Origin of the sequence: Brenneria goodwinii (assembly GCF_002291445.1) — a bacterium.
GTDB lineage: Bacteria > Pseudomonadota > Gammaproteobacteria > Enterobacterales > Enterobacteriaceae > Brenneria > Brenneria goodwinii.
Map to the genome: position 1 here is coordinate 4375623 of NZ_CP014137.1, position 57671 is coordinate 4433293.

General features: G+C 54.2%; 46 protein-coding genes and 2 pseudogenes (2 of these 48 cut by a window edge). 25 read left to right on the plus strand and 23 right to left on the minus strand.

Translation table 11 applies throughout. From position 1 onward, the window contains the following. The 4 genes in view from ACN28R_RS19385 to argG (ACN28R_RS19400) are tightly spaced (at most 9 nt apart) and all read right to left on the minus strand, a layout consistent with a single transcriptional unit that may run on beyond the window. On the minus strand, positions 1 to 321 hold the 5' portion of the coding sequence (locus tag ACN28R_RS19385) for a B3/B4 domain-containing protein (RefSeq protein ID WP_183096822.1). The gene continues 411 nt to the left of window position 1, outside the view; only the first 321 of its 732 coding nucleotides appear in the window; its start codon is at positions 319 to 321; its stop codon lies beyond the left edge, outside the window. After that, the gene (gene argH, locus ACN28R_RS19390; protein WP_095835248.1) at positions 296 to 1777 is read right to left on the minus strand and encodes an argininosuccinate lyase; all 1482 of its coding nucleotides are present in this window, start codon (positions 1775 to 1777) and stop codon (positions 296 to 298) included. The genes ACN28R_RS19385 and argH overlap by 26 nt, the downstream gene beginning before the upstream one ends. Further along, entirely contained in the window at positions 1777 to 2373 is a 597-nt protein-coding gene (locus tag ACN28R_RS19395; RefSeq protein ID WP_048636938.1) for a formyltransferase family protein, read from the minus strand. The genes argH and ACN28R_RS19395 overlap by 1 nt, the downstream gene beginning before the upstream one ends. 9 nt (positions 2374 to 2382) lie before the next feature. Continuing rightward, positions 2383 to 3618, minus strand: a complete 1236-nt coding sequence (argG, locus tag ACN28R_RS19400; protein ID WP_095835249.1) for an argininosuccinate synthase — start codon at positions 3616 to 3618, stop codon at positions 2383 to 2385. Between the two features lie 218 nt (positions 3619 to 3836). On the opposite strand from argG (ACN28R_RS19400), the gene ACN28R_RS19405 reads away from it, so the two are divergent. Then, positions 3837 to 4775, plus strand: coding sequence for a LysR family transcriptional regulator ArgP (locus ACN28R_RS19405; protein ID WP_072065826.1), 939 nt, complete (start codon positions 3837 to 3839; stop codon positions 4773 to 4775). 26 nt (positions 4776 to 4801) lie between these two features. On the opposite strand, the gene ACN28R_RS19410 is transcribed toward ACN28R_RS19405, so the two are convergent. Next, positions 4802 to 6058: a valine--pyruvate transaminase gene (locus tag ACN28R_RS19410; RefSeq protein WP_048636941.1), complete on the minus strand. Its 1257-nt coding sequence runs from the start codon at positions 6056 to 6058 to the stop codon at positions 4802 to 4804. Between the two features lie 420 nt (positions 6059 to 6478). On the opposite strand from ACN28R_RS19410, the gene ACN28R_RS19415 reads away from it, so the two are divergent. Together ACN28R_RS19415 and ACN28R_RS19420 are read left to right on the plus strand one after the other, a co-directional pair. Then, positions 6479 to 7687 carry an aldose 1-epimerase family protein gene (locus tag ACN28R_RS19415; protein WP_048636943.1) on the plus strand — a complete coding sequence of 403 codons (1209 nt, stop codon included), beginning with the start codon at positions 6479 to 6481 and terminating at the stop codon, positions 7685 to 7687. A gap of 184 nt (positions 7688 to 7871) precedes the next feature. Next, complete coding sequence (locus tag ACN28R_RS19420; RefSeq protein ID WP_048639730.1) at positions 7872 to 8936, plus strand: LacI family DNA-binding transcriptional regulator; 1065 nt, start codon at positions 7872 to 7874, stop codon at positions 8934 to 8936. 512 nt (positions 8937 to 9448) lie between these two features. Here the strand turns inward: ACN28R_RS19420 and ACN28R_RS19425 are convergent. From ACN28R_RS19425 to ACN28R_RS19455, 7 genes are all read right to left on the minus strand, one after another. Continuing rightward, positions 9449 to 10735: an MFS transporter gene (locus ACN28R_RS19425; RefSeq protein ID WP_095835250.1), complete on the minus strand. Its 1287-nt coding sequence runs from the start codon at positions 10733 to 10735 to the stop codon at positions 9449 to 9451. A 477-nt stretch (positions 10736 to 11212) separates the two neighbouring features. After that, positions 11213 to 13708: a hypothetical protein gene (locus ACN28R_RS19430; RefSeq protein ID WP_095835251.1), complete on the minus strand. Its 2496-nt coding sequence runs from the start codon at positions 13706 to 13708 to the stop codon at positions 11213 to 11215. Positions 13709 to 13802: 94 nt separating this feature from the next. Further along, positions 13803 to 14885, minus strand: a complete 1083-nt coding sequence (bglB, locus tag ACN28R_RS19435) for a beta-galactosidase BglB (protein ID WP_095835252.1) — start codon at positions 14883 to 14885, stop codon at positions 13803 to 13805. Positions 14886 to 15331: 446 nt separating this feature from the next. Next, complete coding sequence (gene ghrB, locus ACN28R_RS19440) at positions 15332 to 16297, minus strand: glyoxylate/hydroxypyruvate reductase GhrB (RefSeq protein WP_048636947.1); 966 nt, start codon at positions 16295 to 16297, stop codon at positions 15332 to 15334. A 136-nt stretch (positions 16298 to 16433) separates the two neighbouring features. Then, positions 16434 to 17468 (minus strand): ADP-ribosylglycohydrolase family protein, encoded by a 1035-nt coding sequence (locus ACN28R_RS19445; RefSeq protein WP_095835253.1) that lies wholly within the window; start codon positions 17466 to 17468, stop codon positions 16434 to 16436. Positions 17469 to 17709: 241 nt separating this feature from the next. Next, entirely contained in the window at positions 17710 to 18156 is a 447-nt protein-coding gene (locus tag ACN28R_RS19450; protein ID WP_048636949.1) for an N-acetyltransferase, read from the minus strand. Next, positions 18153 to 18716, minus strand: a complete 564-nt coding sequence (locus ACN28R_RS19455) for a DNA-3-methyladenine glycosylase I (protein WP_048636950.1) — start codon at positions 18714 to 18716, stop codon at positions 18153 to 18155. Before ACN28R_RS19455 ends, ACN28R_RS19450 begins: the two co-directional genes overlap by 4 nt. 226 nt (positions 18717 to 18942) lie before the next feature. Between ACN28R_RS19455 and ACN28R_RS19460 the strand changes: the two genes are divergently transcribed. From ACN28R_RS19460 to ACN28R_RS19530, 15 genes and pseudogenes are all read left to right on the plus strand, one after another. Next, positions 18943 to 19749: a sulfite exporter TauE/SafE family protein gene (locus ACN28R_RS19460; RefSeq protein ID WP_048636951.1), complete on the plus strand. Its 807-nt coding sequence runs from the start codon at positions 18943 to 18945 to the stop codon at positions 19747 to 19749. 401 nt (positions 19750 to 20150) lie between these two features. Further along, positions 20151 to 20672, plus strand: coding sequence for a DUF2778 domain-containing protein (locus tag ACN28R_RS19465; RefSeq protein ID WP_095835254.1), 522 nt, complete (start codon positions 20151 to 20153; stop codon positions 20670 to 20672). Positions 20673 to 20938: 266 nt separating this feature from the next. Continuing rightward, positions 20939 to 21061: pseudogene (locus ACN28R_RS19470) on the plus strand (type VI secretion system tube protein Hcp); the annotation flags it as partial. Positions 21062 to 21436: 375 nt separating this feature from the next. Then, positions 21437 to 22474: a hypothetical protein gene (locus ACN28R_RS19475; RefSeq protein ID WP_095835256.1), complete on the plus strand. Its 1038-nt coding sequence runs from the start codon at positions 21437 to 21439 to the stop codon at positions 22472 to 22474. 12 nt (positions 22475 to 22486) lie between these two features. Further along, a complete protein-coding gene (locus tag ACN28R_RS19480) occupies positions 22487 to 22897 on the plus strand; it encodes a hypothetical protein (RefSeq protein WP_145957984.1) in 411 nt (136 codons plus the stop codon). Between the two features lie 9 nt (positions 22898 to 22906). Next, positions 22907 to 23044 (plus strand): annotated as a pseudogene (locus tag ACN28R_RS19485) (hypothetical protein); the annotation flags it as partial. A 54-nt stretch (positions 23045 to 23098) separates the two neighbouring features. Then, entirely contained in the window at positions 23099 to 23509 is a 411-nt protein-coding gene (locus tag ACN28R_RS19490; protein ID WP_095835258.1) for a hypothetical protein, read from the plus strand. Positions 23510 to 23890: 381 nt separating this feature from the next. After that, entirely contained in the window at positions 23891 to 24823 is a 933-nt protein-coding gene (glyQ, locus tag ACN28R_RS19495) for a glycine--tRNA ligase subunit alpha (RefSeq protein WP_095835852.1), read from the plus strand. A gap of 9 nt (positions 24824 to 24832) precedes the next feature. Further along, complete coding sequence (gene glyS / locus ACN28R_RS19500; protein ID WP_095835259.1) at positions 24833 to 26902, plus strand: glycine--tRNA ligase subunit beta; 2070 nt, start codon at positions 24833 to 24835, stop codon at positions 26900 to 26902. Between the two features lie 731 nt (positions 26903 to 27633). Further along, positions 27634 to 28779, plus strand: a complete 1146-nt coding sequence (locus tag ACN28R_RS19505; protein WP_048636956.1) for an iron-containing alcohol dehydrogenase — start codon at positions 27634 to 27636, stop codon at positions 28777 to 28779. 336 nt (positions 28780 to 29115) lie between these two features. After that, positions 29116 to 29820, plus strand: a complete 705-nt coding sequence (locus ACN28R_RS19510; protein WP_095835853.1) for a DUF3053 domain-containing protein — start codon at positions 29116 to 29118, stop codon at positions 29818 to 29820. A gap of 350 nt (positions 29821 to 30170) precedes the next feature. Further along, on the plus strand, positions 30171 to 32093 hold the full coding sequence (locus ACN28R_RS19515; protein WP_095835260.1) for a PTS mannitol transporter subunit IICBA: 1923 nt from the start codon (positions 30171 to 30173) through the stop codon (positions 32091 to 32093). Positions 32094 to 32160: 67 nt separating this feature from the next. Further along, positions 32161 to 33309 (plus strand): mannitol-1-phosphate 5-dehydrogenase, encoded by a 1149-nt coding sequence (locus tag ACN28R_RS19520; RefSeq protein WP_095835854.1) that lies wholly within the window; start codon positions 32161 to 32163, stop codon positions 33307 to 33309. A 158-nt stretch (positions 33310 to 33467) separates the two neighbouring features. Continuing rightward, positions 33468 to 34001 (plus strand): MltR family transcriptional regulator, encoded by a 534-nt coding sequence (locus tag ACN28R_RS19525; RefSeq protein WP_197088966.1) that lies wholly within the window; start codon positions 33468 to 33470, stop codon positions 33999 to 34001. Positions 34002 to 34215: 214 nt separating this feature from the next. Beyond that, the gene (locus ACN28R_RS19530) at positions 34216 to 34578 is read left to right on the plus strand and encodes a YibL family ribosome-associated protein (RefSeq protein WP_048636958.1); all 363 of its coding nucleotides are present in this window, start codon (positions 34216 to 34218) and stop codon (positions 34576 to 34578) included. 295 nt (positions 34579 to 34873) lie between these two features. On the opposite strand, the gene ACN28R_RS19535 is transcribed toward ACN28R_RS19530, so the two are convergent. The 3 genes from ACN28R_RS19535 to fdhD all read right to left on the minus strand — a co-directional run bounded on the left by ACN28R_RS19535 (position 34874) and on the right by fdhD (position 38956). Further along, positions 34874 to 36772, minus strand: a complete 1899-nt coding sequence (locus ACN28R_RS19535; protein WP_095835261.1) for a methyl-accepting chemotaxis protein — start codon at positions 36770 to 36772, stop codon at positions 34874 to 34876. Between the two features lie 455 nt (positions 36773 to 37227). Then, positions 37228 to 37854 carry a superoxide dismutase [Mn] gene (sodA, locus tag ACN28R_RS19540; RefSeq protein WP_095835262.1) on the minus strand — a complete coding sequence of 209 codons (627 nt, stop codon included), beginning with the start codon at positions 37852 to 37854 and terminating at the stop codon, positions 37228 to 37230. 283 nt (positions 37855 to 38137) lie between these two features. Next, entirely contained in the window at positions 38138 to 38956 is an 819-nt protein-coding gene (gene fdhD / locus ACN28R_RS19545; RefSeq protein ID WP_048636961.1) for a formate dehydrogenase accessory sulfurtransferase FdhD, read from the minus strand. Between the two features lie 326 nt (positions 38957 to 39282). Between fdhD and exaC the strand changes: the two genes are divergently transcribed. Then, the gene (gene exaC, locus ACN28R_RS19550; protein ID WP_095835263.1) at positions 39283 to 40818 is read left to right on the plus strand and encodes an acetaldehyde dehydrogenase ExaC; all 1536 of its coding nucleotides are present in this window, start codon (positions 39283 to 39285) and stop codon (positions 40816 to 40818) included. 177 nt (positions 40819 to 40995) lie between these two features. Continuing rightward, positions 40996 to 41988, plus strand: a complete 993-nt coding sequence (locus tag ACN28R_RS19555; RefSeq protein ID WP_095835264.1) for an acyltransferase — start codon at positions 40996 to 40998, stop codon at positions 41986 to 41988. Positions 41989 to 42136: 148 nt separating this feature from the next. Here ACN28R_RS19555 and xylB read toward each other — a convergent pair whose 3' ends face one another. Continuing rightward, positions 42137 to 43594: a xylulokinase gene (xylB, locus tag ACN28R_RS19560; protein WP_095835265.1), complete on the minus strand. Its 1458-nt coding sequence runs from the start codon at positions 43592 to 43594 to the stop codon at positions 42137 to 42139. A 162-nt stretch (positions 43595 to 43756) separates the two neighbouring features. Further along, positions 43757 to 45076 (minus strand): xylose isomerase, encoded by a 1320-nt coding sequence (xylA, locus tag ACN28R_RS19565; protein WP_095835266.1) that lies wholly within the window; start codon positions 45074 to 45076, stop codon positions 43757 to 43759. 395 nt (positions 45077 to 45471) lie between these two features. Here xylA and xylF point away from each other — a divergent pair, with 395 nt between their 5' ends. Next, on the plus strand, positions 45472 to 46467 hold the full coding sequence (gene xylF, locus ACN28R_RS19570) for a D-xylose ABC transporter substrate-binding protein (RefSeq protein ID WP_095835267.1): 996 nt from the start codon (positions 45472 to 45474) through the stop codon (positions 46465 to 46467). Here the strand turns inward: xylF and ACN28R_RS19575 are convergent. Then, complete coding sequence (locus ACN28R_RS19575) at positions 46464 to 46619, minus strand: hypothetical protein (protein ID WP_183096807.1); 156 nt, start codon at positions 46617 to 46619, stop codon at positions 46464 to 46466. The two genes, xylF and ACN28R_RS19575, sit on opposite strands and share 4 nt — an antisense overlap. Position 46620: 1 nt before the next feature. On the opposite strand from ACN28R_RS19575, the gene ACN28R_RS19580 reads away from it, so the two are divergent. The 3 genes from ACN28R_RS19580 to xylR all read left to right on the plus strand — a co-directional run bounded on the left by ACN28R_RS19580 (position 46621) and on the right by xylR (position 50635). After that, positions 46621 to 48162 (plus strand): xylose ABC transporter ATP-binding protein, encoded by a 1542-nt coding sequence (locus ACN28R_RS19580; protein WP_095835268.1) that lies wholly within the window; start codon positions 46621 to 46623, stop codon positions 48160 to 48162. Then, on the plus strand, positions 48155 to 49324 hold the full coding sequence (gene xylH / locus ACN28R_RS19585) for a xylose ABC transporter permease XylH (protein WP_236840249.1): 1170 nt from the start codon (positions 48155 to 48157) through the stop codon (positions 49322 to 49324). The genes ACN28R_RS19580 and xylH overlap by 8 nt, the downstream gene beginning before the upstream one ends. A gap of 120 nt (positions 49325 to 49444) precedes the next feature. Then, on the plus strand, positions 49445 to 50635 hold the full coding sequence (gene xylR, locus ACN28R_RS19590; RefSeq protein WP_095835855.1) for a D-xylose utilization transcriptional activator XylR: 1191 nt from the start codon (positions 49445 to 49447) through the stop codon (positions 50633 to 50635). A gap of 45 nt (positions 50636 to 50680) precedes the next feature. Here xylR and ACN28R_RS19595 read toward each other — a convergent pair whose 3' ends face one another. Beyond that, the gene (locus ACN28R_RS19595; RefSeq protein WP_095835270.1) at positions 50681 to 51256 is read right to left on the minus strand and encodes a DJ-1/PfpI family protein; all 576 of its coding nucleotides are present in this window, start codon (positions 51254 to 51256) and stop codon (positions 50681 to 50683) included. Positions 51257 to 51657: 401 nt separating this feature from the next. Between ACN28R_RS19595 and argG (ACN28R_RS19600) the strand changes: the two genes are divergently transcribed. Next, positions 51658 to 53004, plus strand: coding sequence for an argininosuccinate synthase (argG, locus tag ACN28R_RS19600; protein WP_048636967.1), 1347 nt, complete (start codon positions 51658 to 51660; stop codon positions 53002 to 53004). Between the two features lie 151 nt (positions 53005 to 53155). On the opposite strand, the gene ACN28R_RS19605 is transcribed toward argG (ACN28R_RS19600), so the two are convergent. The 4 genes from ACN28R_RS19605 to ACN28R_RS19620 all read right to left on the minus strand — a co-directional run. Then, positions 53156 to 54643 carry an amidase gene (locus tag ACN28R_RS19605; RefSeq protein ID WP_048636968.1) on the minus strand — a complete coding sequence of 496 codons (1488 nt, stop codon included), beginning with the start codon at positions 54641 to 54643 and terminating at the stop codon, positions 53156 to 53158. A gap of 68 nt (positions 54644 to 54711) precedes the next feature. Beyond that, a complete protein-coding gene (locus ACN28R_RS19610; protein ID WP_048636969.1) occupies positions 54712 to 56349 on the minus strand; it encodes a dipeptide ABC transporter ATP-binding protein in 1638 nt (545 codons plus the stop codon). Between the two features lie 11 nt (positions 56350 to 56360). Further along, positions 56361 to 57233 carry an ABC transporter permease gene (locus tag ACN28R_RS19615; RefSeq protein WP_095835271.1) on the minus strand — a complete coding sequence of 291 codons (873 nt, stop codon included), beginning with the start codon at positions 57231 to 57233 and terminating at the stop codon, positions 56361 to 56363. Then, positions 57230 to 57671: the final stretch of an ABC transporter permease gene (locus ACN28R_RS19620; RefSeq protein ID WP_095835272.1), read on the minus strand. The gene runs 506 nt beyond the window's last position; 442 of the gene's 948 nt are visible here — the last part of the coding sequence; its start codon lies beyond the right edge, outside the window; it ends in the stop codon at positions 57230 to 57232. Before ACN28R_RS19620 ends, ACN28R_RS19615 begins: the two co-directional genes overlap by 4 nt.

The window sequence follows — 57671 nt, forward strand, 5'->3', positions numbered from 1 at the left end:
CCGTTTGACGATAGCGATCAACGCTTCCGCGCTGGGGGGGAATTTTTTATTGCTCCTTCCCCGCTGGTGAATCATCTCCCGGTAGCTTTGCAGAATCGAGTTATCCCGGATGACCTTATCCGGGGTGTTGCAGACCCTGCGCGCCTCGGCTTCGCAACTCTGCGCGATATCGGGAAGAAGGGGTTGCGCGTTGTCGATGTTATACAGTTCGGCCGCCACCACCTCGTCGACGCCGATGGCGCCGAAGGTAGTGGGAAGGTGGATGCCGCAACGTCGACCGCCTGATAAGATTTTTTTAGCTGTCGGCATATTTTCGAGCATGGTCCAACGTGTCCTGTTCAGCTTGTTTGATCCGTTTCTCCGTTTTCTCCAGCGCCTGTTCATGGGCGATAAGCTCGGTACGAAACTGGTCGACCATTTGGCGCACGCTGCCTGGCCCGGTTGAACCGTCACTGCGCTGCCGCCTGATGACATGCGAGGGGGAGACGTATTCAAGCATTTCTTGTTCATCAACCAGAATGCCTTGCGTTTCAAAGAAACGGCAGACCGTTTCCGTATTGCGCAGATCGGTGCGGGCGTTTATCAGCGCTTTGGTCAGCATACCGGTGATCCGATGGGCCTCGCGGAAAGGGAGGCCTTTTTGACTGACGAGAAAATTCGCCAATTCGGTGACGGTCGAAAAGTTTTGCCAGCACAATTCTTCCGCTCTGTCTGAGTGATAAACACAGTTTTCAACGTGGTGGTGAAGGATGCTGGTGGTTTCTTTAATCGCATCGATCGCGCCCCACATCATGGGTTTATCTTCTTGAAGATCGCAGTTGTAGCCGAGCGTGACCCCTTTAACCATGGTCAGTAGTTGCATCAAGGTGCCGTATACGCGGCCAACCTTGCCTTTCACCAGCTCCGCGACCACCGGGTTTTTTTTCTGCGGCATGATGGAACTGCCGGTCGCAAATGAATCGTCCACGCTAAGTAAACGGAATTCGTGGCTGCTCCAGATGACGATCTCTTCCGCCAGACGGGAGTAGTTGCCCATCAGCAGGGCGAATGCCGAGGCTGATTGAAGAACGAAATCACGGCTGCTGGTGGCATCGAGGCTATGCAGAAGAGGACGGTTGAAGCCGAGCATTGCCGTCGTCATATGGCGATCGATCGGAAATGACGTGCCGGATAACGCGCAGGCGCCGAGCGGGTTTAAGTTCGTGACGTTCAGCGCCTGGTTTAACCGCTCCAGATCGCGTAAAAACATGCTGGCATAGCAGCTATACCAGAACCCCAGGCTGATAGGCTGCGCCGGTTGGAGATGGGTATATCCCAGCGCGGATTGGTCCGCGTTTTTTTCCGATAAATCGAGCAGCGAGGAGACAAACGCGCACAGTGTTTTCTGCAACTGCAACAGTTCAGAACGCAAATACATACGAGTATCCAGAACAACCTGGTCGTTGCGCGAACGGGCGCTGTGCATCTGACCGCCGTATTCCAACCCTATTTTTTGTATAACCAACTGCTCAATATTTAAATGAACGTCTTCATATTCGGGATTTAATTTCAACTCACCGCGTTGGTGCTGTTCATATAAACTCAATAGCGCGCCCAGGATTTTTCCTGCGGTTTCCGCAGTGACAATCCGGCATTCCTTAAGCATTGAAACATGCGCCATGCTGCCGAGGATGTCGAAAGGCAGTAACCGTTCGTCAATCACCGTGGTATAGGTGTATTGCAGCACTTCGCCAGTAATATCTTTACTAAAACAGCCGCCCCAAAGTTTCTCGCTCATTATTTTTCTCCTGTTTTGACGTGCGCCGTCGTCCTGCGGGACCGCGAGAGGTAACTCTTGAGTTTTTTATCGGTAAATAGCCGATCGCCCCAGCCTATCGACGCGCGGGGAAGCGGTTCGTCATGATAGATTTTTATACAAATATCATAGAGTAACGTCAGGGAATGCACGGCGGTGCGGTAGCGCAGCATCTCAGGGGTTTCCGTCGGGGAGAGACGAAACTCCGCGGTTTGGATGATCTGCCCGTGATCGATGTATTTATCCATGTAATGACAGGTTGCGCCAAAGCAGGCGTCATGATTGTCAATCGCATAATGATACCCGCCGAGCCCGCGGTACTTGGGCGAGGAGGGGTGGAAGTTGATGGCGCCTTTACCGGCATGACTCAGGACGTGTTCCGGCAGTATCAGGTCGGATTTAAAAGAGATAATCCAGTCGCCCCGCCAGGCGGATACCTCCGGTTTTTCTTCCATACCGCTTTCCCAAAATACATGGGTAACTCGGCTGAAAAGCGAAGAAATAAATTCGCAGGCGGCCTCTGACCAGAAAGAGCAATCACCGATAAAAAGGACGTCGCAGCTTTTCTTTTTGTCCATGTTGATCTTCTACTCCTTAATCTGTCCGGCCAGTGCGCTTATCCGGGTATTCAACGTCAGAATATTCAGTAACCCCTCTGAATCCCGGTGGTCGAAGCTGCCTTCGTCTTCCATCGAGCCGTCTTTGCTGTACAGGCTATGTTTGACATCGCGGGTAGCTACGTAAGACAAATTGCCTTTATAGAGGGTGAAGATGACTTCGCCGCTGACCAGCGCCGTGACTTCCCGCATTGCCCTGCGCGCCATGCGGGAGCCCAGATCGATCCAGTAGCCCTGATAGAGTTGCGTGCCGAGATAGTCGGCGGTGTTGCGGTAAAAGGTTAGCGCGCGCTTATCAAGAATCTGCTGTAACAGTTGCTGATAGGCGTAGGCGAGAACCGTCATCGCCGGAGCTTCATACACGCCGCGCGATTTCACTCCGACGAAGCGGTTTTCCACCAGATTCTCGGCGATGCCGACGCCGTGCATGCCGCCGATGGCATTGAGCATTTCGAAGATGTTCACCAGAGACAGGGCTTGCCCGTTCAATTTTACCGGCCTGCCCTCCAGAAAGGTCAGACTCAGTTCCTCCGGCTGCGAGACGGCGTCGAACGGCCAACTGCCTAATCCCGGCTCCACGAACGCCATACGGCTCTCAAGACTCTCCAACGCGCCGCCCTCGTGGGTCAAACCGAGCAGATTGGCGTCGGTGGAATAGGGTTTGTCCGCCGTAGCTTTGATAGGGATTTCATGACGTTGACAGTAGTCGATCATTTCCCGCCGTCCTTTGAAGGTCTGGAGGAAGGCGGCGTCACGCCAGGCGGCGTAGAATTGCATGGTTGGGTCAAGCATGGAGGCGATGACCTGGAATCGGACCTGATCGTTGCCGCGGCCTGTGGCGCCGTGACTGAAGATGGTAATGTTGCGTTCTTTGAGCTTCGGCAACAGCCCCTTGATGATCACCTGCCGTCCGGCGCCGGTGAGATTCCAGTAATTTCCTTCGTATTTCGCGCCGGTTTGGATCACTTCCAGACCAATTTCCGCCATTTGCCGCCTGAGGTCGACGGCGATGAACTCCTTAGCGCCGGAGGCCAGCATCCTTTCTCCGATTTGGCCGAAATCATCCTCGTCCGGTTGTCCCAAATCCGCCGTTAGGCACACGACGTTTACCCCCTGGCTGGCGAGCCAGTGCGTGATCGTACAGCTATCCAGACCGCCGGAAGCGGCAAACGCCACCGTTTTACCCCTAAGTTCATTTATGTTCATGCTTTCACCTAATCTCCATATGATGTTGAATCATTAACTGAACTCGTTTTTTTGACGCGACTGTCAATCTATAAAATTTTTATTATTCAAAGCGTTATTTATTTACTGGTTATCCTAAAAGCCGAGAGTCGGGAGAGATTAATCAACTTGTGTTACGCGAACAAGTCTGTTAAGAAACATTACGGTATGTTTAATTTTGCTTAAGCTAAAGGTCGCTTGTGAAGATAGACGTTCGTAAAACGGAAGCCTTAATGGCGGTGATTGAAACCGGCGGCTTTGAACTCGCGGCAAAGAGGCTCAACCTGACCACCTCGGCGATTTCGCAGCGTATTAAAGCGTTGGAAAGCGCGATCGGCACGCCGTTGGTGATCCGAGGCAAACCTTGCGCCTCCACGGCGGAAGGGGCGAAGCTGATTCAATATTTGCGCAGGCAGAAATTCCTTTACGATGAATTTGAATCCGAACTTTTTGGCACAGAAAATACCAAGGTCAAAATGCGTATCGCCATTAATCAGGATTCGCTGGATACCTGGTTTTTGCCGGCGGTTCAGCCCGTTGTGCACAAGAAAAATATTTTGCTGGATATCGTGGTAGACGATCAGGACTATACGCTGAGAGCGCTGGCGGAGGGCAATGTGGTTGCGGCCATCTCTTCCATTGCCAAGCCGATGCGCGGCTGCAACGTGGTGCCGCTCGGCTCGATCCGTTATCGTTTTCTGTGCAGCCCCGATTTTCATCAACGCTGGTTTGCAAACGGCGTTACCCGCGACGCGTTGCAGAAGGCGCCGCTGCTCATTTTCGGTAATAAGGACAAACTGCAGTCGGATTTTCTGAATCGGGTGTTTTCCGTTAATCAGGAGGCGTGCCGTTACCACTGTGTGCCGTCTACCGAGGCGTTTTATATCGCCGTACAGCGCGGTATCGGCTACGGCATGATTTCGGAATTGCAGTATGCCGACAATCTGGCGACAGGGGCGCTGGTGGATATCTCGCCGGGGTTTTACAGCGATATCGAACTGTATTGGCACCATTGGCAGGCGCAATCCCCCAGCATTAACTGGCTCACGCGCTGTCTGACGGCGGAAGCCTGCCGATTTCTGGCGCGATCCCCGTTACCGGCTGACCGCCCGTCGTCGATGTCCGGCGCCGGTTTTTGACCTGCGCGCGATCGGCGTGGCGGGCGTTACTGTCCGCTCTCCCGCATGATTTTTTCGATCTCTTCTGCCAGCACCGCGACGCCGCGCTCAAGGCTTTCCGCATCCGGCACGTAGTTCATGCGCAGGCACTGATGCGCGTGCGGCCACTCCTGATCCAGGCCGGGGAAGAAGTAGTGGCCCGGCACCATCAACACGCCGCGCTTTTTCAGCCGTTGATACAGCACTTCGGTGGTGATGGGGAGATCCTTAAACCATAGCCACAGGAAAATCGCTCCCTCCGGCTTATGGATAAGGCACTGTTCCTCCGACAGGTAACGGCGGATCAGCGCGATGGTTTCGGTGGCCCGTTGCTGGTAGAACGGACGAATGACTTCATTGGACAGCCGCAGCAAATCGCCGCGCCGGATCATCTCATGCGCAATCGCCGGCCCCACCGCTCCCGGCGACAGGCTGATGATGCCGTTCATGTTGCCGATCGCGGAGATGACCTTTTCATCCGCAATGACGATGCCGCAGCGCGAGCCGGGAAGGCCCAGCTTGGACAGGCTCATGCACAGAATAATGTTCGGGTTCCACAACGGCGTGGCTTCACTGAAGATAATACCGGGGAAGGGAACGCCGTACGCATTATCAATCAGCAATGGCACATTGTGCTGTTGCGCCAGGATATCCAGCCGCATCAACTCTTCGTCGGTCAGTACGTTACCGGTCGGGTTGGTTGGCCGGGATGCGCAAATCAGCCCGATATCATCGCTGATCGACAGATGATCAAAGTCGACATGATATTTGAATTGGCCTTCAGGCAGCAGCTCAATCTGTGGGCGAACGGATACAAACATGTTTTCATCCAGCCCGGCGTCCGCGTAGCCGATGTACTCCGGCGCCAGAGGAAATAGCACCTTACGCTTGCTGCCATTGGCATGGCGTCCGGCAAACAGGTTGAATAAGTAGAAAAACGCGCTCTGACTGCCATTTGTCAGTGCAATATTCTGTGGCCCGATCTGCCAGCCTAATTCATCGCGCAGCATGACGGCGAGCGAGTTAAGCAGCGCGTTTTTCCCCAGAGGGCCATCGTAATTGCATAAGGCTTCGGTTAATTTTCCCTGTTCCAGCATTTCCTGACAGAGTTGTTGAAAATAGGTATCCATCGCGGGAATGTGCGCCGGATTGCCGCCCCCCAACATGATTGCTCCCGGTGTGCGGAGCCCCTCGTTCATGTCATCCATTAGCTGCGTGATGCCCGCATGACGGGTGAATTTGTTGCCGAAAAGAGAGAAGTTCATAGTTTGTTAATTAATGGTCATACATGAATAGACGGCCACCATAGCGCTTGCGTTGCCATGACGCAATGTGGCGAGAAATCAAACCAGCAAGGTATTGTCCTGCATACATATAATTTTACGGAACAACGTGCTGAGGAGGCAGTATACCTTATTCGGCATGATTGCCGCGTTATGATGCCGTCAGCGGATGCTGAAATTATTGGCGATGGCGCTGAATCGATGTCAGCAATAACCGATCTGTAAGCCATTATTTTGCAATAAACATTAATATTTCTAACGTTATTGTGATCTTCATGGCAAATATTTAGTGGAAAAAGTCTATTTCCCGGACTGGTGATTAGTATCACATTCTAAAGCCTTGCTGATTTGTAGTCTTGCCAGCGTATTAGCTAAATCAATTCAGCAAAGAGGAAGAATGAAATGAAAAAACTACTGGCTATCGGTGTTTCATTAGCGTTGATCTCCTGGCAATCAGCCGCTCAGACGTTTGTGCTGACGGATGCTGAAAGCAGCGTGGAGAAAGGGAATTGGCAAATTAGCAGCGATGCGATGAAGATTAAGGATCAGCACTTCAGCATTGAGCAAAGCGTGCTGCACGGCGGGCGTCAGGAAGGCAGTAAAATCATCACTATCACCAGTCAAAACGGCCTGAAAATCGTACTGAGTCCGAGTCGGGGCATGGATTTGCTGCATGTCACCGGTAAAGACATCCGTTTGGGCTGGCATTCTCCGGTCGATGAGGTCGTGAACCCGAATACCATCAACCTGGAAAGCCGCGGCGGCGTGGGCTGGCTGGAAGGTTTCAATGAAATGATGGTGCGCTGCGGCTACGAATGGACCGGTCACCCGGTGGTCGATAACGGCATGATTTATACTCTGCACGGTCGCGCCGGCAATACGCCGGCCTCGAAAGTGGTGGTCGACGTCAGCGAAAACGCGCCCTATCAGATTACCGTGCGCGGTCTGTTGAAAGAGAACAGCTTCAAAAAATCGAATCTGGAAACCTGGACGGAACTGCGCTACATCCCCGGCAGCGAATCGTTCACCGTTCATGACGTGCTGACCAATAAATCGGACTATGTGCGTGACTATCAGATCATCTATCACAGCAACTTCAGCACGCCGATTCTGGAACAGGGCGCGCGCTTTGTCGCGCCGGTGAAAGAGATCTCTCCGTTCAATGATTACGCCAAGGCGGGCCTAAAGGAATGGCAGACCTATCAGGGGCCGACCAAAGACTTTGATGAAATGGTCTTTAACCTGACGCCATATACCGATGCGCAAGGGAAAACCCTGGCGGCGTTGTTCAATCGCGCGGGCGATAAAGGGGTATCGATAGAGTTTGATACTCACCAACTGCCGGTGCTGACGCTGTGGAAAAATACCGATACGGAAAAACAGGGATACGTTACCGGTATTGAACCGGGCACCAGCTACGCCTATCCGGTCACCATCGAGCGCGAACAAGGGCGGGTAAAACAGTTGCAGCCCGGGCAGAGCACGGTGTTTGAACTGACCTATAGCCTGCTGAGCAGCGCCGATGCGGTACAGAAAACGGAACAACGGGTGAAAGCGATCCAGGGAGAAAACCAAACCACACTGACGGAAACCCCCATCGCGGTTGAATAATCGCCGGATGCCGCCGCGTTCCAATGCCGCTTTGCCTGTTTTCGGGCAAAGCGGTTTTTTCATTTGCATATGCCTGTCTTCGCATTATATGACAATAAATGAACATTCCCTTTTCTGAGCAAGGGAGTCAGGTTAGCATTCGAAGAACGTCGTTCCGTGCTTAATCTTTATTTATCCGATGATTATGAAAAAGAAACCTGCTTCAGCTGCAACCGATAACCGTTCCAAAAACGATCCGACCTATCGGCGCGTGCGGCTTGAAGATATCGCGACAAGATGCGGCACTTCTCTTAGCACCGTTTCGCGCGCGCTGTCCGGCGATAAGGGGGTTAGCCCGGAGCTGAGAAGTAAAATTCAGGAGATGGCGCGTGCGGTGCGTTACACGCCGGCGCAGGAGATCAGCGGCAGCAAAATCGTTCTGGCGGCTTCTCAGGTGGCGATGCTGGATTATCACCGCTATCAGTTTAGCTGGTATGTGCTGCAGGGGCTGAAAGAGCGCGCCAAAATGCTCGACATAGAGATTGTTACTCATCCTTTGTCGGAAGCGGGCGCCTCTCAGTTGGCGGCGTTAATGGCGGATCCGTCGATTGGCGGTCTGCTGGCGTTGACGGTGGACGATCAGGAGATCCTGGATACCGTTGTTAGTCTGAATAAACCGGCGGTGCTGGTGAATAGCGACGATCCGCTGATGCGTTTGTCCAGCGTACTGCCTTGTAACCGTTCGGCCATGCGGCTTGCCGCCGATTATCTGGTGCAGCAGGGGCATCGCAATATTGTCTTCCTGACGCACCCGGGGCGCAGAACCATCGAGCAGCGTTTGGAAGGCTGGCGTGACGCCATGCTGCACCATCAGTTGCCGTGCGACGCCACGCAAGTGATTACGGTGTCCGACTGGCTGCCGGAGCTGGCCGAGCAGGCGGTGGTGGACTACATGCAGCGGCATCAAACCTCGTTCAGCGCGATCTTATGCGCCAATGATAGCCTGGCGATTGGCGCCATCGGCGCGTTGAATAAGCTGGGCATTAAGGTTCCTGACGATATTTCCGTGATTGGCATGGACGATCTGCCGCAGGCGGAGTTCACCCAGCCCGAGCTGACAACGGTGCATTTGCCGGTTCAGGAGATCGGCGTGATCGCGCTGGAACTGCTGCAGGATATGATCGCCGGAACGGTGCAAATCCCCCGGCGAGTCGAGCTGGCCTGTTCGCTGATCGAGCGCCAGTCGGTGATGGCAAAGCGTCAGGATTAAAGGCCGCCCTGTTGCAATCACGGCGACCCTTCCCGCCGCTTGATTCGACGCCGCGTTGGCCGACGAGGAACCACGCGGCGAGTTTGCTCCTCCCCCTGACAAGCTGTCTATTGGTCACATTTTTATGCGGACTCGGAGACAGTTTCGTGCGCTACAATACCGCCATTTTCATGCGACCTCGTCGCACACGCCCGACACGGGGCGGCTCACTCGCCGCTCGCCCCATGACCCCAGGCTTACGGCTGAAATTATGCCGCTACGCGGTGCCATCGATGTTCTCGACCGCTATTCGAGCCGCCAGTGACGCGTTCCCGACGCGGCACTGGCTCTCACCGCATCCATGCGGCTCACTCGGCGGTCAAGTCCACCGCTGCATAATTTTTTACGCCGGGTAACGGCAAAGTCCGTCATAGCCCCTACATTTGTGTATAAGAACAGCCCTGACAAGAGGGAGGTCGGGTGGTGGTCATTAATGGCCATATTTCGAACTTTGTCACCAGTCTGATATGGCGTTAGTCAAATTTGGCGCGATCCATTTTCGGCACCAGCAGCAGGTACATGACGCACCAGGCCAGCAGATACGCCACCGAACCAATCGCGAACAACCCCCAGTAGTTGCCGGACTCTTCCAGCACCGCGCCGATAATCGTCGAGAACACCACGCTGCCGATCATACCGAAGGTGCTGCCGATACCCACCACCGAACCCACCGCCGCGTTCGGGAAGAGATCGGACACGCTGGTCAGCAAATTGGCGGACCATCCCTGATGCGCGGCGGCGGCAAGCCCGACGATGGCGACGGCGGCCCATAGGCTCTCCACCTGTGTTGCGGCGATGATCGGGATAACGGCGCAGGCGCAAATCAACATGGTTATTTTGCGCGCGTTGGCGGCGCTGACCCCTTTTCTCATCAACATGCCGGGAAGCCATCCCGCCCCCAGACTCCCCACAATCGCGAACAGATAAATCGCAATGAGCGGCAGCCCCAGGCCGGCCATATTAATATCGCGCGTTTCGTTCAGCCATTTAGGCAGCCAGAACAGGAAGAACCACCAGATCGGGTCGGTCAGCATTTTCCCCAGCGCGAATGCCCAGAGCTGCCGATATCCCAGCAGTTTCGACCATTTAATCGAACTGGCGGCGACGGCCTCTTCCTTATCCTGATTGATCCAGGCCTGTTCCTGCGCGTTTGCCTTGTCTTCGGGTTTGCCGAAATATAACAACCAGGGAATAAGCCAGAGAAACCCGATGCCGCCCAGAATCAGGAAAGCGCCATGCCAGCCGTAGTGAATCGCCACCCAGGGAATAATAGCGGGGGAAATAACCACCGCGACGTTAACCGCAACGCCCAGGATGCCGGTCGCCAGCGTGCGTTCCTGCTTGGGATGCCAGGCGGAAATGGCTTTCATCGCGGCGGGGAAGTTCGCCGCCTCGCCGAAACCAAGCAGCACGCGCACCACGGCGAATCCGGCCACCGAACCCACGGCGGCGTGCAGCATGGCGGCGCCGCTCCAGATAATCATCGCGGCGGCATAGCTGATTTTGGTGCCGACCTTATCGATAATCCGGCCGCAGACTAAGGTGCCGATGCCATAAGCGATGGTAAACGCATTAACCAGCCAACTATATTCTATCTGTGACCAACCAATTTCTTTTTGCAATAGCGGGGCTAATAAACCGAGAACCTGCCGGTCCATGTAATTGACCGTCGTGGCGAATACCAGCATCGAACAGATAAACCAACGATAATTACCCTTAGGCGTCGGGCTTTTTATTTCTATATTATTTTTCGTTTCCATAAAACTCTCCTGGTTGCTTATTTAATTACAAGCGGAGTATGAAAAAGCAGTAAAGATTCGCTTTTGGCGATGCGCAGGGTGAAAAACATCCCCCGAAATAAAAAGTCTTATTTCGGGACATTCACCTTAAGCAAGTTACTTTTTAATTCTGTGCGTTTTATACACAGTTATTAAATATACTCGTCATACTTCAAGCTGCATGTGCGTTGGCTGCGCTCAGTCACCCGAATCACTTACCTGAGTAAGCTTATCGGGATTCCTTCCCTTGCCGCGTGACTCAGCCTGTGGCTTCGCCCCTTCGGGGCCAGCGCAAGCGCTGTTCAAAACGCCATGTGTTTTGTCCTGCAACTCGAATTATTTAGAGTACAGACAGCTGTTAATCATTATTAATTATTTTCATAATAATCTCCTGGCTGCGATATCCTGTAAGATAGGCAGTAAACGTGGATTATGATTAATGACTCTTTACAGTTAAGTTTATTTTAATTCCTTGCTTTCACCCTGTATCGTCCACGTTTGCGGATCGATAATTCTGTTTTCGGCCTGAACGCGTCCGTCGGCAAAGAAAATAACCTGACCATAAAGCGGATCGTTTATTAATAAATCGCCATTGTCTTTTTCACTGACGGACAGCGAATGAAAATGCTTGGTGAAATCGGTAAGCTGCGTTATCGCGCTATCATCGCACAGGCGAATGACCCAGCGATTTTGACGACCCGTTAGCCGGACTTCGCAATTTTTTGTCGGCCCCTGCGTCACCACCTCGAACGCTTTATTACCAAACAGCAGCGCCATCCCGTTGCCGCCGCGTATCGCAATGCGGTTATCGGTTATTTCAACCCGATCAAAGTTTTCCAACGGCAGCCAGGCGTGAGAGAAATCGGGCTGGCCGTCATGAATATTGAAATCCAGCACGGCAAGGCCACGGTATTGTTGAACGCGGGGTAACGTACCGCATCCGCCCCAGTAGGAGGGGCGTCCGAATCCCGCCTGTATGGTTTCCCCCGGATGGTTGATCCAGATTTGCGCCTCCGGGTTATCGCCCAGGCGCAGATGCATCGGCGATTCCTGATATCCCCATTCTCCCCAGCGATAGTTGGCGATGGATCCCATGGCGATATCACGGGTTTTATAGTGATACAGTTTGGCGATGCGGTTCGCGCCCTGGGCGAAACACCATTCCAGCGCGTGCTCCCCCTGATAAGTCGCAATGTCCTGTAGCGCCGGAGAGACGCTGATGCGCCGGTCCCGCAGCAATAACGCCAGTTGGGGCAGCACATGGAAACGGCAGCCATAGCCGCCTTTTCCCCACAGCAGCCGGGCAATGGCGGAAAGCTCCAGCGAACGTCCGGCGCGTAAGGTATGTTCGTAGGAGCGCCCCTGCGAGGCGGTCAGAATACCCTGATGAGATGAACGGGCGATCTGCTCGATCAAACGTTCAATGGCGTGACGGGCGCGTTTTACGATAACCGGGTTATCCGCCAGCGCGGTCAGCGCGGTCAGCCCTTTCAGATCGATGGGGAAATAGGGCGCGGAGTTCCATTCGGCCATTTCATACTGTTCAAAATGGTCGAGCCATTCGCTGATGCGCTGTTCGCCGACCCGCGCTTGTTCCGCACCGCTGCGTCCCGATCTGACGAACGTCGCATGCGGGAAAAAACTGCCGGCGATATAAGCGGCGGTGTGGAATAACAGGGCATGGTTCTCCGAGAAGTACCATTGAACATCATTGCCGGGTTCATCCATCCAGTAGCGGAAATTCAAAATGGCGTCATCAATGCTCTGGCGCGTCGAGGGGTTAATCGCTTCGCTAAACTTGATGCGGCACCACAGCAGCGGCACCAGCGTAAAGTCGGCGCAGTCGTGGCAATCAAAGACGGAGGGCAACACCGCTGCCAGCATTGCGTCCGTTTCCCGGCCTGAAAGCCCGCAAGCCAGGCGCGCCAGCGCTTTCACGCTGCTCATTTCGCCGGATTCCGCGACCGTCGTCAGCGCCTCTTCGATGCGTTCAACCAGCGTGGCGGGAACCTCTTGCTGCCGATCCGCATGCCATATTTCCACGCCGATATTACGGCTGGCGCTGAATTCGCCGGATTGCAGGGTAATAATGAAGTTTCTGAAGTCCGCCGGAATTTGCCCGGTTGCCGCCAACGTAAGGCGCTGTTCGCCTTTTTTGATGGCGGATGTCAGTAACACCGGCTCATCGAGAGAAATAAAATCGCCGATGACCTTACAACTTACCTGAAGATCCTCTGTCGCCGCCTCGGCGAACTCAATGGCGATGTCGCCGGTAAAATACGCGCAATGGCTGAACGCCATGCCTTCAAGCATATTTTCTATTTTTTCCACCCGTTGCGGCGCAATAGGGACGGGCAGCGCGACGGATGCGCCGGCGCCGGAGAGATAATCCAGTTGGAAAAAGAAGCGAATATCGCGCTCGGCAAGATCGTCGAAATAGATGACGATCTCATTCAGCCCTTTATTCAAAGGGATGGCGACATCGATACTGCTCTCCAGATTACGCTGATAGCGGGCGCTCCAGGCCGCTTCTTTGCCGTTGGCAAAGAGTATTGCGCCGCCGCAGGTGATTAGCCGGAATACCGCTTCGCCCTGCTTATCGGCCTGAATAAAGGTTCTCGCCCATGCGCCGACGCGCGTTGGCCGGAACCAGAATCCTGATAGGTCGACACGGTCTGAGCCAAACGGCAGCCACCACCGTTCCGGGCGGCATTCGCTTAAGGGCACCGGGCGTTTCCCGGCGAATTTTTCTGAAAAATCGGAACGGCAGGGATAAGTATGCGGGATGAAATTCTTGTGTTTACTCAGGAAGAAAAAGGGATCCATATTCCCCTGCATCGGGCGATCGGCAACGTCATAGCGTTGCTCCGTTATGTTGGACAGTTGCCAATAACGCACGGCGTCGCCATCGGCCAGCCGACGTTCGCTGAAATAAGTTTCTGGATTATTAATCATAATAATATTCCCCTGATTACAGAGTGTTTAACAGTAGGGTGGATCAATGCCAACGGGTTTTATCGATTCGGCGCCGTGCTATTTGTCGTTGTCTCTATTCCTGATGTTCACGAATGCCTTCGGTCAGGCACAATATGGCTAATGCCTGGCCGTAACCGGTGGGCTGAATAGGAATATCTTTATAAAATTGCAGCGTTTTACCCATGCGGGTGCCGTAAGAAACGTTGCCTACCGTTCCGTCTTGATCGATGTTGTCGCATACCGCCTGTAGCGCGCGTAATCCGGCCTGACGCCAGGCGTCGCCGCCGATACCCAGGCGCGCGCCCTTCAGCAATCCGTAACCGAAACCGGCGGTGGCGGAGATTTCTTCATAGGAGTCGGGGTGATCCAGCAGGGTATGCCATGCGCCGCTGGATGTCTGTAGGTTGAGCAATGTATTGACCTGGGTTTGCAGACACCCCAGCAGGTATTGTTGTACCCCGGGATCCAGCTCCGCGAGTTCAATAAACTCAAGGATACCTACCGTGATCCAGGAATTACCCCTGGCCCAACGGGCGCGCGCAAAATTATTTTTTTCTTTGAAACTCCAGCCGTGAAACCACAGCCCGGTTTCAGGATCGTTTAAATAACGGGCATGGAGTAAAAATTGCCGCACCGCCTCCGCGACTAATTCTTTACGACCGGATACCGTACCGTAATGAGCCAGAAACAGAACGACCATAAATAACGTGTCATCCCACAATTCCATGTCATTAACGCCATCGGAAACAATATGCTGGAATCCCATTTCCGGCGTTCTTGGTAATTCATTGATTACGCGATTGGCCCAGCTATCGAGAATTTCCTGATAGCGGGGATTTTTGGTGTGCGCCCAGAAAAGAGAAAGCGGCAGCATCGGCGCCGTGGTATTAACGTTCAGTTTCGGCAGTCCGGCATTAAATTGTTTTTCGAACCAGCGTTCAATAAGTTGATAAATATCTTCTCGTTTGGTGAATTCCCATAGTCTTACCAATCCGTAAATACCGACGCCCTGCGGCCATTCCCAACTATCAAAAGAAATATAGTCGCCTGGCGTGCCGTCAAGATTGGGTTCCTGAAAACGTCCCTGATTTTTTAACCCGGTCATTCCGGTTAATAGAGCATTAAGCTGAGCCTGTAAATCTACGTTGTTAAGCATGGGTCATCCACCGTGTAGAGAAGTAATACAAATCGATGCTGAAATGTGCTGTCGATATAATCACCAATGATTTTTTTGCGCAATACGAAAAAAATTTGCGCTTTTGTTTTGTGATGCAGTTAAAAAAACGCAGGGCGTTTTTCAATCTTACGCCGTAACGGCCCGAAGGACGGCAGGCGCGCCCGCGGTAAAAAAGCGCGGTTTATCCCGGAGAAGGCACAAGAAAGGTGTTGATATATAAGGTATGACTGGCGGAGGGGGGATAGGGACAAGAGACAAACGAGGCCGTTATCGCCGCCTTCAGGCCGCCGACAACGGCCGATTTTCGACGCGCACGGGGATGAGGTTCCCACCGAGACGCCTCATCCCCGTGGCCGGCCGGTGTGTCTCGATCGATCATCAATTCCAAGGCTGCCAGCGCAGCCTTGTCTGTATGGCGCCGACTCTTATTTTTTCAGCACCTGCGGGTTAACGCAGTTTTCTTTTACCTGGCCGTTCAGGGCGGCGATCAGGTTGTCGACGGCGCAGGCCGCCATCGCGTAGCGCGTTTCATGGGTGGCTGAACCGATGTGGGGCAAGGCCACCACGTTCGGCAGGCGTAACAGCGGGGAGTCAACCGACAGCGGCTCCTTGGCGAAAACGTCCAGACCGGCGGCGTGGATGGTGCCGTTAGTCAACGCGTCGATCAGCGCGCTTTCGTCTACGACGGCGCCGCGACCGATATTAATCAGGATCGCGCTGGGCTTCATCTTCGCCAACTGCTCACGGCCGATCAGGTTATGAGTTTCGGCCGTCAGCGGCAGGGTGATGCACAGAAAATCGGCTTCCGCCAGCAGGCTATCCAGGTCGCAATAGCGGGCGTTAAAGCGTGTTTCGGCTTCAGGATGATGATGGCGCGCGTTGTACAGCACCGGCATACTGAACCCCAAATGCGCGCGCTGCGCCACGGCCAGACCAATGCGTCCCATACCGAGAATACCGATGGTTTTATGATGGACATCCGAGCCGTACCAGTCGCTGCCGATCCCTTCTTGCCACTCGCCGGCTTTGACTCTTTCGGCCACTTCCACCACCCGGCGAGCGCTGCTCAACATCAACGCCAGCACGGTATCCGCCACCGTTTCGGTTAATACCGTGGGCGTGTGCATGAGGATAACGCCTTTTTCGTTCAGCGCCGCGACATCAAAATTGTCATACCCGACGGAAATGGTAGAGGCTGCGCGCAGGCGTGGGCTGCGTTGCAGAAAGGCTTTATCCACTTTACCGCCTGAACCGATGATCCCCTCGGCCTGAGCCAGAGCCGGATGATCCTCTGAGGGAAAATCGTCCAGTTCGGTGACGGTAAAGTGTTGATCTAAACGGGAACGTAAATCATCAGGGATATTTTTATACAGAATAACGCTTGGTTTCATCGCGAACTCCGGCAAATTAGGGAGAGTAAAGCATCCATAGCTGATGGCATCATCGTGCGGCCGGTAAGATACGGCCGGCCGCACGATATAGTATGCATGATGAAATAATAAAATTAGCAGAAAAAGTAAATCGCCATCAGGTCGGAGACGAAGGGAAAGCCGATTCCCGCAGGGTGCGCAATCGCAGAAGTTCCCGACCGTAATAGTCAATATCAAGCCCGTTTACGTCATCCAACTGTTGCTTAAAGTGGGGCGCGATGCTGGCCGCGCCGTTTAGCGCGCCACAAATGGCTGTCGCCATCGCGCCGATGGTATCGGTATCCCCGCCCAGATTGGCGCACAGAATGGCGCAGCGGTTGGGATCGGTTTGCGCCAGTTCGACCATGGCGATCGCCGCCGGGACGGATTCAATTATGTCCGTGCCGGTGCCGATCAGGTCATAAACGCGCGACATCGCGCATGTCGTTCCATTCGCGCGTTTCACCGTCTCCAATGCCAGTTCGATACGGCAGGCCATGGAAGCGCTGTAGGTGGTGACCCGCTTATGTTGCGCCGCCTGAGCGACCGCCGGCAGCTCATCGCTGATCCCTCCCCAGGTGGCGGAGCCGTCAATCGCTCTGGAAATGGCCCAGGCGATCGCGGTAGCGCCGGCGACGGCGACATCGGATTTATGCGTTACGCTGGATGCCTGCTCCACGTTGCAGATGAAATCACTCAAAGAGTGGGGCGGCAGCAGGCAGCCCAACGGGGAAACCCGCATGGCGGCGCCGTTCGTGACGCCATTGTTTTCCAACTCGCGGATATCGGCGCCTTGCTGTAGCGCGGTCAACGCGGATTTGGATGTCGGGCCGAGGATATTTTTCTCAAAGGCGCCGAAATCCTTGGCCCACCGCAAAATATTTCTTCCTATCGCCGCCGGTTCGATCTGGCCTTCACATTCAATCAGCGCATCCGCCAGCGCAATAGCCATCGCGGTGTCGTCGGTATATTGCGCGGCTCGAAAATAGCGGGCGGCGATATTTTCCGACGGGCCGGGCAGAAAGCGGTCAATCCAGCCAAAATGGTTTTTAATCCGTATGCGAGGCCATAATTCTGAGGGCATTCCCATCGCATCGCCCAACATCTGACCATATAACGCCCCATTAATACGGTTTTGCTCATTTGATGACATGGCACGAACATCCTTAGCAAGCCTGGATAATCTCTTTTTCAGAGATACCATCCAATTAGCAATATCATGGTAATAGATTGATTTTTCTAATAAACATATCTAAACAAAGATTAAATAATAAAGCCGGAAGCGTTAGCCGATAGCGTAACACCAGATAGAAACAGGATAGAACGTTTAGCGGAGTTCGTTGAACTGAATGTGAGGGTTTATTTAGGTTGGCGGTGAAGGACGTTGACCGCGGTTAATGCTGACTGATGAATGGGTTAGCCCATTGCATAATTAGCATCGTCGCCTGGGTTTCCTGATTGAAGTTCTCATCGACGACGACAAAGCCCCGCTTGCGATAAAACGCACAGGCCCGTTCATTGCGCTGATAGGCTTCCAGGCTGAGCAACGAAAATCGCTGTTGAACGTGGCTGATTAAAGCGGAGCCTACGCCTTGACCCCAGTCGCCCTGCTGCACGAACAGCGCGCCGATAAATCGCTTTTCCAATACGCTGATAAAACCGGCGAGCCGTCCTTGTTCTTCATATACCCAGGTTTGCGATTGCGGAAGGTAAACATCACGTACCAGCGCGGCGCTTTCCTGCCAGTAAGCGGCGCGAATAAACGGGTGGGCCAGCGTGGTGCTTTCCAGCCACAGCGACATCAGCGGTTCCAGATCCTGCGACGGGTATTTGCGGATCATGGCGTGGGCTCTTGCCGGCAAAAGCAGTCGATGACGTGGTCGTTCACTAGTCCGCCGGCTTGCATGAAGGCGTAACAGATGGTGGAACCGATAAATTTAAAACCGCGCTTTTTCAATGCTTTTGACATGGCGTCTGAAATCTCGGTTTTGGCCGGTACGTTGGAAAGCGCTAGAGGACGATTCAGTTTCGGCTGATGGTCAACGAATGACCAGATGAATTGAGAGAAACTTTCGCCCTGATTTTCCATCGCCAGCCAGGCGCGGGCATTGGCGATAATGGCTTCGATTTTTCCACGGTGGCGGATGATGCCGCTATCCTGCATCAGAACGTTTACGTCATCCTGGGTCATCCCGGCAATGCGATGCGGATCGAACTGATGAAAACAACGGCGATAGTTTTCGCGTTTTTTCAGCACGGTAATCCAGGAAAGCCCGGCTTGCTGGCCTTCGAGGCACAGCAGTTCAAACAGTTTTTGGCTGTCGGTGCAAGGTTTTCCCCACTCGTTATCGTGATAATCCTGATATAAGGCGTCCTGAGTGACCCAACCACATCGTTTCATCGGCTTTTCCTATCGTTAGGTTCTGGATACGGATTGTTATTCGGCGAGGTTATTGATATTGATATTGATGTCGCTGACTATTGCGTCATCATCGCATTTAAAATGCTGTATATGCAACCAGCTTATTGCGCCATATCTCACAGATATCCATGATGCTGACTGAGCGCGGCTGACAATCAAGCGGTTTCACAAAAACGATAACAAATGACAGATCGGGGTGTGAAGAATGGCAGTCGAGTGGATTTTGGCCTATCTGGCCTTAGGCGCCGTTGTGGGTTTTATGGCGGGGCTACTGGGGATTGGCGGCGGCGGCATTATGGTGCCGATTCTGACGGCGATGTTTGCCGCTCAGGGCGTACAGAATGTACATCTGGTGCATATGGCGCTGGGAACGTCGATGGCGGCCATCGTGATTACGGCCATCTCCAGTTTGCGCACCCATCATCAGCATCAGGCGGTGCTGTGGCCGGTGGTCTGGCGGATTACGCCCGCTATCCTGATCGGCACCTTCGCCGCCACCTGGCTGGCGACATTGCTGCCGACGCGGGCGCTGGCGATCTTCTTCTCCTGCTTCATGGCCTATGTCGCGCTGCAAATGGTGTTGAATATCAAGCCGAAACCGCAGCGCCAGCTGCCCGGCACCGCGGGAACCTCTCTGGCCGGGTTATGTATCGGCGGCATCTCCGCGCTGGTGGCGATCGGCGGCGGCTCGCTAACCGTTCCTTTCCTGACATGGTGCAACGTGCGTATTCAGCAGGCAATCGGCACCTCGGCGGCGGTCGGCTTGCCTATCGCGCTGGCGGGCGCGTTGGGATACATGATCAACGGCTGGTCGGCGGCCGGACTGCCCGACTACAGCATCGGCTATGTTTCCCTGCCGGCGGTGGTCCTGATTTCGGCGGTAAGCTATTTCACCGCGCCGGTCGGCGCGCGTCTGGCGCACCGTCTGCCGGTCGCCACCCTGAAAAAAGTCTTCGCCGGGCTATTGCTGCTGTTAAGCCTGAAGATGCTGCAAACGGTGTTTAGCGGCTAAGGTTTTTAAATGCAATAGTTCAACCAATGCGATTTGTTCTCTGAACCGTCACCGGCAGGTATCCGATAGACCTGCCGGTGACGGCATCTGTTTACGTCATTGCCCGCCTGTTCGGATCGCGTGGCAAACGTCGCCGTTTTCTGGTTAAAACAAACGTAACTGGTTCAATTTAAGAACATTCCTGAACACCACGTCGCATCGCAAAAGCTGCTGTTTATCGTTGACAATTTAGCCGCCCGCTCTAAAAATGCGCACAGTCATATGTCGTGTACTAACAGGGAGTGAGTATGATGCTGGTCGCTCCGCTCCCGTTTTCTGGTGTACCCATCACGGGGGTATTAGGTACTTTATTGTTTTTTGTGAAAATAAGCGCAGTTTCTACATGGATTTAGGGTGGCTCAATGGCTTTACACGGAAGATTAATATTGAACGGGGCTGACTATGCTCCTTTTAACCTGTACGGCGTAGGCGTGTTCATGGCTTTCTCTGGCAAGGGAGTTTATCGAAATAAAGGTGCATGTAGAGCTATACCCAATGATGGTCCACTACCACCAGGTAAATATTGGATTGTAGAGCGTGGCACCGGCGGCATTGGCTCTTGGATTAAAGCTAAATCTCAAGATATGTTCAATAAGTTCTACTATGGTGCTGAATTTGGTCGTGATGAATGGTTTGCCTTATACAAGGACGATTTGAGCATAGATGATCATACTTGGATTAATGGTGTTAAACGTGGACTATTCAGACTTCATCCTGGCAGAGTTTCCGAAGGTTGCATAACGATTGCGCGCAACTCAGATTACGCGCTAATAAGAAATGCTTTAATGAGAACACCCCCCATGCAAGTACCCTGCATGAAATCACTTATGGCTAGAGGCTGGGTTGAGGTAGTAGCAAATGGCTATAACAACACTTGCCCGTAGGATCTCTAAGATAACATTTTATGCCCTTATATCTCTAATAGTAGGGCGCACATTGGGAAATCCTGAAATATGGTTTGACCATGAACTAGCAACCCAAATAGGTCATATGATCTATGGTGCCGGTGAGATAGGGGCGGACAACTTTTATGATCTCTATTTTTATATTTCAGTAATCACAATCTTTTCTATTACGACTGTAATTTACATTTTAGTAATGAAACTACTCAAAAAAATAAGGAGAAAGTAAAACGCCAATCCCTCCGTAAATGTGGCTAAAGGATGATGGTGGCGCAGACATTAAAGGTTCTGTGGCTGTTCAAGATCGCGAAGGAAGCATAGAAATTATCGGGTTAAGTCACGGTATTACTTTACCAGTAGACAGGGCCGACACTCTTCCATGATGATCGCAAAAGAAGTTTATTCACCCCCGTTTATCATAACAACCCTTTCGCATTTCATCCGATCGACACCTCGGCGGCGTTGATATACATGATAAACGGCTGGTTGGCGGCTGGGCTGCCCGACTACAGCATCGGCTATGTTTCTCGGCCGGTGACGGCATCTGTTTACGTCATTACCCGCCAGGTTGGATCGCGTGGCAAACGTCGCCGTTTTCTGGTTAAAACAAACGTAACTGGTTCAATTTAAGAACATTCCTGAACACCACACTGCATCGCAAAAGCTGCTGTTTATCGTTGACAATTTAGCCGCTCGCTCTAAAAATGCGCACAGTCATATGTCGTGTACTAACAGGGAGTGAGTATATGGTTGGTCGTTCGCAACACTATCTGGAGCCGGGATATTGCGTGGTTGATACCCCCGGCACGTTATCCACTCAGGCCGGCCTGCTGTTTCGCGGCAGGAATACGCCCGCCGCTCGTTACTTTATGCAGCTTAATGCGGATACGCCCTGGTTAAAGCCGGGACAAATTCTGCTGGTGGCCGATCCCGATAATCCTCGTCAAACTTACCCACTGAATCAACTGCGTCAGGCCAAGCAGCAGGTAAATCAGTCGATGGCGTTTGTCTCGCCGGAGCAGGGCGGTTTTCTGCAACAGCATTACGATACGCTGGCCGCGGTACTGGTTGGAACGGAGAAAGGGATAAGTTTTGGCAGTGATGCCGGTAAACAGTATGCCCAGCGTATCGACCAGTTGCTGCGTAAGATAGAGAGCACCTATCAAAATCAGTTTCGCACCCAGGGAACGCTGGTTGGGCAGCAGTTCTATGCTGAGCGGCGTCGGCTTTTCGGCGAACTTAATAGCCTGTTACAGCAACCGCTGGCAAAACGCATAGCCTACCGGGCGTTGCAACTTCGTCCGTATGAAAATCTGCGCCACGCGCTAGGGCTGTCGAGCCGCTCGATAGTGCATCACTGGAGCAACGTCGGCGTGGGTGCCATTCCGGGGTACGCCGCGTATCTGGAGGCCTCGGCGCGAGCGGTAAAATACATGAAAACCGGGGGCTGGATAGGGTTGGGGGTGGCCGGACTCAGCGCCACCAACGATATCTATCATGCCTGTACGGTAGGTCGGGAAAGCGAATGCCCGGCGGTGGCGATAAAAGGCTATACGGCTTTTGTCGGTGGGGCGTCAATGGGGATTTATGGCGGCTCGATGGGAGCAACGGCCGGCAGTGCCGTCTGCGTGGCTCTGGGGATTATTACGGCGCCAACGGCGGGAGCTGGCGGACTGGCTTGTGCTCTAGTGGGGGGGGCAATTGGAGGGGCCGTTGGGGGTTATGTCGGCGAATTGGGGGGCGAGTTCACAGGTGAACTGCTTAACCGAATTTTGATTAATTAAAGGCCACCTGTTATGAAATTAACGATTCTGTATGTAGGTGCAGGAATGGGGGCTTTGTCTCCTTTAGTGTGGGTATTCAGCATGGTGTATTTCGGCCTGCACCGTAAAAAATATGAGCAACTGATCTCGCTGTACCGGCAGGAGGGGTTGCCGTTAAGCGCGCAGAATAATCTGATGTCGTTTCTCGGTTACTGGGGAAGCTTTTCCCTGGCCCTATTTTTTAAACGCGTACTGGACGGCAAACCGATCAATATCGCGCCGAAACAGCCGCTGCCGCCGGAGGTTTATGCCTTTGTGGCATCACAGTCGAGGGAACTGACCGGCTGGATCCGAGTTTATTATTATATCCATGCGGCTTGTTTTTCGATGTTTGTGATTGGGAGTGGGATCGCCTTTTTTGGCAAATGGCAAGGATGGTACTGATGAAATAACGTGTTAGCGATCGGTCGCAATCAAGCAGCAACCTGGGTTAAGGAGTTCCTGGGCTGCACCATCGTCCAACTACTGGACATGGAAGTCGGCGCAGGCTCTTCTCATCCGACGATTTGTCTGCAGAACTCTGGCCCGAAATAATGATGACAACCAAGATAACGCAATTAATTTTTAGCTACAGGATAGAGAAGCATGAGCTTCATCGTGATGGTTACAGGGATGGTGATGCTTATATTGGCTCCTTTGGTATTGGCGTTCAGCATGGTGTATTTCGGCCTGCACCGTAAAAAGTACGAGCAACTGATCTCGTTATATCGACAGGAGGGTTTGCCGTTAAGCGCGCAGAGTAATCTGATGTCGTTTTTAGGTCACTGGGGCAGTCTTTTCCTGACCCTGTTTTTTAAACGCGTACTGGACGGTAAACCGGTCAATATCGCGCCGAAACGGCCGCTGCCGCCGGAGGCTTACGCCTTTGTGGCGTCTCAGCCCAGGGAACTGACCGGCTGGATCCGGATTTATTACTATATCCATGCGGCTTGTTTTTTGATGTTTTGGGTTGGTTGTGGCATCGCCTATTTAGGCGAATGGGCAGGATGGTACTGACGAAATTCTGGACCAATATCAGTCGATACCGTGAGACATAACCTTCTGCTGATTGATGCATGAGGTTTGTGACTGGCGATTAGGGAATTCCCTCTATATTTCTGTCTACGGTAAATATCGCCAGCGATGCTAGTAAGTCGAGCCGCTCGATAGTGCATCACTGGCGCAGCGTCGGCCTGGATGGTGATGTTTGTGATTGGGTGTGCCATTGTCTTTTTGGGATCCGGTTGGGATGGATTGGCTGAGTGTCAATTGTTGCCGTGTAATGCCGCAAATCACCGCCGATATGAACTTGTTGCCGCATTCTGGCTGTATATCTCGCATTCAGAGGGTATACTGGCGCCTTTATTATCAATCCACATGTATCGCGTGCGAATCCAAATGCAAAAGTTTGATACCAAGACCTTTCAGGGTCTGATCCTGACGTTACAGGATTATTGGGCGCGTCAAGGCTGCACCATAGTTCAACCATTGGACATGGAAGTCGGCGCCGGCACCTCACATCCGATGACCTGCCTGCGGGCGCTTGGCCCGGAACCTATGGCCACCGCCTATGTTCAACCGTCCCGCCGTCCTACCGACGGCCGCTACGGCGAAAACCCCAACCGCCTGCAACACTACTACCAGTTCCAGGTTGTGATTAAGCCGTCCCCCGACAATATTCAGGAACTCTACCTGGGTTCTTTGAAAGCGCTGGGGCTGGACCCGACGATCCACGATATTCGTTTCGTGGAAGATAACTGGGAAAACCCGACGCTGGGCGCCTGGGGGTTGGGCTGGGAAGTGTGGCTGAACGGCATGGAAGTGACCCAGTTCACCTACTTCCAGCAGGTCGGCGGTCTGGAGTGTAAACCGGTTACCGGCGAGGTGACTTACGGTCTGGAACGTCTGGCGATGTACATTCAGGGCGTGGACAGCGTTTACGATCTGGTCTGGAGCGACGGCCCGTTAGGCAAAACCACCTACGGCGACGTGTTCCATCAAAACGAAGTAGAACAATCGACCTACAATTTCGAATACGCCGACGTCGACTTCCTGTTTACCTGCTTCGAGCAGTATGAAAAAGAAGCCCAGCATCTGCTGGCGCTGGAAAAACCGCTGCCATTGCCTGCCTACGAACGTATTTTGAAAGCGGCGCACAGCTTTAACCTGCTGGATGCGCGTAAAGCTATTTCCGTTACCGAGCGTCAGCGCTACATCCTGCGTATCCGCACCCTGACCAAAGCGGTAGCCGAAGCCTACTATGCCTCCCGCGAGGCGCTGGGCTTCCCCTTGTGTAGCAAGAATCCGTGCAACAATAAGAAAGAGAGCTAAGAGGCAGCCATGACAGACAAGACTTTTCTGGTGGAAATCGGCACGGAAGAGCTGCCGCCGAAGGCTCTCCGTAATCTGGCGGAGTCTTTTGCCGCCAACTTTACCGCGGAACTGGATGCCGCCGGCCTGACTCACGGCGACGTGAAATGGTTTGCCGCGCCGCGCCGTCTGGCGTTGAAAGTGGCCACCTTAAGCGCCGCGCAGCCGGATCGCGAAATCGAAAAACGCGGCCCGGCGATAGCGCAGGCGTTTGACGCCGCGGGCAATCCGACCAAAGCGGCCGAAGGCTGGGCGCGCGGCTGCGGCATTACGCTCGATCAGGCCGAACGGCTGAAAACCGATAAAGGCGAATGGCTGCTATACCGCGCGCAGGTTAAAGGCGAACAGGCTCAGGCGTTGCTGACCGGCATGGTTAACAATTCGCTGGCCAAACTGCCGATTCCAAAATTGATGCGCTGGGGCGATAAAGACACGCAGTTCGTGCGTCCGGTGCATACCGTCACCCTGCTGCTGGGCGATGAACCGATCCCAGGCCAGGTGTTGGGCATTGATTCCGCCCGCACTATCCGCGGTCACCGCTTTATGGGCGAAACTGAATTCACTATCGATAACGCCGACCAGTATCCGCAAATCCTGTTGGAACGCGGTAAGGTCATGGCGGACTACGACGCGCGTAAAGCGAAAATCAAGCAGAATGCCGAATCCGCCGCCCGCAAGATTGGCGGTAACGCCGATCTGAATGACAGCCTGTTGGAAGAGGTCGCCTCGCTGGTGGAGTGGCCGGTGGTGCTGACGGCGAAGTTTGAGGAAAAATTTCTTGCGGTGCCATCGGAAGCGCTGGTTTATACCATGAAGGGCGACCAGAAATACTTCCCGGTTTACGACAACGGCGGCAAGCTGCTGCCGAACTTTATCTTTGTCGCCAACATCGAATCCAGCGATCCGCAGCAGATTATTTCCGGTAACGAAAAAGTGGTGCGTCCGCGTTTGGCGGATGCGGAGTTCTTCTTCAATACCGACCGTAAAAAACGCCTGGAAGACCATCTGCCGCGTCTGGAAACCGTGCTGTTTCAGCAACAGCTAGGCTCGCTGCGCGATAAAACCGATCGCATTCAGGCGTTGGCCGGTTGGGTGGCCGAACAGATTGGCGCCGACGTGAACCACGCTACCCGCGCGGGGCTGTTGTCCAAGTGCGACCTGATGACCAACATGGTGTTCGAATTTACCGACACGCAGGGCGTGATGGGGATGCACTACGCGCGTCATGACGGCGAAGCCGAAGATGTCGCCGTGGCGTTGAACGAGCAGTATCAGCCGCGTTTTGCCGGTGACTCCCTGCCGTCTTCCGCGGTGGCCTGCGCGCTGGCGATTGCCGATAAGATGGATTCGCTGGCGGGGATTTTCGGCATCGGCCAACATCCGAAAGGCGATAAAGACCCGTTTGCCCTGCGCCGTGCGGCGTTAGGGGTCTTGCGCATCATCGTCGAGAAAGGGTTACCGCTGGATCTGCAAACGCTGACGGAAGAAGCGGTGCGCCTGTATGGCGACAAGCTGACCAACGCCAAGGTGGTGGATGATGTGATTGAGTTTATGCTCGGTCGCTTCCGCGCCTGGTATCAGGAAGAAGGTCATAGCGTGGATACCATTCAGGCGGTGCTGGCGCGCCGTCCGACTCGCCCGGCGGATTTCGATGCCAGGGTGAAAGCGGTGAGCCACTTCCGTACGCTGGAGGCGTCTGCCGCACTGGCTGCGGCCAATAAACGCGTTTCCAATATTCTGGCGAAATCCAGCGATACGCTGAAAGAGAACGTTGAAGCCGCTTTACTGAAAGATCCCGCGGAAATTACGCTGGCGACGCATCTGGTGGTACTGAACGACAAGCTGGAACCGCTATTTGCCGAGGGGCGTTATCAGGAAGCGTTGGTGGAGCTGGCTGCGCTGCGTGAGCCGGTTGACGCCTTCTTCGATCAGGTCATGGTGATGGCTGACGACGCGGCCGTGCGCGTTAATCGCCTGACGTTGCTCAATGCGTTGCGTAATCTGTTCCTGAAAGTGGCGGATATTTCGCTGTTGCAGTAATGTTCGCGCGCGTCCTCTTCACGCCGAAGGGGGCGCGCGTTTCTGACGGTTTTGCCTGTTCTTAACGGCCCGATTTCTCCAATGCTATGCGATAACCGGGTTAATATCAGCGTATTTCCAACGTCTGAAGATTTGAATTATTTATGGCGTAATTAGCCTGGCGCTCGTTTTTATATTAATTATTTAACACATAAATATAAATTAAATATCATCCCATTAACGCAAGCCATTAATTAATACTTCATATTCTCAACATAGTGACAATTATTTTTTTACCTATATTAGTCATACCGTTAACGTTAATTATAACCTTAGATATCTTATTGTTTTTATTCTATTTCATTTTTTGTGAAATAGAATAAAGATCACAATTATCCTGTAATGACAGGCTTATACTAAAAATAAACTCTGATTGTTACTGATGTGCCCAAACGTATAAGTAAAATAAATAACACCATGATTTTATTTATTATAGCAATGTCGATAGCTTCGCAAGTACAGACGGGCGGCGAACGGGTCATTCAGGAAAAGCGCGGCCAACGTACCTGCAACTTGAAAGATGAAGGGTATATTAATTTCTTGATTACTAGACAGAGGAATAGTCCTGTTGTTGGTCAGGTAGGACAAAAAAGAATGAAATAATAACCGGGGTATTTGAACCGATAGCGCCATGACTCTCTGTCTGCTGTAGAACTATTTATATAGCTTATTATCAATTACAGGAGTTCATTATGAGTGCGATTAACTTTTCTATCCCGCGTGATATCACCTATGGTGAAAATGCGATGGCGCGGCTTGCTACCTTAAGGGGTAGCCGGGCGGCGATTGTCACCGGCGGCAGCTCGATGAAGCGGCATGGCTTTCTGGCCCAGGCCGAACAATTGCTCAATCAGGCGGGGATGGAGTGCCTGCTGATTGATAATGTTGAGCCCAACCCCTCGGTGGCGACGGTACAGCGCGGCGCCAAAGCGATGCTTGAATTCCAGCCGGACTGGATTGTGGCGATTGGCGGCGGATCCGCTATCGACGCGGCGAAAGTCATGTGGTGTTTCTATGAGCATCCGCATCTTAAGCTAGAGGATATCCTGCCCGTCGGTTCCATGCCGCCGCTGCGCAACAAGGCCAAATTTGTGGCGATCCCTTCCACCAGCGGCTCGGCTTCGGAAATCACCGCCTTTTCCGTGATTACCGATACGGAAAGCCATATTAAATACCCGATCGTTGCCTCAGATATGGTGCCGGACATCGCTATCCTCGATCCGGCCATTCCGGCAACCTGTCCGCCGCACATTACGGCGCATTCGGGCATGGATGTGTTGACCCATGCGCTGGAAGCCTACGTGTCCACCGCCGCTACCTCGTTTACCGACCCTTATGCGCTGGAAGCCATCCGGCTGGTATTTGAGAATCTGGAGACGGCCTACCTTTCACCGGATAACATGCAGGCGCGCTACCACATGCACAACGCTTCTGCGCTGGCGGGTATTGCGTTTACCAACGCCTCTCTGGGCATCATCCATTCGCTGGCGCATAAGATTGGCGGCGAGTTCGGCGTAACGCACGGTCTGGCCAACGCGATAATGCTGCCTTACGTGATTCAGTTTAACCGTCACTGGACCAATAAATATCAACAGATCGAAAAACGCTTTGGCATTATCAATCTGCCCGAAGCCATTCGGGATCTGAACCATCGGTTAAACATTCCCGATACGTTCCGCGAGTGCGATGAAGTGGATTTCAGTGAAGATAAATTCATGAAGGTGCTTGACCGCATGAGCCAGAATGCGCTGGACGATCCTTGTACGTTGACTAACCCCGGCGATCCGAAAGTGGAAGATATGAAGGAGCTGTATACCGTTTCCTACTACGGAAAGTGATCAGCTAACGTTAGCGTCCGGGGTCGGGGCGGCCGATCCCGGATGTTTTTTTATGATTTTGTTTTTTCGCCCGGTCTTATCAAACTGATTCTACTATGCTTACTGTCATGCCCTTCACCTTCAGGCTGCCGCCGCGCCGGCTTCATTGCCCGTTTGCAGCGCGGCAAGCGGCGTGCAAACTGCGCCAGGCCGATTCTCTTATCCTTATCGCGGGTTTACTGGGGCGTTTAGCCGCTGCCTGGGGACTTTGAGAACGATAGGGTAGAGATGCATGACGCTAACAAAAAATCACTGATTGAGAATCAGCTACAACAGGGGGATGGAATGAAAGGATGGATGGAATATCGCTCACGCTGGCTATTGCCGGTACTGATGTTCTTTATGGCGTTGCAGCTTACCGCATGTGGCGATTCTGAAGCCGACCAACGCAAAGCGTTTATTGATTTTCTACAAACGGTCCATCTGCAACAAGATGGGAAACTTCCTGCGCTGAGCGAAGAGCAAAAGACGAAATTCGGGCCTTTTGCTGATGATTACGCGATTTTAACTACATTTTCTCAACAGTTAAATCAAGCGGTGGCAGGAAGCCTGACGCCGATGCTGACCCAGGTTTCCCAGATTCGCGTACCGCAGGATTATCTGTTGCAGCGCGACAATCTTCGCCAGTCCATCGGGGCGATAAATCAGCTGGGGCAGCAGATTCAGGAGGCGAAGGCGCAGGCGGATAACGCCCTGCGTATGCGCAAGCAGCCGGAAGAGTTACAGGTTATTTACGGGCGGCTGTATGCGCAAGTCGTTACCCAGCCGACCAACGTACTGCTGCCCACTATTCCCAGCGCGCTCTCGTTTATACAAAGCCTGATTCAGGTGGGGGATTACCTTGAAGCGCAGGGCAATCAGGCGGTTTTTAACGGCAACTCGGTGCAGTTTCCGACGCAGCAGCAGGTTGCGCAATACAACAGCATGGTGTCGGGGTTGGCTATCCAACAGCAGAATCTGATGAATGCGCTGAAACCTCTTAACGGCTCCGCCAACCGATAGTGATGTTCCGTTCTCGCGAATCGGCGTCAAATCAAAAATAAATTGTGATTCAACTCTCATAAATGGAATAAATGAATGTTGCGGATATGTGATATGCATCACATGTCCGCAGACTGTTCCTGCCTAAATTTTGTTCAATTTCCCTATTTTTGTGAACCACATCACTCATTTGTGACCTTCCTGTAGGTTGAATGTGTGATTTTTGTCACAAAACCTCTCCTGATTGCTAAGCGAAAACAGAGTGCTAGAGTCCGATCTGCATACGGGAATGCGGACGGATATTGGTCACTCCGCTCACGATAAAAATCACGCGCTCTCATCGTCAGCGCGCTCAATAGGAGTGTGTTTTTATGCTTTCACCAGATATCAAGATCAAAGTTCAGAACTTTGGTCGCTTTCTTAGCAACATGGTGATGCCCAACATCGGCGCATTTATCGCCTGGGGTATTATTACCGCGTTGTTTATTCCCACCGGTTGGTTGCCTAACGAGACGCTGGCGAAACTGGTTGGGCCAATGATCTCTTACCTGCTGCCGTTGCTGATTGGCTATACCGGTGGTCGCCTGGTGTTTGGCGAACGTGGGGGCGTGGTTGGCGCGATCACCACAATGGGGGTGATCGCCGGGACCGATATCCCGATGTTCATGGGGGCGATGATTGCCGGCCCGTTGGGCGGCTGGGCCATTAAGCGCTTCGATCGCCTGGTTGACGGCAAAATAAAAAGCGGCTTTGAAATGCTGGTCAACAACTTCTCTGCCGGTATTATCGGCATGCTGTTGGCGATCCTATCATTCCTGGCTATCGGCCCGTTGGTTGAACTCTTCTCACAGGCGCTGGCCGCCGGTGTGAACGTGATGGTGCGCAATGGCCTGCTGCCGCTCACCTCTATTTTCGTCGAACCGGCAAAAATTCTGTTCCTGAACAATGCGATTAACCACGGTATCTTCTCGCCGCTGGGTATTCAGCAGGCGACTGAAACCGGGAAATCGATCTTCTTCCTGATTGAAGCCAACCCCGGCCCCGGTCTGGGCGTACTGATCGCCTATATGTTTTTTGGCCGCGGTAATGCCAAAGAGTCTGCGCCGGGGGCGGCGATTATCCACTTCTTCGGCGGGATCCACGAAATCTACTTCCCTTACGTGCTGATGAATCCGCGCCTGATTATTGCCGTTATCCTCGGTGGGATGACCGGTGTGTTTACCCTCGGCTTGCTGAATGGCGGTTTGATTTCTCCGGCGTCTCCGGGATCGATTCTGGCCGTGCTGGCTATGACGCCAAAAGGCGCCTACTTCGCCAATATTACGGCGATTGTGGCGGCATTTGCCGTGTCCTTCGTGGTTTCCGTCATTTTGCTGAAGAGCACGAAAAACAAAACCGAGGACGATCTTGGCGACGCGACTCGCCGCATGCAGGAGATGAAATCGTCAGCCAAAGGCGGCGATCGTGCCGCTGCAGGCGTCAGCGGCGATCTGAGCACCGTGCGCAAAATCATCGTGGCCTGTGACGCCGGTATGGGGTCCAGCGCCATGGGGGCCGGCGTGCTGCGCAAGAAAGTGCAGGATGCCGGGCTGAAAAACGTTTCCGTAACCAACAGCGCCATCAATAACCTGCCGGAAGATGTCGATCTGGTGATAACCCACCGTGACCTGACCGAACGCGCGCTGCGTCATGCGCCGCAGGCACAACATATCTCGCTGACCAACTTCCTTGACAGCCAGCTGTATAGCGATCTGGTCGCGCGTCTTGTCGCTGCGCAGGGACAAGGCAGCGCCTCTCCGGCGCCGGTTGTCGCGGCCGCCAAATCGGATGTTGCCGAAGAAGGGGCGAAGCTGTTCCAACTGAGCGCCGCCAATGTCTTCCTTAATCAGCATGCGGACACCAAAGAACAGGCTATTCGTTTCGCCGGTGAACAACTGGTGAAAGGGGGCTATGTCGAGCCGGCCTATGTCGAGGCCATGCTGGAGCGTGAAAAACTGACGTCAACCTATCTGGGTGAATCCATCGCGGTGCCGCATGGGACGATCGAAGCGAAAGACCAGGTGCTGAAAACCGGCGTGGTCTTCTGCCAGTTCCCTGACGGCGTGCGCTTTGGCGAGAGCGACGATGACGTTGCTCGCCTGGTCATCGGTATTGCCGCCCGTAATAACGAACATATTCAGGTCATTACCAGCCTGACGAACGCGCTGGATGACGAATCGGTAATTGAACGTCTGGCCCATACCCAGAACGTACAGGATGTGCTCGATCTGTTGTCGGGCAAAAAGAGCGCCTGAAACCACGGCGATGCCGCCCTGGCGGGCGGCCTCTTTTCTGAATGTTGTTTTAAAAGGGTAAAGCATGATGAAAGCATTACATTTTGGTGCCGGTAATATCGGCCGGGGATTCATCGGTAAACTGTTGGCTGACGCCAATGTCGAACTGACTTTTGCCGACGTCAATCAGCAACTGCTGGATGCGCTGAACAGCCGCAAAAGCTATCAGGTTCGCATCGTGGGAGAGCAAACGCGTCTTGATACCGTCAATAACGTCAGCGCCGTTCACAGCGGCAGCCCGGAAGCGATTGCGCTGATTGCCGACGTCGATCTGGTCACGACGGCGGTCGGGCCGCAAATTTTGGAAAAGATCGCCGGCACGATCGCGCAGGGGCTGGTGAAGCGTCATGCCAACGGCAATGTGCAGCCGCTGAATATTATCGCCTGTGAAAATATGGTGCGCGGCACCAGTCAGCTCAAGCAGCATGTGCTGAAACTGCTGCCGGCCGCCCAGCAGCAGTGGGCGGCGGAACATGTGGGATTCGTCGATTCCGCCGTTGACCGCATCGTGCCACCTTCCGAAGCCGGCGACAGCGACGTGCTGGCCGTGACGGTGGAAACCTTCAGCGAATGGATCGTCGATCAAACGCAGTTCAAGGGTACGCCTCCGGCTATTCCCGGTATGGAGCTGACCGATAATCTGATGGCGTTCGTTGAACGCAAACTGTTTACGCTCAACACCGGTCATGCCATTACCGCTTATCTGGGTCAGCAGGCCAAACATCAGACGATCCGTGACGCCATCCTCGACCAGAAAGTTCGCGCGGTGGTGAAAGGGGCGATGGAGGAGAGTGGCGCGGTATTGATTAAACGCTATGGCTTTGACCCTGCGAAACATGCCGCGTACATCAATAAGATCCTCAGCCGTTTTGAAAACCCCTATCTGCACGATGACGTTGAGCGTGTGGGCCGTCAGCCATTGCGTAAACTGAGCGCCGGCGACCGGCTGATTAAGCCGCTGCTGGGGACGCTGGAGTACCAACTGCCGCATGATAATTTGATTATCGGCATTGCGGCGGCGATGCATTTCCGCAGCGAGCAGGATCCTCAGGCGCAGGAGCTGGCGGCATTATTGAAAAAATTGGGGCCGCAAGCGACACTGGCGCAGATTTCCGGCCTGGATGCCGAGAGTCAGGTTGTTGCCCAAGCGGTGAGCGCCTATAACGCCATGCAGTAAGCTGCGCATCGTGGCGCCAGGCAGATCATTTCCTCTTCTAGATCCTTGGGGGCGTTCAATACAGGTGATGTCGGGCATAATCGGCATCACCCTTATCCGCCGGTAAATTCTATACCGGGGGGTGAGGAATATATGTGCGGGTTAACGGTACGAGAGGGATGATGGAAGAAACACAGGCGTTTGAAAACCGGGTTCTTGAATCGCTGAATTCAGCAATCACGGTGCGCGATTTCATGCTCCGGGCCGTTGAACTGCTGGCTGAAGCGGTCAGTATTCTTATGTTGCAGGTGTTCCGCAAGGATGACTACGCCGTTAAATATGCGGTTGAACCGCTGATGACGGGAACCGGTCCGCTGGGGGATCTGTGCGTGCGTCTCAAGCTGATTTACGGATTAGGGATGATCAGCCGTAAAGAGTATGAGGACGCCGAATTGCTGATGGCGCTGGGCGAAGAATTATTGATCGACGAGCATGATTATCGCTTTACGGACGATGAAATCCTCGGCACGGTCGGCGAACTGCACTGCGTCAGTATTTTGCCTGCCGAACCGCCGCTTCCCGCCGGCGGGGATCCTGACGATACTTTGCTGGTTGGCATGCAGCAACAGCGTTATCAGCAGATGGTGCGCTCCACGTTGGTATTATCGCTTACGGAACTGATTTCCCGCATTAGCTTGAAAAAAGCCTTTTAGGCGGCGTTTCTATTTCCTTGTTCACTGCACCTGAAACACAGTTTAGTGTATGCTTGCCACGCATGGTTCTCCAACGTCAAGTAAGAAAGGTATACCCTTCATCTTTCAAGTCGCAGATACGTTGGCTGGTCAAATTCATTCCCGACAAATTTATCAATCGGTTGCCGCCATCCTGCAACTCGAAATCTATTGGGTATATACAGGTTTATACGTTATGAAAGAGCAGGAAAAAACAGAAATTAAACGTCTTAGCGATCAATTGGATAAGTTGAATCGTAAGCAAGCCACCCTGCTTGCGCAGGGCGATGCCGAAGCGATAGCCCTTAATGCGGCGGCATGCGAGAAGCTGGCGGCGGAAATTGAGCGTCTGCGCGATGTGAGAGAGCAAAAGCTCAGTCAGGAAGCGCAAAAACTGTCCCGCTTGCCTTTCAGCCGCGTGATTACCAAAAAAGAGCAAGCCAATCTGGGCGGGTTGAAGAAAAGCGTACGCGGATTGGTGGTGGTGCATCCCATGACGGCGCTGGGGCGTGAAATGGGGTTAAAAGAGATGACGGGCTACGCGCCCAAGGAATTTTAAGCCGGCGGCCCAATGCTGATTAACGCCGTATCGGCCAACGACGCCCGTCATCCCCGCGGCAGTAAGCGGGGATCTCCTACTGAAACCGTAAACAGCCATTGACAGATTCCCGGTTACTCGCCCCATCCCCGGGGCTCGCCCTTCGGGCCGCCGCAAGCGGCGTTCAAAAACATTCCCGATGTTTTTGTGCGCGGGAATGACGAGAGTGAGAGTCAGCCGGAAGAAAGCGACTTGACGACAGAGGCTCAACACAGTCTCTGCGATAAAATATATCCCGTCATCCCCGCGGCAGACATTACCGTTTGTAGCCCAGCTGTGGCGACGAATGGGAAAGCGCGATGCCGGCCGGCGTGTCGTCGTCCTGTGAATTTGCAAGATGGAATACCGAAACCGCCTGTTTGAGCAACGCGGCCTGCTCTTCCAGTGAATCCGCCGCTGCGGAGGATTGCTGGACCAGCGCGGCGTTCTGCTGGGTGGTGCTGTCCATTTCCACGATCGCCTGATTAATCTGGGTAATTCCCCGGCTCTGTTCATCTGACGCCGTGGCGATCTCGCCCATAATGCTATGTACCTGGGTCACCGAGGTAACGATATCATTCATCGTTTTACCCGCATTGCCGACCAGCGTTGCCCCGTGGCTCACCTGCTCGACGGACTCGGCGATCAGGCTCGCAATTTCTTTTGCCGCCTGTGAACTCCGTTGCGCCAGGTTGCGCACCTCGCTGGCAACCACGGCGAATCCCCGTCCTTGTTCACCCGCGCGGGCGGCTTCAACGGCGGCGTTCAGGGCCAGAATATTGGTCTGAAAAGCGATGCCGTTGATAACGGAGGTGATCTCCGCAATGCGCCTGGAGCTGTGTTCAATATCATTCATGGTTTTCACCACGTTGTTTACCTGCTCGCCGCCCTGCTTCGCCGTTTGCGATGCGCTGATGACCAGCGTATTGGCGTGGTGCGCGTTGTCCGCATTCTGTTTTACCGTTGCGGTCAGCTGTTCCATGCTGGCGGCGGTTTGCTCAACGGCGGCGGCCTGCTGTTCCGTACGAGAGGACAAATCGGTGTTGCCGGCGACGATCTCCCTTGAGGCGTTAAAGATCTGGCTAACGCCGACGCGGATCTCATCGATCATGTTATGCAGGTTGGCGTTCATCTTTGACATGGCTCTGATGAGCTGGCCCAGTTCATCACGACGGGTGGTGTTGACGGTCATGGTGAGATCGCCGGTAGCGATGCGCTCGGCCATAACCAGCGTTTTACTTAGCGGCGTGGTAATCTGACGTGAGATAAACCAGGAAATCAGTAATCCAAAGATTAACGTAATCAGCGCGGTGACGGCCAACTGTATCTCGGAAGTGCGGATATCCGCCTGCGTGAGTTGTAGCTGCTCGTTAAGCATGGACGTGATGATCGCATTGAGCTGTTCGGCGATGTCCTGTATCTGCTGCGCCTGAGCCATCTCTTCCTGATAAGCGGGAATATACGCCATGGCTCGCCCTTCATACACGTTCACGGTATCAAGAACCGGCGTAAGTATCGCCTGTTGCTCCGTGGACAGATACGGATTCTGGTGCAACGCATTGAGCGAGGTCTGCGCTTCCTTAATGGCCGCCGCGAGTTTTGCCTGTGATTCCTCATCGCGCGACAGCAACAAGCCGCGGACATGATAGCGTACGGCCATCAGTTTTTGATTAAGATCGGCAAGCAGTAATTGCAGCGTCATCGGGCTGTAGTCTGTAATGAATTGTTCGCCCAGTTTTTTTAACGGTTCTTCCGTCTCGGAAATATTCCAGCTTTCCCTGACGTCATCTTTTTTGTGAACGGCATCAATGTAACTTTGCTGTTTTTGTTGATATTCGGCAATCAGATTTTCTATCTGCGGGAATTTGGCGTTGATGCTTTCAGGCCAATTCAAGTCTTTAGCGTGAGAGATATAGGTACTAATTTTATCGATGCTGATATTATTCTGTTTTATATCTTCGGGGTCATAGGCTGTGCTATAGCGTGCCCGGTAATATTTGGCCTGATTAATTTCATCATTGATATTGTTGCTTACATTCACCTTATCAATGCTTTCTTTTAATTCATCAATATGCATGACGCCAGCGCCAGCGATAATGACCGTCATCATTAGGACCAGGAAGAAACCTAAGCCTAATTTTTTACCGACGTTGATATCTTCAAATTTTATCGCCATTTTTTTCTTCCACTATCTCATAAACAGAATACCTTCTCTGGCGCGAGCATCACATTTCATACTGCCGATAATGGAAGGCTGCGCCATAAGCAGTCGTGTGAAGCACAGCGTATCGATATATAAATCACACGATAGAATCACGTATAAATTATCGGCAATAAGTAACAATACTTTAACTTTTTAGCTGATGGGGCGGTGTTGGAAAAATAGGCGGGAGAAGGGCAATAAAAAATTTCCGGGAGAAATTTTCAACGTCGCTTGCGACGAACGGTTATTCCGGTGAGTTTGATGACAACGTCCAAAACGTTGCCGTTAGCAATCCCACCGCAAGCCTCTCCCAGTGAAGGGAGAGGCTTGCGGTGGGGTTGGAATCAGATGGTTTGTCGGCAGTCTGACCGGAATAACGATCCGCTATTCCGGTTTTTTATCCACCGATAGTAGGTCAATAGCGCAGATTATTTTTTCGCTTCGGCGAAACGTTTGGCTGCTTCGTCCCAGTTGACGACGTTCCAGAACGCTTTGATGTAGTCAGGGCGGCGGTTCTGATATTTCAGGTAGTAAGCGTGTTCCCACACGTCCAGCGCTACGATTGGGTAGCCGGATACGCCGGAAATGGCTTCGCCCATCAGCGGGCTATCCTGGTTGGCGGTGGAAACAACCGCCAGTTTGCCGTCGTTTTTCAGAACCAGCCAGGCCCAGCCGGAGCCAAATCGAGTGGCGGCAGCCTGTTCAAATTTTTCTTTAAAAGCGTCGACGCTGTCGAAATCGCGTTCAATCGCGGCTTTCAGATCGCCAGTCAACGTCGTGCCCAGTTTCAGACCTTTCCAGAACAGGCTGTGGTTGGCGTGACCGCCGGCGTTGTTGCGTAACGCGGTTTTTTTCTCTGCCGGTACTTTGTCCAACTGCGTGATCAGTTCTTCAACAGGCAGTTTGGCGAACTCAGGCAGGGATTCCAGCGCTGCATTAGCATTGTTGACGTAAGTCTGGTGGTGCTTGGAGTGATGGATTTCCATCGTTTGTTTGTCGAAATGTGGCTCCAGCGCGTCATAAGCATAAGGCAGGGATGGTAGTGAATAACTCATGTTTGGCATCTCCGTGGTTGTAGTACTTAAGTGTGTAGTACTGAAACGAGGTATCGTACACAATTATTCTAGTACACAAAATATAGCGGCACCGCTTTATGTTAGCACCGCGTAAGAATTAGGTTCATTATAGTTAATTAAATGATATTGAAAATGATTATTCTTGTTGGGAGAGGATGACGTTTGCCTGCTTAGCCCCGTATAACAAGCGCTTATGTGGTTAGGCTATGAGGTAAAACAAATCAATCTAAAGCCAGAAGTCCGCTTTGTGCCGCCGGCCTACTCACTCATACAGTCTTTGCGGATGAGTATAGATGGTGGAGCGCCCTGGCCGGCAGAATCCCACCAACGTCAAATTGCAGCGCTCGGCGACCTCGACGGCCAGCGAGGTTGCGGCGGAAACCGCAAACAGGATCTCTACGCCGCACATGGCGGACTTTTGCACCATCTCATAGCTGGCCCGGCTGGAAACCAGCACGGCGCCCTGGCGCCACGGGTTTTTGGCGCGCATGCCAAGCAGCTTATCCAGCGCGACGTGGCGCCCGACATCTTCACAGCCGCCGCTGAGCGTTCCTTCCGGCGTAATCCAGGCCGCGGCGTGGGTACAGCCCGTTAATTGGCCCACCTGCTGCACGTTCTTCAACTGCGTCAACGCGGATTCCAGATTGCCAAGAGAGAAGGTTTGCGTAAACGGCAAGGGCGTAATGGGTTTGCCGATCTCGGCCAGCTGTTCCACGCCGCAGACGCCGCATCCGGTACGGCCGTCCATCGCCCGGCGCCGTTCTTTTAAACCGGCGAAGCGGCGGCTGGAAAGCTCGATTTGCACTTCAATGCCGTTGCACACGGGTTGAACATCGATGCCGTAAATCTCCTGCGGCGACTGGATGATGCCTTCCGACAGCGAAAACCCCAAAGCAAACAGCTCCAGGTCTTTCGGCGACGACATCATCACCACGTGAGAAATACCGTTATAGACCAGCGCCACCGGTACTTCTTCGGCCAGCCAGTCGGTCTGCGGCTGCGTTAGCGCGCCCTGATGGCTTACCGTGCGTTGGCATGTTCCTGTAGGAAGCGTGACGGTTTGTGGATTAACGCCTTTCACCTGAAGTCCCTATGAGTAAGTAAGTGCCGCTGATTCATCCCGCTATTATTTCACTGCCTCCTGGCCGATGCGAACTTTTCTCTGCAAACAGCGATCGGGCGCGTGGCCATGGTTGTCAATTTGTTTCTTTATGGTTGCAAAAATGTGACTTACTTCGAAGAGTCAATATTCTCCTTTGCCGGAAACTGTCATAAATCTCGATCGCTGCATAGGATTTAACCATGTTCTCTATTTAACGTTTAATTAACGTTTGGCGATCATTTTCACACTGCCTCTTTTTTCACCGCGGCTCCGCCGCGTACCCAGACCGCGAGAAGGAGATTGAAATGGCCTATGACATCTCTGAAAGCCGGGCGACGACCGGTGAGTATGACGCGCTTAATCTGAAAAAACGTTATGACAACTTTATCGGCGGAGCGTGGGTTCCACCGGCAGGAGGACAGTATTTTGTTAATCTGACGCCGGTGAGCGGCCAGCCTCTGTGCGAAGTTGCCAGTTCCACCACGCGGGATGTCGATCACGCGCTGGATGCGGCCCACAAGGCGAAAGCCGAATGGGGCGCCATGTCCGTGCAGCAGCGCGCTCTGCTGCTGAACCGCATTGCCGACAGAATGGAGCAGAACCTTCAACGGCTGGCCATGGTGGAAACCTGGGATAACGGTAAGCCCATTCGGGAAACCAGCGGCGCGGATGTTCCGCTGGCGATCGATCACTTCCGTTATTTCGCCGCCTGTATCCGTTCTCAGGAGGGGGCCATCAGCGAAATCGACAGCGATACCGTCGCCTATCATTTCCACGAGCCGCTTGGCGTGGTCGGCCAGATTATTCCCTGGAACTTCCCGCTATTGATGGCCTGCTGGAAGATGGCGCCCGCGCTGGCGGCGGGGAATTGTATCGTGCTTAAACCCGCCAAGCTGACGCCGATGTCGGTACTGGTCTTGATGGAGTTGATTCAGGATATTTTGCCGCCGGGCGTGATTAACGTGGTGAACGGGTCGGGCAGCGAGATTGGCGAATACCTGGCGACCTCGAAGCGCATCGCCAAAGTGGCGTTTACCGGTTCGACGGAAGTGGGTCAGCAGATCATGGGCTATGCGGCGCAGAACGTGACGCCGGTGACGCTGGAGCTGGGGGGCAAATCGCCGAATATCTTCTTTGCGGACGTGATGGATAAAGAAGACAGCTTCTTCGATAAGGTGTTGGAAGGGTTCACGCTGTTCGCCTTTAATCAGGGGGAGGTGTGTACCTGTCCGAGCCGAGCGCTGGTTCAGGAGTCGATCTACGATCGCTTTATGGAACGGGCCATCAAACGCGTTGAGTCTATTCGCATTGGTAACCCGCTGGACAGCAAAACCATGATGGGCGCCCAGGTATCCGCCGGACAGCTGGACACCATTCTCAATTACATCGACATCGGTAAGAAAGAGGGCGCTCGGGTACTGACCGGGGGCCATCGCAAAGAGATGTCGGGCGAACTGGCGAAAGGATATTATCTGGAGCCTACCATTCTGTTCGGTAACAACAGCATGCGCGTCTTTCAGGAAGAGATCTTCGGGCCGGTATTGGCGGTAACGACGTTTAAAACCATGGATGATGCGCTGGAAATCGCCAACGACACCGAATACGGCCTTGGCGCGGGCGTGTGGAGCCGCAACGGCAGCGTCGCCTACCGGATGGGGCGCGGCATTCAGGCCGGACGCGTCTGGACCAACTGTTACCACGCTTATCCGGCGCATGCCGCGTTCGGCGGCTACAAACAGTCGGGGATTGGGCGTGAGAACCACAAGATGATGCTGGAGCATTATCAGCAGACCAAATGCCTGTTGGTGAGCTACTCGGAAAAACCAATGGGGTTGTTTTAATCAATATCGCGCCTCCGCCATGCTTGCGGAGGCGCTCAAATCAAGTCTCTTTTATCGTCATGCCCGCGAAGGCGGGCATCTCCGGCGACATTCCCGTATTCAGCCCATTCCCCATTGTGTGGTTTATCAACACGCTCTACCCTGTGCGATATCGTTCGTCTCTCCAAAAGGCTATGCATGACCGGGAAGATCGGCTGGGTTGATAATTTGCGGGCCGTGGCCTGTGTGATGGTCGTTCTGATTCACAGCACAACCTATTACATCACCGCCGGCGGCGCGCCGGGCGATAGTCACTGGGATGTGGCGAATATCCTTAACTCGGCCTCCCGTGTTTGTGTGCCGCTGTTCTTTATGATTTCGGGTTATTTGTTCTTTGGCGAACGCAGCGCGCGGAAGAAGCATTTCCTGCGTATTGGCTTATGTATTCTGTTTTACAGCGCCGTTACGCTGATTTATATCGTGATATTTACGCCAATCAACCCGCTGAACGCCGCCAGACAATTCCTGCAAAAGCCGATTTTTTACCACCTGTGGTTTTTCTATGCGATCGTGGCGATCTACCTGTTTTCCCCCTTAATTAACGTTAAGCCGGTGTCGGGCAGGTATCTGGCGATTTTCATCGTGCTGCTGGCGGTGGTTGCCAACCCCAATACGGGCCGGGTTGAGTTTTCCGGCGTCAAACTGCTGCCGGTGAATCTCTATATCTACGGCGATACGTTTTACTATCTGCTGTATGCGGTCGTCGGGCGGGCGTTAGGAATGCTGGATATTCCCCGGCGTGTCGCGCTGGCGGCCTTGCCGGTATTTATTTTGTGCGTGCTGCTGGTGGCGATGGGCACCCGGCATCACACGCTGTTGAACGACAACTTCAATCAGACGTTTTATCTCTATGGCGGCCCGCTGGTTTTTCTGGCGGCGGTCAGCCTGTTTACGGTATTTAAAAGCTATCTGAATCAGCAGGCGCTGCCCGGACTTGCCCTGATATCGCGCCATTCGCTGGCGATTTACGGTTTCCATGCGTTGATTATTCATTACCTGCGTACCCATGGCATGGATATGCCGTCGCGGCCCGTGCTGGATATTTTCTACATTTTCGGCGCCGCGCTACTGGGCGGTCTGCTGTTGTCGATGGCGTTGCAGAGCATCGATAGCCGGCGTCTGGTGAGTTAAGGTCAGGCGTCGTCGGGCCGCGATCGCTCGTCATGCCGTCGCTGGCGCAGCTGTGCGCGACGCAACTGTCGGCCGGAGGAAAATCCGGCCATCAATGCGGATTTCTCCAGCCCGACGCCCTGGCGGGAACGGCGCATTGCCGGCAAATTTACATTAACGGCAGAAGTTGTTGATACAGCGCTTGGAAGGTGCTGCGCTGCTGCGCGTAGTACGCGTGGCGCTGCTCGTCCGGCTGATGGATCTGTTCCAGCGGCAACTGGGGCAATAGATCGGCCAATGGCGTAGCGGGGTACATAGCGATTTGCGCCAGCCGCGCCGCGCCCAATGCCGGCCCCACATCGCCGCCGGTACGGTATTCCAGCGCCTGTCCGCTGATATCGGCCAGCATTTGACGCCAGTAGGCGCTGCGCGCGCCGCCGCCGATCAGCGTGATGCCGCTGGGTTTTAACCCCGTCATATGCAGGGCATCCATGCCATCCGCAAGGGCGAAGCCGACGCCTTCCAGTACGGCGCGCGCCAGTTCGGGACGGCCATGCTGATGCGTCAGCCCCCAGAAAGCGCCTTTGGCGTGCGGATTATTATGCGGCGTGCGCTCGCCGGAGAGATAAGGCAAAAACCACAACGGCGACGTCGTTTCATCCGTCGGCGTCTGGACGACTTCCTGCAACAGCGCGGACACGCTTGCGGCGTGAGTCAAACGGGCGACCCAATCGAGGCAGGAGGCGGCGCTCAGCATCACCGACATCAAATGCCAGGTGTCGGGCAGCGCATGGCAAAAGCTGTGCACGGCGTGCTGAGGATTACAGAGAAAACCATCGCTGACGGCGAAGTAAACGCCGGAGGTGCCGAGCGACAGCATCGCCTGCCCCGCCTGATAAAGGCCGACGCCGATCGCGCCGGCTGCGTTATCCCCGCCGCCGGCAATCACCGGAATGGCATTCATGCCCCATCGTTCCGCGATCGCCGGCAACAAATAGCCGGTAATCTGATTGCCTTCATATAACGCCGGCATGTGTCGCCGCGTCAGGGAGCAGGCGGCCAGCAGTTGTTCGCTCCAGTCTCGTTTCGCCACGTCCAGCCACAGCGTTCCTGCCGCATCGGACATATCGCTGGCGAACTCGCCGGTCAGCCGCCATCGCAGATAGTCCTTCGGCAGTAATACCTTATCGATCCGGCGAAAGATATCGGCTTCGTGTTCCTGTACCCATTTCAGCTTCGGGGCGGTGAAGCCCGGCATCATCAGGTTGCCGGTAATCCGTCGCGAGGCCGGCACCTGTTGTTCCAGGGATTGACACTGCGCCGCGCTGCGCCCGTCATTCCACAGAATGGCCGGACGCAGCACCCGGTGTCGCGCATCCAGCAGCGTGGCGCCATGCATCTGTCCGGTCAGCCCCAGCGCTTTAACGGCGCGCAGATCGTGCTGCTCCGCCAGCGCCTGCAGCGTACTCTCGGTTGCCTGCCACCATGCTTCGGGCGATTGTTCCGACCATAACGGATGGGGGCGGGAAACGGTTAATGCCGCGCTATGGCTGGCGACAACCTGTCCCGCTTCATTCAGTAAGATGGTTTTGACGCCGGAAGTGCCAAGATCAATGCCGATGTACATAGCAGCCTCTTGAATTGGTTAAGGAGCCTTGCGCTCCTGAGATAAATGACAAACTTCCCCTACAGCCGCCGCGCCCGCCTATCCCCGCCTTCGCAGGAGGACGAGAGTACGCCGCCCGCCTAGAAACGGCGACTCGCTTCCCGCATCCTTACACTCACAGGGTTAGCCGAAGATGTAACGGTTAACCCGGTTTTCCAGCAGTTCCTGATGACCGCTCTGGTGCTGCGGCGCCAACTGCTGTTTTTCCGCATAGCTTGCCAGCGATGCCAGGGAGGCTTTGCCTTGCAGGATTTGTTGTCCCAGTTCGCCATTCCAGCCGGCATAACGCTTGGCGACCAGTTGGTTCAGCGCATCGTCCTCGATCATGCGGGCGGCGGCCTTGAGCGACAGCGCCATGGTATCCATGGCGCCGATATGGGCATGGAATAGATCATAGCGATCGGTGCTTTGGCGGCGAACCTTGGCATCAAAATTCAGCCCGCCGGCGGTGAAGCCGCCCGCTTTAAGAATTTCATACATGATCAGCGTATTCTCTTCCACGCTATTGGGAAATTGGTCGGTATCCCAGCCCAGTTGCGGGTCGCCGCGATTGGCGTCAACGGAGCCAAAAATGCCTAACGCGATTGCCGTGGCGATTTCATGGTGGAACGAATGGCCCGCCAGCGTGGCGTGGTTGGCTTCCACATTAACCCTGATCTCTTTTTCCAGCCCGAATTGTTTCAGGAAACCATAGACGGTGGCCACATCATAATCGTATTGGTGTTTGGTCGGCTCTTGCGGTTTGGGTTCGATCAGCAACGTACCCTGAAAACCGATTTTATGTTTATGTTCGACCACCATTTGCATAAAGCGGCCAATCTGTTCACGTTCCTGCCGAAGATCGGTATTGAGCAGGGTTTCATAGCCTTCACGCCCGCCCCACAGCACATAGTTTCCCCCACCCAGCTTATGGGTGGCGTTCATGGCGGTGAAGACCTGCGTCGCCGCCCAGGCAAAGATTTCAGGATCCGGGTTGGTGGCCGCGCCTGCGCCATAGCGCGGGTGGGTGAAACAGTTTGCGGTGCCCCACAGCAGCTTAACGCCGCTGCTTTGCTGTTTTTCCGCCAGAACATCGGTGATGACGGCGAAGTTATTCAGGTATTCCTTAAGGGAATGCCCTTCGGGCGCGATGTCCACATCGTGAAAACAATAATAAGGCACATCCAGCTTTTGAAAAAATTCGAAGGCGATATCGGCCTTGCATTTGGCCAGCGCCAGCGCGTCTCCTGTTTTTTGCCATGGGCGTTCAAAGGCGCCGACGCCAAACATATCCGAGCCGTTCCAGCACAACGTATGCCAGTAGGCGACCGCAAAGCGTAAATGGTCGGCCATGCGTTTTCCCAGGATTTCCTGCTCAGGATTGTAGTGACGAAAAGCGAAAGGGTTGTCGCTCCCGCTGCCTTCATAGCGTACTTTTTCGATCTGTTCAAAATAGGGTTGCATCGTTGACTCCTTAGAAAAGTTCCCGATGGATTTAACGTTATCCCATTATTTCTCAGGCTGTCGCATTAGCCCGGCTTGAAAAATATTGGATATATTCAGATCCGTCCGCGTGTTGCACAATTACGTTATTTAACACTCGGATTAAGAGAATTATTAAATGTGCGCTGAGTCTCAAAAATATTGAAAATTTAATCTGAAGATGCTTCGCAATTCTGTAAATAGAAGAATATTAGTAATCAATAAAACATGACGGCTATCAAAAAATAGCAATTAAACCAAAAAACATAATCAGAGGATAAAAATCTGTAATTGATGATGTGTTGTTTAACGACAATACTTTTTTCGGTTGTTGGCGCTCTCTGCCCTGTATTATTTAAATAAAAAGGTACTCTACGATGAAAGTTAAACACTTTTTACTGTCAGTCTGTGCCGTACTCGCTTTAGTCAGCCAACCCGGGTTCGCCAAGGAGGTAAAAATAGGGATGGCCATTGATGATTTACGCCTTGAACGTTGGCAAAAAGATCGGGATATCTTTGTCGAAAAGGCCAAAGAACAAGGCGCGAGCGTTTTTGTACAATCGGCGAACGGCAATGAGGAAACGCAGATTTCGCAAATAGAAAATATGATTAATCGCGGCGTCGATGTGTTAGTCATCATTCCCTATAACGGTCAGGTGCTCAGTAATGTCATAGCGGAAGCAAAACGCGAGGGAATAAAAGTATTGGCTTACGACCGTATGATAAACGATGCGGATGTGGATTTTTATATTTCGTTTGATAATGAAAAGGTTGGTGAGTTACAGGCGCAATATCTGGTCGATAAGGTGCCGGAAGGGAATTATTTTCTCATGGGGGGATCGCCGGTAGATAATAATGCAAAGCTGTTTCGTCAGGGACAAATGAAAATATTAAAGCCGTTTGTTGATGAGGGGAAAATTAAAATAGTTGGCGATCAGTGGGTTGACGCTTGGCTGGCGGAAAATGCGCTGAAGATTATGGAAAATGCGTTAACGGCGAATAACAACAATATTAATGCGGTGGTGGCTTCCAATGATGCGACGGCGGGGGGCGCGATTCAGGCTCTGGCGGCGCAGGGATTATCCGGCAAGGTGGCCATTTCCGGGCAGGATGCGGATCTGGCGGCGATAAAACGCATTGTCGCCGGCACGCAAACCATGACGGTTTATAAACCCATCAGCAAACTGGCCAGAGACGCCGCCGATATTGCGGTTGCGCTGGGCTCAGGCAAAACGCCGCCGTCGAATGCCACGTTAAACAACGGTATGAAGGATATTCCGGCATTTCTGCTGGCTCCGATCCCCGTTGATAAAGCCAATATTGATTCCACGGTGATTGCCGACGGTTTTCACAAACAGGCGGACGTGTACTAACCGTATTTACGCGTAGCAAGGCGCTCGCGCGCCATTGCATCCGGTTGTGGCGCGTGAGCGCCCGCCAAACCCGACGAGAGGTCAAGCCGCAGGCGGCCGACGCCGCTGCGGCTTGAAAAAGGACGGGGATAATTGTGAATCACGGAGGTCATGATGCCGTGCCTGTTGGAAATGAAAAACATCACTAAAGCGTTTGGCGCAGTGAAGGCGGTGGACAACGTCAGCCTGACGCTGGAAGCCGGACAGGTATTGTCGCTGTGCGGTGAGAATGGCTCGGGAAAATCCACGCTGATGAAAGTGCTGTGCGCCATTTATCCCTATGGCAGCTACCGCGGAACCATTATCTTTTCCGGCGATGAACTCCGGGCCAGCCATATTCGCGATACGGAGAAAAAAGGGATCGCCATTATTCATCAGGAACTGGCGTTGGTTAAAGGGATGACCGTGCTGGAGAACATTTTCCTGGGCAACGAGTTGGCGAGCTGCGGGATAATGGATTACGACAACATGTATCTGCGCTGCCTGCGTCTGTTGGAGCAGGTAAAGTTGACGATCGATCCCAATACGAAAGTCGGGGAGTTGGGGCTGGGGCAGCAGCAGTTGGTCGAAATCGCCAAAGCGCTGAATAAACAGGTGCGTCTGCTGGTGCTGGACGAGCCGACGGCCTCGCTGACCGAACGGGAAACGGCCATTCTGCTCGATATCATCCAGGATCTGCGTCATCACGGCATTGCCTGCATTTATATCTCCCACAAGCTCAACGAAGTAAAAGCGATCTCCGATGTGATTTGCGTCATTCGCGACGGTAAGCATATCGGTACCCATCCGGCGGCGGAACTGAGCGAAGACCAGATCATCGCCATGATGGTGGGACGGGAACTCACGGAGCTGTATCCCAATGAAGCGCATACCATCGGCGACGAGATCCTGCGGGTGGAGCACCTGACGGCCTGGCATCCGGTGAACCGCCATATCCGCCGGGTGGACGATGTCTCTTTTTCCCTGCATCGGGGCGAGATACTCGGTATTGCCGGACTGGTGGGGTCGGGGCGTACCGAAACCGTCCAGTGCCTGTTCGGCGCCTATCACGGACGCTGGCAGGGAGAGGTGTTTCTCGACGGGCGGCGGGTCGATATCCGGCACTGTCAGCAGGCGCTGGCGCTGGGCATCGCCATGGTGCCGGAAGACCGCAAAAGGGATGGCATTATCCCCATCATGAGCGTGGCGCACAACATTACGCTGGCCGCGCTCGATCGGTTCTCCGGCGCGTTATCCATGCTGGATGACGCGCGCGAACAGGATGTCATCCGGCAATCGCTGGCGAATTTGCAAGTGAAAACGCCAAGTCAGGAATTGCCGATCGCCCGGCTGAGCGGGGGAAACCAGCAAAAAGCGGTGCTGGCGAAATGTCTGTTGCTGAACCCCAGAATACTCATTCTTGACGAGCCGACCCGCGGTATCGATATCGGTGCAAAATATGAGATCTATAAGCTCATCAATGCGCTGGTACAGCAGCAAATCGCCGTCATCGTTATTTCTTCCGAACTGCCAGAAGTCCTGGGGCTAAGCGACCGGGTGCTGGTCATGCATCAAGGGCGAATCAAAGCGGACTTGATTAATCGGGATCTGACCCAGGAACAGGTCATGGAAGCTGCATTGAGGAGTGAACATCGTGCTGAAAACATCACTGTCTGATCAACAAAATGCCGTTGTCGAGTCCAAGTCCTTACTGCAACGGCTCAAGAGCATTAATCTTCAGGTTTATGTGATGATTGCCGCCATCATCGCCATCATGCTCTTTTTCACCTACATGACGGACGGGGCTTACCTGAGCGCGCGCAACCTTTCCAACCTGCTGCGGCAAACGGCGATTACCGGCATTCTGGCGGTCGGCATGGTGTTCGTCATTATTTCCGCGGAAATCGATCTGTCGGTGGGCTCCATGATGGGGCTGCTCGGCGGCGCGGCGGCGATTTTTGATGTGTGGTTCGGCTGGCCGCTGCCGTTAACCATCGTGGTGACGCTGGTACTGGGATTATTACTGGGAACATGGAATGGCTGGTGGGTCGCCTATCAGAAAGTGCCTTCCTTTATCGTCACGTTGGCGGGCATGCTGGCATTTCGCGGCATTCTTATCGGCATCACCAATGGCACCACGGTTTCGCCGACCTCTGATGCGATGTCGCAGATCGGGCAAAGCTACCTGCCCTCCGGCGCGGGCTTTCTGTTCGGCGCGCTGGGGCTGATGGTTTTTATTTTGTGGCAATGGCGGCGGCGCGGTAACCGTATCCGACTGGGGCTTCCCGTTAGCCAGCCGGCCGGCGATATCGGGCGTCAGGCGTTTACCGCCGTGATTGTTCTTGGCGCCATCTACCTGCTGAATGATTACCGTGGCGTGCCGACGCCGGTGCTGGTTCTCACGCTGTTGATGCTGGGCGGCATTTTTTTGGCGACGCGCACCGCGTTTGGCCGCCGCATCTACGCCGTGGGGGGGAATATTGAGGCGGCCCGCCTATCCGGGATCAATGTGGAACGCACCAAGCTGATTGTTTTCGCGATGAACGGGCTGATGGTCGCGGTGGCGGGGCTGATCCTGAGTTCGCGTTTGGGCGCCGGTTCGCCGTCGGCGGGGAATATTGCCGAGTTGGACGCGATCGCGGCCTGCGTGATCGGCGGCACCAGTCTGGCGGGCGGGATCGGCAGCGTGGCCGGGGCGGTGATGGGGGCATTTATCATGGCCTCGCTGGATAACGGTATGAGTATGCTGGATGTGCCGACCTTCTGGCAGTATGTCGTCAAAGGCGGCATTCTGCTGCTGGCGGTGTGGATGGATACGGCGACCAAACGCAGAATGTAACGGCGCCGTGGGTCATTGCGGCAAATACGCGGCAGCTCGCAATAATAAGGAAATTATTTAGGCTGCTCTGAATGGTTATGCTATTCAGGGGGTCACCGCCATGAATAGATGCTCATCGCCATGTTTGAAAAACGTTATCGTATTACTCTGCTGTTCAATGCGAACAAAGTGTATGACCGACAGGTTGTTGAAGGCGTCGGTGAGTATTTGCAAGCCTCTCAGTGTGATTGGGATATCTTCATCGAAGAGGACTTTCGTTGCCGTATTGAGAACATCAGAGACTGGTTAGGCGATGGTGTGATTGCCGACTTTGACGACCGGGAAATTGTGCGGCTATTGCAGGATGTCAATGTGCCGCTGGTGGGCGTGGGCGGCTCCTACCATAATCCGGCCGATTATCCGCCTGCGCACTATATCGCTACGGATAACCATGCGCTGGTGGAAAGCGCATTTATGCATCTTAAAAACAAGGGGCTGAATCGCTTTGCTTTTTACGGTTTGCCGGCATCGGGAGGAAAAGGCTGGGCGCAGGAACGCGAATACGTATTCCGCCAGCTTGTCGCCGCGGGGCGCTATCAGGGCGTGGTTTATCAGGGGATGGAAACCTCGCCGGATAACTGGCAGCACGCACAAAATCGCCTGGCCGACTGGGTACAGACGTTGCCGCCGCAGACCGGTATTATTGCCGTCACCGATTCCCGGGCGCGTCACCTGTTGCAGGTGTGCGAGCATTTGAACATCCCCGTGCCGGAAAAACTTTGCGTTATCGGTATCGATAATGAAGAGCTGACTCGTTATCTTTCGCGCGTGGCGTTGTCGTCCGTGGCGCAGGGAACCCGTCAGATGGGCTATCGCGCGGCGAAATTGCTGCACCAGCTATTGTTAAACCACAATGTGCCGCCATTACAGCGTATTTTGGTTGCGCCCGTCAGGGTGATTGAACGCCGATCGACCGACTACCGCTCCGTACACGATCCGGCGGTTATTCAGGCGATGCATTTCATCCGTTACCACGCCTGTAAGGGCATCAAAGTCGAGCAAGTGTTGGATATGGTGGGCATATCCCGCTCGAATTTGGAAAAACGCTTCAAAGATGAAATGGGGCAGACGATCCACGGCGTCATTCACGCGGAGAAACTGGATCGTGCTCGCAACCTGTTGGTTTCCACCTCGCTTTCGATCAACGAGATTTCCCTGATGTGTGGCTATCCTTCACTGCCTTATTTCTACGCCGTATTTAAAAAAGGCTATGGCATCACGCCGAAAGAGTACCGCGATCGCTATGGTGAAGCGGGGTATCAGCGGGGATAAACAGACAGGCAGCGCGACAGACTAACGTCGCGCTGAAGATGGGGGTTATTCGGGCACGCGCCAGTAATCGTAATCGATGTGTTCAACCTGGAAATTCGCGTCTTCCTTATCTCCCGTTAAGCGATAGGCGATAGTAAAGGCGAAATCAAAAGCGACGCCCAGTCCTTTACCGCTGATCAGGTTGCCGTCTTCGACGACTTTTTCGTTGACGTATACACCGTCGGTAACGTTTTGCCACAGCTCGCCCGAGCAGACATAACGCCGGCCTTGCAATAAGTTATTACCGCCCAACACGCGCGCGGCGGCGGAACAAAGCGGACAAATCAGCCTGTTGGCCTCGTCATGGCGGCGAATGAATTCAACCACCGTGGGGTTTGCTGCCAGATTAACCGTTCCTTGCGGACCGCCGGGAATAATTACCGCATCAAACAGAGTATCCGTGTTTCTTTCCAGCAGGTCGTCGGCAAACATACGAATATTGTGATAGCTACACAGTTCCAGCCTGTCGTGACAAGACAACATGGCGACATCGATTTTCATACGGTGCAGTACATCAATCACCATAATCGCTTCCGCTTCTTCAAAACCATCAGCCAGCAGAATGGCGATTTTCTTAGACATAGCATCTCCAGCAACATATAGAGGGAAAAGGGAGGATAGCAAAGAATACATATTAAAATGAAACGATGTTTTATTATTGATATAGGCGTCGCGTAACCCACCTTTAGCGCTTAGCGTGTTGATGAAATCGCGTTATACTCGTCCACTTGGGCGCGAACCGAGTGCGAATTTTTTTGCATAAAGCACGACTCTCCTCTTCCTGTGCCGGCAAAAAGATGTTTAAATTATCACTCACTTATTTTGCATAAATATGCATTTATTGAGGGCGCGATATTTACCGACAAACCTCGCTTGACCAGTCCGCAACCTGGTGAAGTCATGGCCCTCAGTATTGTATTGCGTAACATAATGGCGCGGCTGCTAAGCTTATAGCCATCGATCTTCGAGCAGGGATTTTATTTATGACAACGATTCTCAAACATCTTCCGGTTGGTCAGCGTATTGGTATTGCGTTTTCTGGTGGTCTGGATACCAGCGCCGCGCTGCTTTGGATGCGTCAAAAAGGCGCGGTTCCTTATGCTTACACCGCGAATCTGGGTCAGCCGGATGAGGATGATTACGATGCAATCCCTCGCCGTGCGATGGAATACGGCGCTGAAAATGCTCGCCTGATCGACTGCCGTAAGCAACTGGTTGCCGAAGGCATCGCGGCAATTCAGTGCGGCGCCTTCCATAACACCACCGCCGGCGTGACCTATTTCAACACCACGCCGCTGGGCCGTGCGGTAACCGGCACCATGCTGGTCGCCGCGATGAAAGAAGACGGCGTCAATATCTGGGGCGACGGCAGCACCTATAAAGGCAACGATATCGAACGCTTCTATCGTTACGGTTTGCTGACCAACGCCGAGCTGCAAATCTACAAACCCTGGCTGGATACCGACTTTATCGATGAGCTGGGCGGCCGTCAGGAGATGTCCGAATTTATGGCGCAGGCCGGTTTTGATTACAAAATGTCCGCCGAAAAAGCCTACTCCACCGACTCCAACATGCTGGGCGCGACCCACGAAGCCAAAGATCTGGAGTTCCTCAATTCCAGCGTCAAAATCGTTAACCCGATCATGGGCGTTAAATTCTGGGATGAAAACGTGAAAATCGCCGCGGAAGAAGTCACCGTGCGTTTTGATCGCGGCCATCCGGTGGCGCTGAATGGCAAAACCTTTGCCGATGACGTGGAACTGATGATGGAAGCCAACCGTATTGGCGGACGCCACGGCTTAGGCATGAGCGATCAGATTGAAAACCGCATCATCGAAGCGAAAAGCCGCGGTATCTACGAAGCGCCGGGAATGGCGTTGCTGCATATCGCCTATGAGCGCCTGCTGACCGGTATCCATAACGAAGACACCATCGAACAGTATCACGCCAACGGCCGTCAACTGGGGCGCTTCCTGTACCAGGGCCGCTGGTTCGATTCTCAGGCGCTGATGCTGCGTGATTCTTCCCAGCGTTGGATCGCCAGCGCCATCACCGGCGAAGTGACGCTGGAACTGCGTCGCGGCAACGACTATTCCATTTTGAATACCGTTTCCGATAACCTGACCTATAAACCAGAGCGTCTGACGATGGAGAAAGGCGATTCCGTATTCTCGCCGGATGACCGTATCGGCCAGCTGACCATGCGTAACCTGGACATCACCGATACCCGTGAAAAACTGTTTAACTATGTTGAAACCGGGTTGCTCTCTTCTTCTTCCAACGCCGGATTACCGCAGGTTGAGCAGTTGCAGGACAAGAGCCAAAAGTAATTCGCCGCGATTAAGCGGTTAGCTGATGTGAAAACCCGGCCACGTTTTTCGTCGCCGGGTTTTTTACGGCGGCTTCTGCCGTTTGCGCTGTCCCGTCAGCAAAAGGAAAGCCTGCTTATTCCAGTGAGCGGCGTGGCGAACGCGCGTGACGCTATGCGCGCGCGGCGTTAGTCACATGGACGCCGGGTTTTCTGCCGCCGTTCCACTTGCCGTCGATGGCGCGTTCGATCTGCGCGGCAAGCTGCAACAGCAGGCCGTCGTCGCCCTGGCGCGTTTGCGCCTGAATGCCGAACGGCAAGCCATTTTCCTGCTCGGCCAGCGGCAGGGAGATCGCCGGGATGCCGCAAAGATTGGAGAGCGGCGTATAGGCGAAGTTTTCCCATAGGCTGGCAAACCAGTCGGTCACCGACGGATTATCGCTTAGCGTCAGGTATTTCATCGTGCCGATCTTCGGCGTGGGCAGCGCGGTGATCGGCGTCAGAATAATATCCCAGGATTCGAAGAAAGCGCCGAAGGCGCGCGAGGTGTTATTGAATACGGCCTGCATCGCCGCGCGCGTGCCGAAGGAGATATCTTTGCCCGCTTCCCAGATCCGGATATTGACCGGTTCAATCCGATCCGCCGGGGGTTGTTCCAGTCCCAGATTTGCGAGCATCGCGGAAATCGTCTGGGCAAAATTACTGATATAACAGGTGGTCTGCGCCGCAAACGCGGCGCGGAAATCCACCAGCGGCGTCACCCATTCCACATGATGACCCAAACCGGCGAGAAAATTGCCGACCCTCTCCAGTTCGGCGACGAAATGCGGCGTAGCCCGGTAGTCGCCCCATTGATGGGACAGCGCGATGCGTAGCGGCGCGGGATCGCGCTGAATCAGTTCGCCGTAGCTTTCCGCCGCCGTCCAATAGGGCATAAATTCCCCCGGCGCGCCGCCGCGGCAGTGGTCTACAAAGGCGGCGGTATCGCGCACCGTGCGGGTATGGCATCCCTGAATCGAAACCAGACCGGTAAGGTCGGAGGCGTAAGGCGCGAGGGAGAACACGCCGCGCGAAGGCTTAAGGCCGATGTTGCCGTTGAATCCGGCGGGAATGCGAATCGAACCGCCGCCATCGGTCGCGTGGGACATCGGCACGATGCCGGATGCGACCGAGGCCGCCGTACCGGCGGAGGAGCCGCAGGTGGTGTACTCCAGATCCCAGGGATTCCGCGTGATATAAACTGCCGGATTCTCCGCCGAGCTGCATACGCCGAATTCCGGCGTGGTGGTGCGGCCGATAAGATTCAGCCCGGCCTGGCGCATCTTGCCGACCAGAAAGCTGTCGGCCTGCGAGCGATTGCCGCGCATCAGCAGCGATCCCATCTCCTGTAAACGACCTTTCAGCGTCGGCCCCAGATCTTTCATCAGAAAAGGCACGCCGGCGAAGGCGCCCTGCGGGTTCATGCCGTCTTTCAGCGGATCGGCGACCACATCGTCAAATACCTCGACCACCGCGCTTAATGCGGGATTGAGCAGGGCGATGGCTTGCGCCGCCTGTGAGGCCAGTTCCGCGGCGCTCACGTCGCCTTTACGTATCAGTTCCGCCAGACCTACGGCGTCATAGGCCGACCATTCATCCCACTCCATCACTCGTGACTTCATATACCGCTCCCGGTTGAAACATTAAGGGCCGTGTCCGCTACGGGGATTAAGCCCGAAAAAGAGGCCGATTATTTCATCAGCGTCAGACGCGGCGCGGCGGCCAGCAGACGGCGCGTGTAGTCATGTTCGGGCCGGCGGAACAACTCGGCGGTAACGCCCTGTTCGACTACCTGGCCCTGATGCATGACGATGACGCGATCGCAAAGCTGGGCGGCGACGCGCAGATCGTGGGTGATAAACAGCAGTCCCAGCCCCAGATCGCGCTGCAATTCACGCAGCAGATCGAGGATTTGCGCCTGAACCGATACATCCAGCGCGGAGACGGCTTCATCCGCCACCAGCACCTGGGGATCGCAGGCGATGGCGCGGGCGATGGCCAGCCGCTGCCGCTGTCCGCCGGAAAACTGATGCGGATAACGTTCGAGCGATGCGCGCGGCAGATTGATGCGATCCATTAACGCTGCGGCGGTTTGATGCGCCTGTTGCCGGCTCTGACCAAAGTTCATCGCGCCTTCCATGATCGACGATCCGATGGTGCGGCGCGGATTCAGCGAGCGGTTGGGATCCTGAAATACCACCTGAACCCGCGAGCGCAATGCCCGTACCTGCGATTCGGGCAGTGTTTGCACCTCCCTGTCGCCCCATAGGATCTTGCCCGCGCTGGGTTCGATCATGCGGATCATGCAGCGGGCAAAGGTGGATTTACCCGATCCGGACTCGCCCACGACGCCGACGGTTTCACCGCGGTGCACCGCGACGCTGGCCTGGCGCAGGGCGTCAAACCGTTTGGCGCGGCCCAGCCAGTCGCGGCTGATATAGGTTTTGCTGACCGATTGCCCCAGCAGCAGCGGCGGGAGCCGTTCGCCGATGGGCCGGCGGGGCGGGGGCGGCGTAATATCCGGCACCGCCGCCAGCAGCGAACGGGTATAGTCGGTGGCGGGACGTTGCAGCACCTGTTCACAGGAACCCTGTTCAACCATCTCCCCGCGATACATCACCAGAATGTGGTCGGCGATTTCCGACACCACGCCCATGTCATGGGTAATAAAGAGTACCGCGCTGCCTTGCTCCGCCTGGAGTTCGCGAATCAGCTTGAGGATTTCCGCCTGCGTGGTGACGTCCAGCGCCGTGGTCGGTTCATCGCAAATCAGCAGCCGCGGCTTGAGAACCAGCGCCATCGCGATAACGATGCGCTGGCGTTGGCCGCCCGATAGCTGATGCGGATAGCTTTTGTAGATGCGCGCGGGATCGGGCAGGCGAACCCGCTCAAACATCGCCAATATTCTGGCTTTGCGCTCGGCGGCGGGCCAGCGGGTATGGGCGCGTAATAGCTCGTCCACCTGTTCGCCGCAGCTATGCACCGGATTGAGCGCGGTCATCGGCTCTTGAAAAACCATCCCCATACAGGTGGCGCGCAGCTGGCGCAGTTGCCGCTGGCTGACGTAGCGGCCGGAATCCATAAGCGTATTGCCCGCCAGCCAGATGTCGCCGCCGGTAATGCGCAGCTCTTTGGCGATTAATCCCATAATGGCGGTGGCCAACACCGATTTTCCCGAACCGGATTCGCCGACCACGCATAGCGTTTGTCCCGCCGCGATTTCCAGGTCGAGATGTTGAATGGCGTACGGACGGTCGGCGTCCGTCGGCAGGGCGACCTGTAGGCTGGAAACCTGCAATACCGGGTCATTATTCTGGCGTTTATTCATCAGATTGCCCCCTAAAGCCGTTTGGAAAATTTGGGATCGAGCACATCGCGCAAACCATCGCCGAGCAGGTTGATGGCCAGCACCGAGGGAACCAGAAACAGCGCGGGGAACAGCACATCTCCCGGGCTTTGTGAGAACATCACGCGGCCTTCGGCCATGATGTTGCCCCAGGTGGGAATATCGGAGGGCAGGCCCAAACCGAGAAAGCTGAGGATGGCTTCGGTCAGCACCGCCGAGGCCGCCACAAACGTGCCTTGTACGATCAGCGGCGCCATGGCGTTAGGCAGGATATCGCGCCACAGGATCATGATATTGCTGGTCGCCAGCGCACGCGCCGCTTCGACAAACGCCTCCTGGCGCAGGCTGAGCACCAGCGAACGCACCAGCCGCGTCACCCTGGGCACTTCGGGCACCGCGATGGCGATAATCACCGTGGTCAGGTTGCCGCCGAACATCGCCACCAGCGTAATGGCCACCAGTACCGAAGGGATCGCCATCAGGCCGTCCATGATGCGCATCAGCAGCATATCCAACGCATGGAAGTAGCCCGCCAGCATGCCCAGCAGACAACCGGCTAAAATAGCCGCCAGCGCGGTCAGCAGGCCGACGGCCAGGGAAATTCGCGTGCCATAGAGCACGCGGCTCCAGATATCGCGCCCCAAACTGTCGCTGCCCATCCAGAAAGTATGCGGGATTTGCGCGCCGTCCAGTAGCGTGACCTGCCCGCGGGTGCCGGCGCCGACGGAGATAAAATTCATGTCCATCACGCTGGGATCGAACGTACCGAGCCAGGGCGCGCCGATCCCCAGCAGGGCCAGCGTCGCCAAGGTCAGCACGCCGATTTTGACTGAAGTATTACGCCAGAGTCGTTTCGCTGTATTCATCGTTCATCCCGGATGCGTGGATCCAGCAACAAATAGCTCAGATCTATCAGAAAATTCAGCAGGATATGGGTCACGGCGAAGAACAGAACCACGCCCTGCAAGACCGGGAAATCCCGGTTGAGTACGGCGTCCACCGTGAGCTGTCCCAGGCCGGGAATGGCAAAAACCGTTTCCGTTACCACCACGCCGCCAAGCAGCAGGGCGGCGCTGACGCCGATCACCGTCGCCACCGGCACCGCCGCCACCCTGAGCGCGTGATGCCGGAGCACCTGTAGCTCGGTGATGCCTTTGGCGCGGGCGGTGCGGATAAAGTCTTCGGTCAACGCTTCGCTGACCGCCGCGCGCGTGACGCGGGCGAGCAGCGCCACATAGGTCACCGACAGCGTGAGGCAGGGAAGAATCAAATTGCGCAGCCAGGGGATAACGCCCGCCGACAGT

Excerpts from the sequence above, each read along its gene's own strand:
- argH (WP_095835248.1), bottom strand. The coding sequence starts at position 1,777 with ATGAGCGAGAAACTTTGGGGCGGCTGTTTTAGTAAAGATATTACTGGC.
- ACN28R_RS19395 (WP_048636938.1), bottom strand. The coding sequence starts at position 2,373 with ATGGACAAAAAGAAAAGCTGCGACGTCCTTTTTATCGGTGATTGCTCT.
- argG (WP_095835249.1), bottom strand. The coding sequence starts at position 3,618 with ATGAACATAAATGAACTTAGGGGTAAAACGGTGGCGTTTGCCGCTTCC.
- ACN28R_RS19410 (WP_048636941.1), bottom strand. The coding sequence starts at position 6,058 with ATGAACTTCTCTCTTTTCGGCAACAAATTCACCCGTCATGCGGGCATC.
- ACN28R_RS19415 (WP_048636943.1), top strand. The coding sequence starts at position 6,479 with ATGAAAAAACTACTGGCTATCGGTGTTTCATTAGCGTTGATCTCCTGG.
- ACN28R_RS19420 (WP_048639730.1), top strand. The coding sequence starts at position 7,872 with ATGAAAAAGAAACCTGCTTCAGCTGCAACCGATAACCGTTCCAAAAAC.
- ACN28R_RS19425 (WP_095835250.1), bottom strand. The coding sequence starts at position 10,735 with ATGGAAACGAAAAATAATATAGAAATAAAAAGCCCGACGCCTAAGGGT.
- ACN28R_RS19430 (WP_095835251.1), bottom strand. The coding sequence starts at position 13,708 with ATGATTAATAATCCAGAAACTTATTTCAGCGAACGTCGGCTGGCCGAT.
- bglB (WP_095835252.1), bottom strand. The coding sequence starts at position 14,885 with ATGCTTAACAACGTAGATTTACAGGCTCAGCTTAATGCTCTATTAACC.
- ghrB (WP_048636947.1), bottom strand. The coding sequence starts at position 16,297 with ATGAAACCAAGCGTTATTCTGTATAAAAATATCCCTGATGATTTACGT.
- ACN28R_RS19445 (WP_095835253.1), bottom strand. The coding sequence starts at position 17,468 with ATGTCATCAAATGAGCAAAACCGTATTAATGGGGCGTTATATGGTCAG.
- ACN28R_RS19450 (WP_048636949.1), bottom strand. The coding sequence starts at position 18,156 with ATGATCCGCAAATACCCGTCGCAGGATCTGGAACCGCTGATGTCGCTG.
- ACN28R_RS19455 (WP_048636950.1), bottom strand. The coding sequence starts at position 18,716 with ATGAAACGATGTGGTTGGGTCACTCAGGACGCCTTATATCAGGATTAT.
- ACN28R_RS19460 (WP_048636951.1), top strand. The coding sequence starts at position 18,943 with ATGGCAGTCGAGTGGATTTTGGCCTATCTGGCCTTAGGCGCCGTTGTG.
- ACN28R_RS19465 (WP_095835254.1), top strand. The coding sequence starts at position 20,151 with ATGGCTTTACACGGAAGATTAATATTGAACGGGGCTGACTATGCTCCT.
- ACN28R_RS19475 (WP_095835256.1), top strand. The coding sequence starts at position 21,437 with ATGGTTGGTCGTTCGCAACACTATCTGGAGCCGGGATATTGCGTGGTT.
- ACN28R_RS19480 (WP_145957984.1), top strand. The coding sequence starts at position 22,487 with ATGAAATTAACGATTCTGTATGTAGGTGCAGGAATGGGGGCTTTGTCT.
- ACN28R_RS19490 (WP_095835258.1), top strand. The coding sequence starts at position 23,099 with ATGAGCTTCATCGTGATGGTTACAGGGATGGTGATGCTTATATTGGCT.
- glyQ (WP_095835852.1), top strand. The coding sequence starts at position 23,891 with ATGCAAAAGTTTGATACCAAGACCTTTCAGGGTCTGATCCTGACGTTA.
- glyS (WP_095835259.1), top strand. The coding sequence starts at position 24,833 with ATGACAGACAAGACTTTTCTGGTGGAAATCGGCACGGAAGAGCTGCCG.
- ACN28R_RS19505 (WP_048636956.1), top strand. The coding sequence starts at position 27,634 with ATGAGTGCGATTAACTTTTCTATCCCGCGTGATATCACCTATGGTGAA.
- ACN28R_RS19510 (WP_095835853.1), top strand. The coding sequence starts at position 29,116 with ATGGAATATCGCTCACGCTGGCTATTGCCGGTACTGATGTTCTTTATG.
- ACN28R_RS19515 (WP_095835260.1), top strand. The coding sequence starts at position 30,171 with ATGCTTTCACCAGATATCAAGATCAAAGTTCAGAACTTTGGTCGCTTT.
- ACN28R_RS19520 (WP_095835854.1), top strand. The coding sequence starts at position 32,161 with ATGAAAGCATTACATTTTGGTGCCGGTAATATCGGCCGGGGATTCATC.
- ACN28R_RS19525 (WP_197088966.1), top strand. The coding sequence starts at position 33,468 with ATGATGGAAGAAACACAGGCGTTTGAAAACCGGGTTCTTGAATCGCTG.
- ACN28R_RS19530 (WP_048636958.1), top strand. The coding sequence starts at position 34,216 with ATGAAAGAGCAGGAAAAAACAGAAATTAAACGTCTTAGCGATCAATTG.
- ACN28R_RS19535 (WP_095835261.1), bottom strand. The coding sequence starts at position 36,772 with ATGGCGATAAAATTTGAAGATATCAACGTCGGTAAAAAATTAGGCTTA.
- sodA (WP_095835262.1), bottom strand. The coding sequence starts at position 37,854 with ATGAGTTATTCACTACCATCCCTGCCTTATGCTTATGACGCGCTGGAG.
- exaC (WP_095835263.1), top strand. The coding sequence starts at position 39,283 with ATGGCCTATGACATCTCTGAAAGCCGGGCGACGACCGGTGAGTATGAC.
- ACN28R_RS19555 (WP_095835264.1), top strand. The coding sequence starts at position 40,996 with ATGACCGGGAAGATCGGCTGGGTTGATAATTTGCGGGCCGTGGCCTGT.
- xylB (WP_095835265.1), bottom strand. The coding sequence starts at position 43,594 with ATGTACATCGGCATTGATCTTGGCACTTCCGGCGTCAAAACCATCTTA.
- xylA (WP_095835266.1), bottom strand. The coding sequence starts at position 45,076 with ATGCAACCCTATTTTGAACAGATCGAAAAAGTACGCTATGAAGGCAGC.
- xylF (WP_095835267.1), top strand. The coding sequence starts at position 45,472 with ATGAAAGTTAAACACTTTTTACTGTCAGTCTGTGCCGTACTCGCTTTA.
- ACN28R_RS19575 (WP_183096807.1), bottom strand. The coding sequence starts at position 46,619 with ATGACCTCCGTGATTCACAATTATCCCCGTCCTTTTTCAAGCCGCAGC.
- ACN28R_RS19580 (WP_095835268.1), top strand. The coding sequence starts at position 46,621 with ATGCCGTGCCTGTTGGAAATGAAAAACATCACTAAAGCGTTTGGCGCA.
- xylR (WP_095835855.1), top strand. The coding sequence starts at position 49,445 with ATGTTTGAAAAACGTTATCGTATTACTCTGCTGTTCAATGCGAACAAA.
- ACN28R_RS19595 (WP_095835270.1), bottom strand. The coding sequence starts at position 51,256 with ATGTCTAAGAAAATCGCCATTCTGCTGGCTGATGGTTTTGAAGAAGCG.
- argG (WP_048636967.1), top strand. The coding sequence starts at position 51,658 with ATGACAACGATTCTCAAACATCTTCCGGTTGGTCAGCGTATTGGTATT.
- ACN28R_RS19605 (WP_048636968.1), bottom strand. The coding sequence starts at position 54,643 with ATGAAGTCACGAGTGATGGAGTGGGATGAATGGTCGGCCTATGACGCC.
- ACN28R_RS19610 (WP_048636969.1), bottom strand. The coding sequence starts at position 56,349 with ATGAATAAACGCCAGAATAATGACCCGGTATTGCAGGTTTCCAGCCTA.
- ACN28R_RS19615 (WP_095835271.1), bottom strand. The coding sequence starts at position 57,233 with ATGAATACAGCGAAACGACTCTGGCGTAATACTTCAGTCAAAATCGGC.